Below are 49595 nucleotides of genomic sequence, written 5' to 3'. Positions count from 1 at the left end.
CCGTACCCGCCTGCCGGTCCGGGCGTCATGCCGACGCACCCCGCTGCCGGTCCGGGTGCCGTGCCGTCCCCGCGCCCGGCCGCCGGTGGCGTCTACGGCGCCCGACCCGCCGCCGGTGCGCCCCCGGAGGCGACGCAGCCGATGCCGGGAGCGCCGGAATCGCGACCGCTGCCCGGGGATCCGCCCCCCGACGATGGCGGGCGCACCGTGATCATGCCCCGGCTCCCCGGCTGAGCGGGGCTCGGCCCGGACCCTCCGTTACGCTCAGGCTCGGTGTCTACCTGCGGCCAAGGAGTGGAACACGTGTCTGATCTGTCCCAGATTGTGAAGGCTTATGACGTCCGAGGGACGGTGCCGGACCAGTGGGACGAAAGGGCCGCCGAGGCGCTGGGAGCCGCGTTCACCCAGCTGCTCAACTCCACGGAGGAGCCGGGCGACGCGGTGGTCGTCGGGTACGACATGCGCGCCACCTCGCCCGGTCTGGCCGCCGCGTTCGCCGCCGGCGTACGGGCCGAGGGCCGCTCCGTTATCGAGATCGGGCTCGCCTCCACCGATCTGCTCTACTTCGCGTCCGGCTCGCTCGATCTGCCCGGGGCGATGTTCACCGCCAGTCACAACCCTGCCCAGTACAACGGCATCAAGATGTGCCGCTCCGGCGCTCGCCCGATCGGCCAGGAGAGCGGTCTGGCGGAGATCCGGGAGCAGGCCCAGGCGCTGCTGGACTCGGGCGAAGCCCGCCCGGCCGGTGCGCCGACCCGGCCGGCGGAGCGGCGTGACCTGCTCCCCGACTATGCCGGCTACCTGCGCAAGCTTGTCGACCTCTCGGGCATCCGGCCGTTGAAGGTCGTCGTCGACGCCGGCAACGGGATGGGTGGCTTCACCGTCCCCACCGTGCTGGGCGACACCGCCCTGTCGCCGCTGCCGTTGGAGATCGTGCCGCTCTACTTCGAGCTGGACGGCACCTTCCCCAATCACGAGGCCAACCCACTGGATCCGGCGAACCTGGTCGACCTCCAGCGCGCGGTGGTGGAGCACGGGGCGGACATCGGGCTGGCCTTCGACGGCGACGCCGACAGGTGCTTCGTGGTGGACGAGCGTGGCGAGCCGGTCTCACCGTCGGCGATCACCGCCCTCGTGGCCGCGCGCGAGTTGGCCAAGCACCCCGGTTCCACGGTGATCCACGGCCTGATCACCTCCAGCGCGGTCGCGGAGATCATTCGCGAGCACGGTGGGAAGCCTGTGGTCGCCCGGGTCGGGCACTCCTTCATCAAGGCGGAGATGGCCCGGACCAATGCCGTCTTCGGCGGCGAGCACTCCGCGCACTACTACTTCCGGGACTTCTGGTTCGCCGACACCGGGATGCTCGCGGCGATGCACACCCTGGCCGCGCTGGGCGAGCAGTCGCTGCCGCTGTCCGTGCTGGCCGGGGAGTACGAGCGGTACATCGCCTCCGGCGAGATCAACTCGACGGTGGCCGACCAGGCGGCGGCGGTGGCCGAGGTGCGGGCCGCGTACCCCGACGCGGTGGCCGACGAGATGGACGGGCTCACCCTGCGCTTCCCCGACGGCGCGTGGTTCAACCTGCGCGCCTCCAACACCGAGCCGCTGCTGCGGCTCAACGTCGAGGCGCCCACCCGCGAGCGGATGGTCTCGCTCCGGGACGACGTGCTCGACCGCGTTCGCCGATAAGATCGCCTGCGCCGGTCGGCACCGCCGCCGGTAAGCCGCACACGTGGAAGGAGCCGTGCCATGGCCCTGGATCCGCAGTTGCTCGAGATTCTCGCCTGTCCGGACACGCACCACGCCCCGCTCACCTACGACGCCGAAGCGCAGACGCTCACCTGCACGGAGTGTGGCCGGATCTTCGAGGTCCGCGACGACGTGCCGGTGCTGCTGCTCGACGAGGCGCGCGGCGGCCCTGGGCAGTCCTCATGATCGACGGTACGGCCGGGGTCAGCGGTCGTCGCGATGCCGACGAGGCCCTGCTCGACAACCCGGAGGCGCTGGCCGAGCACGACCCGGGCGGCATGCTCCGGCACACGGCGTCGGCCGGTGCGCAGGTGCGCGAGAGCGCCGCACTGGCGGCCGAGGCGAACCTGGCGGTCCTCGCCGACGACGGGCGCCCCCGTGCCGTCGTGATCGCCGGCATCGGCACCGCGGGGCGTACCGGGGATGTGTTGGCCACGGTCGCCGGCCCGCGTTGCCCGGTCCCGATCATCGGGCACCGCAGCGCGGGCGTACCCGGCTGGGTGGGCGCGGCGGACGTGGTGATCGCGGTGAGCGCCTCCGGTCGTAGCCCGGAGGCACTCGGTGCCGCCGAGGCGGCGCACCGGCGGGGTGCCCGGCTGGTCGCCGTGGGCGCCCCCGACTCGCAGTTGCAGTCGATCGCCGAGCAGGCCCGGGCGCCGTTCATTCCGGTGCCCCGGCGTGCCCCGGCCCGAGCCAGCCTCTGGGCGCTCACCGTGCCGGTCCTGCTCGCGGCCCGTTCGCTCGGGCTCGTGAAGGTCAACGAGGCGGATCTGGCGGAGACCGCAGCCCGGCTCGACGCGGACGCCGACCGCTGCCGCTCCGCCGCGGAGTCCTTCGTCAACCCGGCGAAGTCACTGGCGCTGGGCCTGGCCGGCTCGATCCCGATCGTCTGGGGTTCGTCCCCGCTGGCCACCGTGGCCGCCCGCCGGTTCGGCGACACCCTGTCGGCAAACGCCCGCTACCCGGTGGTCACCGGGGCGCTCGGCGAGGCCGGGCGAGGTCGCGTCGGGCTGCTCGACGGCGTCTTCGGCGGCCTGGCCGAGGGCGAGCGGGACATCTTCGCCGACCCGGCCGACGACGACGACGGCGAGGGCACCCGGTTGCGGCTGGTGCTGCTGCGCGACGGCGGGCTCAACGCCGAGGACGACACCGACGAGCCGCTGGCCGTAGAGGAGCGCCGTGCGGACGCGGTGCAGACCCTCGCCGAGCGCCGTGGCGTGCGGTGCGACGTGGTGACCGCCGAGGGCGGCTCCGCCCTGGAGCGGCTGGCCTCGCTCATCGCGGTCCCGGATTTCGCCTCGATCTACCTTGCCCTGGCCCACGGGCTGGACCCGATGGCCGTTCCGGCCATCACCGAGATGAAGGAGCTGTCGAACCAGTGAACGACCGTAGGGGGCGGCGCGGCATGCGCGGACCGGTTGGCTTCGTGCGGCGAAGCGGAGCGGTGGCGTGAGCGAGCGCAGCGAGCGAACCAGGTGGCTCAGCAGCGGGGCGTCTCGGGTCGCCACGACGCGAAGCGGAGCGGTGGCATGAGCGCCAACGGTGGGACGAAGGCGATTGTCGCCGCCCTGCTGGCCAACATCGGCATCGCCGTCACCAAGTTCGCAGCGTTCCTGCTGACCGGCTCGTCGTCGATGCTGGCTGAGTCGGTCCACTCGGTCGCCGACTCCGGCAACCAGGGCCTGCTGCTGCTCGGCGGCAAGCGGGCCAAGCGGGCGGCCACCCCGGAACACCCGTTCGGGTACGGCCGGGAGCGCTACATCTACGCGTTCATCGTGTCCATCGTGCTGTTCAGCATCGGTGGCCTGTTCGCGCTCTACGAGGCGTACCACAAGTGGGCGGACCCGCACGGCATCACCAAGTGGCACGCGGTGCCGGTGATCGTGCTGGTGGCGGCGATCATCATGGAGTCGTTCTCCTTCCGGACCGCCATCAAGGAGTCCAACCACGTCCGGGGCAACCAGTCCTGGGTGCGTTTCATCCGCCGCGCCAAGGCGCCGGAGCTGCCGGTCGTGCTCCTGGAGGACTTCGGGGCGCTCGTCGGTCTGGTGTTCGCCCTGTTCGGTGTCGGGATGACGTTGATCACCGGGAACGGTCGGTGGGACGCCGCGGGCACCGCGATGATCGGCATCCTGCTTGTCGTCATCGCCGTCGTGCTGGCCATCGAGACGAAGAGCCTGCTGCTCGGTGAGGGCGCCGAGGCGTCCGAACTGGCCACCATCGAGCGGGCCGTCACCGACGGCCCCGAGGTGGAGCGGATCATCCACATGAAGACGCTCTACCTGGGCCCGGAAGAGCTGATGGTGGCCGCCAAGATCGCCGTTCCGGAGTGGGAGAGCGCCCACGACCTGGCCCGTGGCATCAACGCCGTCGAGGCGCGGATCCGCGCCGCGGTGCCGATCGCCCGGGTGATCTACCTGGAGCCGGACGTCTACAGCGCCGCCGCCGCCGAGGCTGGCACCGGCGCGGCCGCCGGCACCGCCGTGCCGCAGGACGCGTCGGGCGAGGCGGCCGAGGCGACCGGGCGGCCCGGGGGCTGACCTGTGGAGCCACTCTACGGACCGATCCGCGACTACGCCTGGGGCTCCCGCTCGGCCATCGCCCTCCTGCAGGGTCGGGTGGTGCCCAGCGCGGGGCCCGAGGCCGAGCTGTGGTTGGGCGCCCACCCGGGCGCTCCGGCCAACGTGGACCGTGCCGGCCAGCGGGTGAGCCTCTGCGACCTGGTGCGGGACGAGCCGGGGCAGTGGCTCGGTCAGCGGGTGTCCGAGCGGTTCGGCAGTCGACTGCCGTTCCTGCTCAAGGTGCTGGCGGCCGACGCTCCGCTGAGCCTGCAGGCCCACCCGGACGCCGAACAGGCGCGGGCGGGCTACGCGGCGGAGGCCGGGCTTCCCGAGGGGCAGCGCACCTATTCCGACCCGCACCACAAGCCGGAGCTGCTGGTCGCGCTCACTCCGTTCGAGGCACTGTGCGGTTTTCGGGATCCGGCGGAGTCGGCCGAGGCGCTCGCCGCGTTCGGCGTACCGGAGTTGGCGCCTGTGGTCGCCGCGTTGCGGGCCGGGCCGGCGGGGCTGCGCACGGCGGTGCGGACGCTGCTCGGCTGGCCGGTCGCCGAGCGCGACGGGTTGCTGGGTGGCGTTCTGGCGGCCTCTGTCGACAACCCGGACGCGGAGTTGGCCCACCGGCTGGCCAAGGCGTACCCGGCGGATCCGGGCGTGCTTGTGGCGTTGCTGCTGCACCACGTCCGGCTGGTGCCGGGGGAGGCGATCTGGATGCCCGCCGGCAACCTGCACGCCTACCTGAGCGGCTGTGGTGTGGAGATCATGGCGGCCAGCGACAACGTGCTGCGGGGTGGGTTGACCCCGAAGCGGGTGGACGTCGACGAGTTGCTGCGGGTGCTGCGCTTCGAGGTGCTCGACGCGCCGGTGCGAGCCGCGCTGCCGGTGGGCCCGGGTGTGGACTGGTGGCCCGTGCCGGTCGACGATTTCGCGCTGCACCGGGTGCGGGTGGGCGCGACGGTGCCCTCGGTCACGCTGCCGTTGCCCGGCCCTCGGGTGGTGCTCTGCGCCGGTGGCGCGGTCACCGTGGACGACGGCGCCGGTGCGGTGACGCTGGCGTCCGGCGAGGCGGCGATCGGCACCGCGGCCGGTGAGCCGCTGCGGATCTGTGGCGACGGCGAGGCGTACGTGGCGACCTCAGGATTGCGGTGACAGGCGCCCGCCACCGACGACACAAGTCCGACTTTTCCGGAATAGCTTGACGAAGAGTTGCCCGAGTGTGACTCTATGAGTACGCAGCGTTATCGCGACGACGGTCCGAGAACGTGCGGGGAACCAAACCGGGGGGATGCGCGGGGCGGGCGGGACGTGGGCGGGAAAGTCCGTTCACCACCGACCGCCCCGTGCGCTGTCTGCCGACCGTGCCGGACACATGTCCGAGGCGCGCGTAAGGTGGAGGGTCGGCGCAGACATCGTTCGACAGGAGCTTTCATGACCAGCACCCTCCCGGCGTCCCCCAGCGGTACGCCGTCCGAGGCCCGGCCGAGCACCCTCGCCGAAGGCGACTTCAAGGTGGCGGATCTGTCGCTCGCCGAGTTCGGGCGCAAGGAGATCCAGCTCGCCGAGCACGAGATGCCCGGCCTGATGGCGATTCGCCGGGAGTTCGCCGAGGCGCAGCCGCTCGCCGGCGCGCGGGTGACCGGCTCGCTGCACATGACCATCCAGACCGCCGTGCTGATCGAGACGCTCGTCGCCCTCGGCGCGCAGGTGCGCTGGGCGTCCTGCAACATCTTCTCCACCCAGGACCACGCCGCCGCGGCGATCGTCGTCGGCCCGAACGGCACCGCCGACGCCCCCGCCGGCGTCCCGGTCTACGCGTGGAAGGGCGAGACCCTCCCGGAATACTGGTGGTGCACCGAGCAGGTGCTCGCCTGGCCGGACGGGCAGGGCCCCAACATGATCCTCGACGACGGCGGCGACGCCACCCTGCTCGTGCACAGGGGCGCCGAGTTCGAGAAGGCCGGGGCGGTCCCGCCGGTCGAGTCCGCCGACTCCGAGGAGTACGCGGTCATCCTGGAGGTGCTGCACCGCTCGCTCGCCGAGGACGGCCAGCGCTGGACCCGGATCGCCGCCGGCATCAAGGGCGTGACCGAGGAGACCACCACCGGCGTGCACCGGCTCTACGAGATGCACCGCGCGGGCACCCTGCTCTTCCCGGCCATCAACGTCAACGACTCGGTGACCAAGAGCAAGTTCGACAACAAGTACGGCTGCCGGCACTCGCTCATCGACGGCATCAACCGGGCCACCGACGTGCTGATCGGCGGCAAGATGGCAGTGGTGATGGGCTACGGCGACGTGGGCAAGGGGTGCGCCGAGTCGCTGCGCGGCCAGGGCGCCCGGGTCGTGGTGACCGAGGTGGACCCGATCTGCGCGCTGCAGGCCGCGATGGACGGCTACCAGGTCGCCACCCTGGACGACGTTGTCGATCAGGCGGACATCTTCATCACCGCCACCGGTTGCTTCGACGTCATCACCAACGAGCACATGGCCCGGATGAAGCACCAGGCCATCGTCGGCAACATCGGCCACTTCGACAACGAGATCGACATGGCCGGTCTGGCCAAGCGTTCCGACGTCGAGCGGGTCAACATCAAGCCGCAGGTCGACCTGTGGCGCTTCGCCGACGGGCACGCCATCATCGTGCTCTCCGAGGGCCGCCTGCTCAACCTGGGCAACGCGACCGGGCACCCGAGCTTCGTGATGTCGAACTCGTTCGCCAACCAGACGATCGCCCAGATCGAGCTGTTCACCAAGACCGAGGAGTACCCGATCGGCGTCTACGTGCTGCCCAAGCACCTGGACGAGAAGGTGGCCCGGCTGCACCTGGGCGCGCTCGGCGCCAAGCTGAGCACGCTGACCAAGGAGCAGGCCGCGTACCTGGGTGTTTCGACCGAGGGTCCGTTCAAGCCGGATCACTACCGCTACTGATCGACGCTCCGCAACGACCGGGTCGGCTGTTCGCAGCCGGCCCGGTTCGTCGTCTTCCGGCAGGCGTCGGCGGGGTCAGCCCGAGCGGGAGTCGCGGCGGGTGGGGCGGAACCACGTCCAGACGCACCACGCCAGCCACGCAAGTGACACGACAGTGGCAAGCGCCCGCAGTCGCAACGCGCTGAGCAGCAGCACCACAGCCAGCACGGCCAGCCACGGCAGGAATCCCTTCACGGCGGGCATCCTTCCACAGCCGAACGGTGGCATCCCGACGCCGGTCGGACGAGCCGCGAGCGCGGGGCCGAGTGAGCTTGTCGGGAACGACTTGACGAGGCTCCTGGGCAGGGAGCAAGGTATGCCTGCCCTAAGTCAGTTGAGGCGTACCTAACGAACTCGGAGCCCGGATGTTCGCCACCTACCTGATCGGCCTGCGGGAGGGTCTGGAAGCCACCCTGGTGGTCAGCATCCTGGTCGCCTTCCTGGTGAAGTCGCAGCGCCGGGACCGGTTGCCGCAGGTCTGGGCGGGCGTCGGCCTGGCCGTGGCGCTGTCGGTGCTCTTCGGCTGGCTGATCGAGTACACGTCGACCTCGTTGTTCTCCCGCTACGAGGACAGGGAGTTGTTCGAGGCGATCACCTCCGTCGCCGCCGTGGTCTTCGTCACCTGGATGATCTTCTGGATGCGCCGGGCGGCCCGGACCATCGCTGGCGAACTGCGGGGGAAGCTGACCGAGGCGCTCGCCGTCGGCTCGTTCGCGGTCGCCGGCATGGCCTTCCTCGCGGTGATCCGGGAGGGCCTGGAAACCACGCTGATCTTCTACTCGGCCGCCCAGGGTGCGGCCGGTGACAGCGGGCCGCTGCTCGCCTTGATCGGCGGCATCGGCACCGCCGTGGTGCTCGGCGCGCTGCTCTCCGCCAGCGCCCTGCGGATCAACCTCGGCACGTTCTTCACCTGGACCGGCGCGCTGCTGATCCTGGTGGCCGCCGGCATCCTCAAGTACGGCGTACACGACTTCCAGGAGGCCGGTGTCCTGCCCGGCCTGAACGACCTGGCCTTCGACATCACCGGCACGCTCGACCCGACCACCTGGTACGCGGCCCTGCTCGCCGGCATGTTCAACGTGACGCCCGCGCCCACCGTGCTGGAGACGATCGCCTGGATCGGGTACGCCGTGCCGGTCCTTCTGCTCTTCCTGCGGCCGGCCCGCCGCACGCCGGCGCCCGCCCCGAAAACCACAGTCACCGAGCGCGGAGCCGACACCGGCGCCGAGGCCGAGGCCGAGGCGGCAACCACGCCGCAGCGTGCCTGACCCCACGAGGAGAGACAGCTCAGATGCGTACCACCCGATTTTTCGCGCTGGCTGCCGTCGGCGTGCTGGCGACGGCCGGTGTGACCGCCTGCTCCGGCGCCGACAAGGACGCTCCGGCCGCGGCCGGCGGTCCGATCGCGGTCAAGGCGACGGACACCGCCTGTGAGGTCGGCACCACGGACGTGGCTGCCGGCACCGCCACCTTCAAGATCACCAACTCCGGCGCCAAGGTGACCGAGTTCTACGTGTACGCCGACGGTGACCGCGTCATGGGCGAGGTGGAGAACATCGCCCCGGGACTGAGCCGTGAGCTGCACGTGGAGTTGCCGGCCGGCACCTACCAGACGGCCTGCAAGCCCGGGATGAGCGGCAAGGGCATCCGGGGTGCGCTCAAGGTCAACGGGTCGGCGCAGCCGCTCACCGCCGACGCCGCCCTGGCCGGCGCGGCCGAGAACTACAAGCGCTACGTCAAGAGCCAGACCGACGCGCTGCTGGACAAGACCGAGGAGTTCGTCACCGCGGTCAAGGCCGGCGACGTGGCGAAGTCCAAGGCCCTCTACCCGGTCGCCCGCACCTACTGGGAGCGGATCGAGCCGGTGGCCGAGATCTTCGGCGACCTCGACCCCAAGATCGATGGCCGCGAGGAGGTCATCGAGGAGGGGATGGAGTTCACCGGCTTCCACCGGATCGAGAAGGACCTCTGGCAGTCGGGCGACATCAGCAAGGACGGCCCGATCGCCGACCGCCTGTTGGTGGACGTCAAGGAGATCGTGACCAGGGCCAACGCCGAGACGCTCTCCCCGCTCCAGCTCGCCAACGGTGCCAAGGAACTGCTCGACGAGGTGGCCAGCGGCAAGATCACCGGCGAGGAGGACCGCTACTCGCACACCGACCTGTGGGACTTCGCCGCCAACCTCGAGGGTTCCAAGGCCGCCGTGTCCGCCCTCCGCCCGGCCCTGCAGCAGCGCTCGCCGGAGTTGGTCACCCAGTTGGACACCGAGTTCGCGAACGTCGAGGCGCTGCTCGGCAAGCACCGCGACGGCGACGGGTGGAAGCTGCACACCGCACTGAGCAAGGCCGAGCTCAAGGATCTCTCCGACGGGATCAACGCGCTCGCTGAGCCGATCAGCAAGGTCGCCGCAGCCGTCGCCAAGTAACCGGGACGCAGGGGGAGTCGATGAGTGGGAACAGGTTGACCCGGCGGCGAGCGATCACGCTCGCCGGTGCCGGGGTGGCCGGAGTCGCCGGAGTGGCGGCCGGCGCCGGCGCGCTTGTCAACGGCACCCGCGGCCCGGCGGCGGCCAGCGACCACCCGGCCGGGGCGGTGCCGTTCCACGGCGAACACCAGGCCGGCATCGTCACCCCGGCCCAGGACCGGCTGCACTTCGTCGCCTTCGACGTGATCACGAAGGACCGGGCCCGGCTGGTCGAGCTGCTCGAGGAGTGGTCGGCCGCCGCCGCCCGGATGACGGCCGGGCGCGACGCCGGCGTACTCGGGGCGGTCGGCGGGATGCCGGAGGCTCCGCCGGACGACACCGGCGAGGCGCTCGGTCTGCCCCCGTCGCAGCTCACCCTGACGATCGGCTTCGGGCCGACGCTGTTTCGCGACGCCGACGGCCGGGACCGCTTCGGGATCGCCGACAAGCGGCCCGCCGCCCTTGCCGAGCTGCCGAAGTTCCCCGGCGACGCCCTGCAACCGCAGCTCTCCGGCGGTGACCTCTGCGTGCAGGCGTGCGCCAACGATCCGCAGGTCGCGGTGCACGCGATCCGCAACCTGGCCCGCCTCGGCATGGGCGTGGTGAGCGTCCGCTGGTCGCAGCTCGGCTTCGGGCGTACGTCGTCGACCTCCCGTGACCAGGCCACCGCGCGCAACCTGTTCGGGTTCAAGGACGGCACGGCCAACCTCAAGGCCGAGGACACCGAGCTGCTGCGCGACCAGTTGTGGGTGCAGCCGGGTGACGGGCCGGACTGGATGACGGGCGGCTCGTACCTGGTCACCCGCAAGATCCGGATGCTGGTGGAGACCTGGGACCGGACCTCCCTGGCCGAGCAGGAGGAGATCGTCGGCCGGAGCAAGGGCAGCGGCGCACCCCTCGGGCGGACCGGCGAGTTCGACGAGCCGGACTTCGCCGCGCGCGGCGCGGACGGCAAGCCGGTGATCGCCGAGCACGCGCACGTGACGCTGGCCCACCCGAGCCGGAACGACGGCGCCCAACTGCTGCGCCGGGGCTACAACTTCGTCGACGGCTCGGACGGCCTCGGCCGGCTCGACGCGGGCCTCTTCTTCATCGCCTACCAGCGCGATCCGCGCCGCCAGTTCGTGCCGATCCAGACCCAGTTGGCGCGGCACGACGTGCTGAACGAATACCTGCGGCACGTCTCCAGCGGTGTGTTCGCCTGCCCTCCCGGGGTACGCGACGGCGGGGACCACTGGGGGCGCGCCCTCTTCGGCTGACCGGGGTCAGGTTGGCGACAGCGGGACCCGTCCCGGGCCGCGGTGGCGCCGGGCGGCGTCGAAGGGGGATCATGGTGACAGCCTGGGGCGGAGGGCTCATCCCCCCGCCCGGCACCGCAGCACGTGGCGCCGCCGCCGCGGGGTGCGAGGAGCGATTCTTCGGCGGCACACTGCGTTACCGGCGGACGCCGGTCCCACCGAACTGAATGAGGATGCAATATTAATCCCATGAGAGCCCGCGTACTGGTGGTCGACGACGACCCCGCGCTCGCCGAGATGCTCGGCATCGTGTTGCGCAGCGAGGGCTTCCAGCCCTCGTTCGTGGCGGACGGCGAGCGGGCGTTGGCCGCCTTTCGTGACAGCCGTCCCGATATCGTGCTGCTCGACCTGATGCTGCCCGGTATGAGCGGTATCGACGTCGCGCGGTCGATCCGGGCGGAGTCCGGCGTGCCGATCGTCATGCTGACCGCCAAGAGCGACACCGTGGACGTCGTGCTCGGCCTGGAGTCCGGCGCCGACGACTACGTGGTCAAGCCGTTCAAGCCCAAGGAGCTGGTCGCCCGGATGCGGGCCCGCCTGCGCCGGGGCGAGGACGTGGCCCCCGAGATGTTGACCATCGGGCCACCCGACAACCAGATCACCATCGACGTGCCGGCGCACACCGTCAGTCGCAACGACGAGGAGGTGAAGCTGACTCCGCTGGAGTTCGACCTGCTTGTCGCACTCGCCCGCAAGCCGCGTCAGGTCTTCACCCGTGAGGTGCTGCTGGAGCAGGTCTGGGGCTACCGGCACGCGGCCGACACCCGCCTGGTCAACGTGCACGTCCAACGGTTGCGCGCCAAGATCGAACCGGACCCGGAGCGACCGGAAATCATCCTCACCGTGCGGGGCGTGGGATACAAGGCGGGGACCGGATAGCCTGGTCGCACTGTGTCGACCTCGCCGCCCCCGCACTCCCCGAGCACGGCTGCCCGCCGGCCCAGCGCCGGTGGGGAGATCTGGCGCGCGGTGAGCGGCCGGGTCGCCCGGGTGGTGGCCCGCGTGCACCAGACCTGGCGGCGCTCGCTGCAGGTCCGGGTCGTGACCATCACGCTGGTCGCGTCCAGCCTGCTGGTCGGCGGGTTCGCGTTCCTGATCGCCGACAAGATCACCACGATCCTGCTCGACAACGCCCGCAGCGACGTCCGACTGCGGGTGATCAGCGGTGCCAGCTACGCGGCCAAGCAGGTCTCCCTCTACGGTCAGCCGCAGGAGGCGCAGCTCCAGGAGACCATCGACGGCACCGTCAACTACCTGGCCGGCGGCGACCCCCAGCAGACCAGCGGGGTGGTGGTGGCGATCACGGCCGACGGCTACCACAACGACATCCAGACCCGCACCGCGCCGTCGGCCAACGTCCAGGCGCTGATCAGCCCGGAGCTGCGGGCCACGATCGCCGACGGCAAGGTGGCCAGCCAGATCCGCACCGGGCGGCTCACCGGCGAGCCCACCAAATACCTGGTCTACGGCTCGCCGGTGCCCACCCGCTTCGGCCAGATCGAGCTCTACTACCTGGTGCCGTTGACCCGCCAGGACGAAACCGCCGCCGACGCCCGAGCCACGGTCGTGGCCACCGGGGTCGCCCTGGTGATCCTGCTCGGGCTGCTCGCGGCGCTTGTCACCCGGCTGGTCGTCAACCCGGTCCGGGTCGCCGCCCGGACCGCCCAGCGACTCTCCGCCGGCCTGCTCGACCAGCGGATGGTGGTCAACGGCGAGGACGACCTCGCGCTGCTCGCCGCCTCCTTCAACCAGATGGCCACAAACCTGCAACGGCAGATCCTGCGCCTGGAGGAGATGTCCCGACTGCAGCGCCGGTTCACCTCCGACGTCTCGCACGAGCTGCGTACCCCGCTGACCACGGTACGGATGGCCGCTGACCTGATCTTCGCCGAGCGCGACGAGTTCGACCCCGCGGTGGCCCGCAGCGCCGAGCTGCTCCAAGCCGAGTTGGACCGCTTCGAGGAGTTGCTCACCGACCTGTTGGAGATCAGCCGCTTCGACGCGGGCTTCGCCATGCTGGACTCCGAGCCGACCGACCTGGTGCCGGTGGTGCACCGGGTGGTGGACCGGCTGGCTGGCCTGGCCGAGCGGGTGGGCGTACCCATCGAACTCGACCTGCCGGGCACGCCGGTGATCGCCGAGGTCGACCCGCGCCGGGTCGAGCGGGTGTTGCGTAACCTGGTCGGCAACGCCGTCGAGCACGGCGAGGCCCGACCGGTGCTGATCACCCTCGGCGTGGACGAGACCGCGGTGGCGATCACCGTCCGCGACCGTGGCGTGGGGCTCAAGGCGGGCGAGGAGAAGTTGGTGTTCAACAGGTTCTGGCGAGCCGACCCGTCGCGGGCGCGGCAGACCGGGGGCACCGGCCTGGGCCTGTCGATCAGCCTGGAGGACGCCCGGCTGCACGGCGGCTGGCTGGAGGCGTGGGGTGCTCCGGGGCAGGGCGCGCAGTTCCGGCTCACGCTGCCGGCCCGTGCGGGCGACCGGCTGACCACCTCGCCGCTGCGACTGGTGCCGGCCGACGCCGCGCTGCCGTTCGGTGGCCCCCGCGACGGTGGTCCGCTGGCCATCGGGCCCGGCACCGGCGGGGCACTGGCGATCGACCCGGCGCCGACCGGGGACGGACAGCGGGCGGAGGTGCGTTCATGAGACGGTCGACTCGGGTCGCGGCGCTCGGTGTGGTGGTGCTGCTGGGCGGTGGCTGCGGCATCCCGGCGGCGTCCGACGTGCGGGTGGACGGCAAGGGCGGGGCCGCGACGGAGGCCGGTGTGGTCAACGGTCCCGGCAGTGACCCGCCGACGCGAACGGCCAGTGGCAGCGTCAACGAGGCGTTCGTCCGCAACTTCCTGTCCGCCGCCGCCGGGGAGCCGGACCGGGCGTACGAGCGGGTCAAGGCGTTCATCGCCCCGGAGAACAAGTCCCGCCTGCAGGAGAAGAAGGGCAGCGAGGTCGCGCTCAACGTGGTCCGGCTGGGGGACGCGGTCTACACCCTCAACAGCGACTCGACCACCACAGTGAAGATCAGCGTGCAGCAGATCGGCGTGCTGCGGGCCAACGGCACCCTGGCACCGCCGGTGGCGACCGAGACGGAGTACGAGTTCGGGATCCGCAGCGCGGCGTTCAACGGCGGCGTCAACGACGAGCGTGCCGGGTTGTACATCTTCGACCCGCCGAACGTGCTGCTGCTCAGCGACGCCGCCCTTCGTCGCTACTACCAGGACGAGTCGATCTACTTCTGGAGTTCGGACCGCACCCGCCTCGTGCCCGACCAGCGCTACCGGCCGCTCGCGGTGCCGGATGAGCGCCGGGTCAACGAGGTGGTGAAGTGGCTTGTCGGTGGCCCCTCCGACTGGTTGCGCCCGGGTGTCGTCGGGCTGCCCGACCGCACCGAGCTGATCAACAACGCCACCGGCGGCAACGGCCGGTGGGAGGTCAACCTGGACATGTCCGGCGACGACCAGAACGGGATCGACCAGTTGATCACGCAGATCGCCTGGTCGTTGGGCGACCTGCCGGGTGCGCTGGAGCTGAAGATCCGCAACAACTCGCTGCCCGTGCAGGACCTGAGCGAGCGACGCAACTCCGACCAGCTCTACCTCAACGCCGAGAGCCCGCAGCGGTTCGGCGTGTACGAGGGCGCCATCCATCCGCTCGACTTCGGCAGCGAACTCAGCGGCGCCGTGCCGCTGGCGCCCGAGGCCAACCGCAACATCGTCTCCGCCGACCTGGCGGTGGCCAAGGGGCAGCGCATCCTCGCCGCGATGGTGGTCACCGGCAGCAGTGACGGCCGACGCCGCCTCGCGGTGGGCGCGGGTGCCGCGCCGATCTCCGGCCTCAACCGCAGCACGTCCGAATACTCCCTGATGAGCCGTCCGGTCTGGTTGCGTACCGTCGACGGACGGCCCGGCCGTGGCCTGGTCGTCGCCGACGGGCAGCTCTACCGCTTCGACGAGGCCGCGCGGATGTATCAGGTGCCCCTCAACCTGCCCGCCGACGTCACCGCGGTGGCTGCCGCGTTGGACGGCCAGCGGGTCGCGCTGATCGCCGGTGGCCGGCTCTACGTCGCCGCGGTGAACCCGGACGGCGGCGGCGTCTCCATCGGCCCGCCCCGGCAGGTGGCCACCTCGCTGACCGCCCTCACCGCTGTCGACTGGGGCAGCGAGGACCAACTGGTGGTGGCGGGGTCCGTCCGTCAGCCGGCGATCTACGAGATCAGCGTCGACGGCGCGCTGGAGACGCCGCTGCGGACCGACCTCGGCGCCAAGGTCAACCACCTGACCGCCTATCCCACGAATCGCACCGTACGGGTGCCCAGCGGGGCCTACATGTACGAGGCGAACGGGGTGGCCTACCGCAGCAGCCCCTTCGAACGGATCGAGCCCGGCCGCGTACGCGACATCGCCCCGGTCCCGGCCGGTGTCCGGCCGAGCAACCCGTCGGCGCCGTTCTTCCTCTACTGACCCGGTGACCTGGTGACCGGCCTCTGGGCGGACCTCGCCGACCTGGTGTTGCCCGCGACCTGCGCGGGTTGTCGGGAGCGCCGGCCCGGCCTGCGCCACGGCGTCTGTCCGGCCTGTGTGGCGGCTCTGGGCGCGCTGCGCCCAGGGGTGGTCCGTCCGACGCCCGCGCCGCCGGGCCTGCCGTCCTGCGTCGCCCTTGGTCCCTACGCCGGCCCGCTGCGCGAGGCTCTGCTGGCGTACAAGGAACACGGCCGGCACGGTCTGGCCCGTCCACTCGGCGCGCTGCTCGCCGAGGCTGTCGCGGCGGCGGTCGGCGTGGCTCGTCCCGTGGCGCTGGTCCCGGTCCCGGACACGGCGGCGGCGGCCCGATCCCGGTACGGGGACCACCTGGACCGGTTGGCCCGGCACTGCGCGGCCCGGCTCGACCAGGGCGGCTGGACGGCGCGTGTGCATCGGCCGCTGCGGGCGCTGCCCCGGCCCGACTCGCTCAGCCTGGACAGCGCCGGACGCGCGGCTGCGGCCGAGGCCGCTTTCCGACCGCGCGCCACGGCGAGCCGGGGTCGTGCCGCCGGCGCGGCACCGGTCGTGGTGCTGCTCGACGACATCGTCACCACAGGCGTGACCCTGGCCGCCGCGACCCGGGTGCTGAGCGCCACCGGATGGGTGCCGAGTGTCGCCGTGGTGCTCGCGGCGACCCAAAAGAGACACCACTTGTAACAGAGTGTGTTTCCGTTTCACCCATTGGTGTATGAGCTGCGAAAAATCCTGGGCAGTCTCGGCAACTAGGGGTGACTGCCGGGCGAACAGGAGTTAGCGTTTCGCTGTCGGGGGTAGGAGGTCGTTCCACCACCCTCGGCGGCGAGAGGAGGCGTAGCCGTACCAGCCGGTCGACGCCAGCGGGTCCCCCACGGCGCGCGACCGGGTTGCCGGATCGAAGACCATCCGAACAAGGGAGGTCACGTGGACATCGTGGTCAAGGGCCGAAACGTCGAAGTGCCGGACCATTACCGGGTACACGTAGCCGAGAAACTCGCAAAGATCGAACGCTACGATCACAAACTGATTCGCGTCGATGTCGAGCTGTTCCACGAGCGCAATCCGCGCCAGGCCGAGCACTGCCAGCGGGTGGAGATCACCTGCGTTTCCAGGGGCCCGGTGATGCGGGCCGAGGCCTGCACGAACGACTTCTACAGCGCACTCGACGCGGCCATCGCGAAACTCGACACCCGGCTGCGTCGTGCGGCCGACCGCCGCCGCGTACACCGGGGTCGGCACGCGCCGATCTCCGTCGCCGAGGCCACCGCGGGCCTGCCGGTCGCCGACCTGGGCACCAGCGTGCTGAGCGCGCCGCTCGACGGTGCCCGCGCCGGCACCGCCGTCGCGGAGCGGGTCGAGGAAGAGCACGACGACCAGCCGTGGCACATCGCCCGGGAGAAGGTGCACCCGGCGGAGCCGATGACCATCGACGACGCGCTGTTCGAGATGGAACTGGTCGGCCACGACTTCTACCTGTTCCAGGACAAGGAGTCCGGCCGGCCGAGCGTCGTCTACCGCCGGCACGCGTACGACTACGGCATCATCTCCCTCGACACCTGACCACCAGCCGACCCGCGATCACGGGGTTGTGGTGGGCGTTCCCACCACAACCCCGTGATCCTCGCCTGTTGTCAGCGCCGCCGGTCGGCCGCGAGCAGCGCGAAGGTCAGGTCGTCCAGGCGAGTGCCGGCCAACCCGGGCAGCCGGCCGCGCTGCAGCGCCTCGCGCTGGAACCCGACCCGCTCCAACACGCGGTGCGACGCGGTGTTGTCCGGCACCGTGCCGGCGGTCAGCCGGGCGATCCCCACCGGCCCGAACGCCCAGGCCGCCAGCAGTTGGACCGCCCGGGTCGCGTACCCCCGGCCCCGCCAGTCGGGCAGCAACGCGTAGCCGACCGACGCCTCGCCGGCCGCCACGTCGGTGTACGACAGCCCGCAGCTGCCCACCGGCTCCCCGCTGGCCACGTCCGTGATCAGTAGTCGGGCGATGTCTCCGGTCAGCCACCCGCTCTCCGCGAGACGACACCGTCGCCCGATCGACTCCCGCGTCGGCGGCACGGGCGGCGCCTGGTTCGCCACCACCTCGGGTCGGCTGTGCAGCCGGTACATCAGGTCGGCGTCGTCCGGCGCGAGCCGGCGCAGACTCACCACCTGGTCGCTGAGCACCCCGTCGGGCAGGTCGGGCAGCAGCCGGGCGACCGGTCCGGGTGGGTCGTCGGCGAGGCGTACCCAGGCCAGCAGGTCGTGCCGACTCCCCGCGCGGCCCGACCCGGCCGACCGGCGCGAACCCTCGTGGCGGAAACCGGCGGCCAGCGCGACCCGCTGGCTCGGGCCGTTCTCCGGTTCGGTCAGCAGCTCCAGCCGAGCGGTGCCGGTGGCGAACGCGTGCTCGCTCAGCGCGCGGGTGGCCGCGGCGGCCAGTCCGCGCCCACGCGCCGCCGGCCGCAGCCAGTAGCCGATCTCGGCCTGGCCCCGCGCGGGCACCGGGTTGTTCAGCCCCACCGCGCCGAGCAGCCGGTCGGTGGCCGGGTCCGCGACGGCGTACGCCGCGCCGCCGCCGGTCCAGGCCGCCGGGGCCCCGACGTCGATCCACCACCGGGCGTCGGTCCGGGTGTACGGCGTGGGCAGGTTCGAGACGAACCGTTGGGTAAGCGGGTCCGCGCAGCCGTCGACCACGTCGGCGGCGTCCTCGGCCCGAAAGGGACGCAGCCGTACGCCGTGCGCCTCGACGACCTGCCGCGGTGTCATCAGCCCAGGTCCCTGGCGAGCAGCGCGGCCACCCAGGCGTCGACCCGTTCGCCCCGGTGCTGCACCCCGCCGCGGGCGGTCCCCTCGAACGTGAAGCCCGCCTTCTCGGCGACCCGCCGGGAGGCGGTGTTTCCCACGTTCGCCTTCCACTCGATCCGGGCCAGGCCCAGCGTGGTGCAGCCCCAGGTGCTGACCGCGACGAGCGCGGCCGGTAGGTACCCCCGGCCACGGACCGCCGGGGCGGTCATGAAGCCGACGTCGGCCAGCAGGGCGTCGCTGGGGGAGAGCCGCAGGTCGATCGTGCCCGCGTACCTGTCGTCCGGGTCGGCGACCACGAAGCAGGCGGCCTCGCCCCGAGCCCAGGCGCTCTCGGCGTAGACCCGGAACCCCTGAGCGTCGGCATGTTCGTAGGGGTCCGGCACGGTCGTCCAGCGAACGGTCTCCGGGTCCCGGCAGGTCTGTACGACGGCGTCCAGGTCCTGCTCCTCCATCGGCCGGATCCGCAGCTCAACGGCCCCGGCGGTAGCGAACAGGGTGGGCTGTGGGCGGCCGAAGACCGCGGCACGCCGGGCGGCGAGGGTGCCGGGACCGGCCGGCCCGGTCTCCCCGGGGGCGGGCACCTCGCCGGGCAGCAGCGAGCCGATCCAGCCGTCCGCGTCGGACCGCGTCGCCGGGTTGGCCAGCCGCAGCCGGCCGTCGATCCGGAATCCGGCCCGGAGCGCGACCAACCGGGAGGCGTGGTTGCCCACCTCGGCCTGCCAGATCAGCCGGCGCAGCCCGAGGGTGTCGAAGGACCAGCGGGCAACCGCCCGGATGGCCCGGACCGTCACGCCCCGGCCGCGCGCCCAGGGGGCGGTCCAGTAACCGATCTCGCCGGTGCCGTCCCGTTCGATGGAGACCAGCCCGCACGAGCCGAGCAGCTCACCTGTCGCCGGGTCGCAGACCGCGAACGGCGCTCCGGTGCCCTCCGCCCAGGCCGTCCCGCTCTTCTCGGTGACGAAGCCGAGGGCGTGTTCGGGCCGGTAGGGGCGTGGCACAGTTGTCCAGTACTGAATGTCCGGATCCTGGCACGCCCGGTGTACCGCGTCGGCGTCGGTGCCGCGCCAGGGTCGCAGCAGCACGCCGTCCTCGATGATCTCCACGGGCTTCACCCGAGCATCGTGCCGCACCGTTCGCCGACGGCGTAACCGGATAACGTTCGAGAGGTGCGCAGGACGCGAGTTATGTCGGGTTCGGCGGAGTCGACCACCGCCACCAGTGACCATCGCGCCGATGGAGCGCCTACGATGGTTCGAGACTGTCTAGGGGAGCGTTGATCCGTGTCGATTCTGGAAAAGGTCCTTAACGCGGGCGAGGGCCGCATGGTGCGCCGGCTCAAGGCCATCGCCAATGCCGTCACCTCGATCGAGGACGACTACGTCAACCTCACCGACGAGGAGCTGGCCGGCATGACCGAGCAGTTCCGCGAGCGGCTCGCCGACGGGGAGACCCTCGACGACCTGCTGCCGGAGGCGTTCGCGGTGGCCCGCGAGGCGGCCGCCCGGGTGCTCGGCCAGCGGCCGTACGACGTCCAGGTGATGGGCGGCGCGGCGCTGCACTTCGGCAACATCGCCGAGATGAAGACCGGTGAGGGCAAGACGCTGACCTCGGTCATGGCCGTCTACCTCAACGCGCTGTCCGGCAAGGGCGTGCACGTGATCACGGTCAACGACTACCTCGCCCAGCGTGACGCGGCGTGGATGGGTCGGGTGCACGAGTTCCTCGGGCTGACCGTCGGCGTGGTGCTGCCCAACCGGCCGGCCACCGAGCACAAGGCCGCCTACGAGTGCGACATCACCTACGGCACCAACAACGAGTTCGGCTTCGACTACCTGCGCGACAACATGGCGTGGTCGAAGGATGAGCTGGTGCAGCGCGGCCACAACTTCGCCGTGGTCGACGAGGTCGACTCCATCCTGATCGACGAGGCCCGCACCCCGCTGATCATCTCCGGCCCGGCCGAGCACTCGGCCCGCTGGTACGGCGAGTTCGCCGGAGTGGTGGCCCGGCTCCAGCCCGGCACCGACGGCGAGGGCGACTACGAGGTCGACCACTCCAAGCGCACCATCGCGGTGACCGAGCGGGGTGTCGCCAAGGTCGAGGACCGGCTCGGCATCGACAACCTGTACGAGTCGGTGAACACGCCGCTGGTCGGCTACCTCAACAACGCCATCAAGGCCAAGGAGCTCTACAAGCGCGACAAGGACTACATCGTCAGCGACGGTGAGGTCCTGATCGTCGACGAGTTCACCGGTCGCATCCTGCACGGCCGTCGCTACAACGAGGGCATGCACCAGGCGATCGAGGCCAAGGAGGGGGTGGAGATCAAGCAGGAGAACCAGACTCTTGCCACCATCACCCTGCAGAACTACTTCCGCCTCTACGAGAAGCTGTCCGGGATGACCGGTACGGCGCAGACCGAGGCGAGCGAGTTCAACAAGGTCTACAAGGTCGGCGTCGTGACGATCCCGACCCACCGTCCGATGGTCCGCGAGGACCGGCCGGACGTGATCTACAAGACCGAGAAGGCCAAGTTCAACGCCGTCATCGAGGACATCGCCGAGCGGCACCACCTGGGTCAGCCGGTGCTTGTCGGCACCGTCTCGGTGGAAAACTCCGAGATCCTCTCCCAGTTGCTGCGCCGCCGGGGCATCCCGCACAACGTGCTGAACGCCAAGTTCCACGCGCGGGAGGCCGAGATCGTCGCCCAGGCCGGGCGTAAGGGCGCGGTCACCGTGGCCACGAACATGGCCGGCCGCGGCACCGACATCCTGCTCGGCGGCAACGCCGAGTTCCTCGCCGCGAACGAGCTGCGCCAGCGCGGGCTCGACCCGCTGGAAAACGAGGAGGAGTACGCCAAGGCGATGGAGGAGGTCCTGCCCACGTGGAAGCAGGCCTGCGACGCCGAGGCGGACGAGGTCTCTGCCGCCGGTGGCCTCTACGTGCTGGGCACCGAGCGGCACGAGTCCCGGCGGATCGACAACCAGCTGCGCGGTCGCGCCGGCCGGCAGGGTGACCCGGGCGAGTCCCGTTTCTACCTGTCCCTGCAGGACGAGCTGATGCGGCGGTTCCGGGCCGGGGCGGTCGAGGCGGTGATGGAGCGCTTCAACATCCCGGAGGACGTGCCCATCGAGTCGAAGATGGTCACCCGGCAGATCAAGAGCGCCCAGGCTCAGATCGAGGGCCAGAACGCCGAGATCCGCAAGAACGTGCTGAAGTACGACGAGGTGCTCAACAAGCAGCGCCAGGTCGTCTACGCCGAGCGGCTCCGGGTGCTCAACGGCGAGGACCTCTCCGACCAGGTGCGCAACATGATCGACGACACCGTCGAGGCGTACGTGCGGGGGGCCACCTCCGAGGGCTACGGCGAGGACTGGGATCTCGAGCAGCTCTGGTCCAGCCTGAAGCAGCTCTACCCGGTCGGCATGACGATCGAGGAGCTGGAGGAGGAGGCCGGCGGCTCGCGGGCCGGCATGGACGCCGACTTCCTCGTCGCCCGCCTCAAGGACGACGCCAACGCCGCGTACGACAGGCGCGAGGAAGACCTCGGCACCGAGGGGGTACGTCAGCTCGAGCGGATGGTGCTGCTCCAGGTCATCGACCGCAAGTGGCGCGAGCACCTCTACGAGATGGACTACCTCCAGGAGGGCATCAACCTCCGGGCGTACGCCCAGCGCGACCCGGTGGTGGAATACCAGCGCGAGGGCTTCGACATGTTCGCCACCATGATGGAGGGCATCAAGGAGGAGACTGTCGGCTTCCTCTACAACATCGACGTCCAGGTGACCGAACCGGAGCCGGAGGCGGGGGCCGACGAGGTCGCGCTTCTCGACAAGCCGGTCGAGATCCGGGCCAAGGGCCTCAACCAGGCGCCGCGGCGGCAGGGCCTGCAATACTCCGCGCCCACCATCGACGGTGAGGCGAGCCCGGGCGCTCCCGTCATCGAGCAGGCCGAGCAGCAGGCCCCGGCACTCGGTGTGGGCCGACCGGCCCCGGGCGCTCCGGCGGCACCGGGCCGGACCGCCCCGTCCGCCCCGCAGCGTCCGGCCGCCGGGCTCCGCGGCCCGGCCGTTCCGTCGGCCGCCTCCCGTCGGCCGGCAGCGAACCAGGCGGAGGCGAGCAACGGCCCGTCCCGCAACGCGCCGTGCCCGTGTGGCTCGGGCCGCAAGTACAAGCGCTGCCACGGTGCCCCCAACGGCGGCAACTGACCGCCCGACAGCACCTGACCGACACGGGTCCCGGCCGAACAGGCCGGGACCCGTTCGGCGTCCCCGCCCCTCCTCGATGGGGGCGCGGGATGTGGGGTCTCGCGGCGCTGGGGTCCGCGCGGTCGGGGGGTCGCGTGGCGAGGGGGTCTCGCGGCGCGGGGTCGCGTGGTGTGGAGTTGCGCGGCGTGGGGGTCGCGCGATCGGCTGTGGTCAGAGGATGTGCAGGGCCGTGCAGAGCCAGCGGCCCCGGCGATGCTCCAGCCGGAGTGCCATCGCCCAGCTCCGACCGCCCGCACCGGTGAGGACGGCCGCTGCCTCCACCGCCGCTTCCCGGGGCTCGCAGACACGCAGCCGGAGCAGCCGGGCCAACGGCCGGCCGGCTCGGCGGCGAGGTGACCCGGCCCGCCCGGAGGTGCGGACCGACTCGGTGAGCAAATCACCCGCTCGGGCCAACTCGGTCAGCAGATCATCTGCTCGGACCGGGTCGAGCAGTGCCCGTACCTGCGCCGGCGAACGGTAGCCGTTGATCACTTCGAGGCAACTGCCGACGAACCGATGGGCGGCTCGGGTGGCTTCCGGGGCGGTCGCCGGCGGTGCCGGCGTGACCGGGTGGGTGGTGGACCGGCTGGGCGCGGCGCGGAGGGCGGCCCGGCGTTGTGCTGGCCGGATCGGGTCTGGGCGGGTCGGGTCTGGGCGGGTCGAGGCGAACAGGTCGAGGGCGAGCTGACCGTGGGTCGGCGCCGGCCAGTATGACCCGTCGATCTCGTCGACGTATGGCGGGTCGACGGGCGGGACGGGGCGCAGCCGCACGGCTGGCCGGGAGGGTCCCTGTCGCGCCTGGCTCATCCTGCCCCCTTGATCCTGCGTTTGCCTTCGTTTGCCTCCGACACCGTCGAGTCTGGACGACAGAGCGGCATCGGTCAATGGCTGGCGGAGCAACCCGCCCGTCGCGCAGCCTGATCCACTCGGTTATGCCAATAACGCGGTGTCCAAGCCGCCGCGTCACCCCCAGTTCCGTGATTCGGAGTTGATCACGCGAAGTGGTGGGGTGGATGGCCCGACTATCGCGAGGGCGAGTCGACCTGGCTGGGGCTGGGGCGGCGGGGGTTGTGCTGCGCCGAGGGCGGGTGGTGCCGGGTTGGGGTACCCGCTACTCCGGCTCGCGGTCAACCAGGGGGTTGCTCTGCACCCAGTCGGCGGTTTCCTGATATTTGCGAGTTATGTACTCTTCCAGGCGCTTGCGCTCGACGCGCCACTGACCTCGTCCACCAATCTTGATCGCCGGCAGTTCACCGCTGCGCACCATGTGGTAGACCTGCGAGTCCGACACGTTCAGCTCGGTGGCGACGTCGGAGAGCAGCAGGAACCGTGGCTCCACAGGAACTCCCGGGGTTGAGGTCGTTTGGCTTAGTTTGCCACCGACAGCCCAGACGGCCCAGCAACTGGCCGGTCCGACGGGAGGTCGGACACACCGGGCGGGAGCTTCCGCCGGCCGGAGTCGGGGTGTATGACGGTCACGGCGTGCGGAATGATCTGCGCCCGTGCCGGCGGACGTCGGCGCGGGACGAGGCGGGGGAGACGACCGGTGACCGATGAACGTGTCCGGGTGTACGTGCCGGCGACCGTACCGATGCTGGCCCGACTGCGCGCGGAAGGGCTTGTCGCCGAGCAGGTGCACGCGGTGACCCCGGCGCTGCGCGAGTGGTACGCCGAGGGTGACGAGGAGGAGTTGGAGTACGTCGCGTTCACCCGGGCCGCCCAGGAGTCGCTGCACCTGCTCCGGGCCGACCCGACCGCTCCCCGCCGGCGCGTCGTCGTCTCGGTCGACCTGCCGGCGAGCGCGGTCGGGCGGGGCGACGGTGAGTTGGGTTCCAGCACCGTGACGTTGGCCGAGGCCGTGCCGGTGGGTGCCGTCGCGGCCCTGCACGTGGACGGCGCGGACGCGGTCGAGGAGGTCGCCGCGGCGGCCGAGGTGGTGGCCGAGGCGGCCGCCGGCGATCCCGACGCCCAGTTCACCGTCGACGGCGCGGAGGACCACGAACTGGAGTGGTACGACGTGACGGAGCTGGACCTGCTGCTACACGCGGCCGGCTGAGCCGGCCGCCAGGACGCCTGCCGCCGCGCCGAACGCCGGCTGGCGCGAGCCGGGCGTCATTCGCCGCACGGTGTCAGCGGGCCGGATCCGCCTTGGCCGGGTCGGCGTCGAACGCCTCGGCCGGGTCGAACGCCTCGGCCGGGTCCGGCTCGTCGTCCTCCGGGTCGGCCTGGTTCGTGACGGTGTCCGGGTTGGCGGCTGGTTCGTCGTCGTCGGTCTGGGCCGGGCCGAGCGTGCGGCCGAACGCGACAAGCGCGGTCAGCGCCCCCACGAAGAGCACCCAGATCCCGTTGTCCACCCGCGAGGTGCCCAGCGAGGTCTGCGCCACCGCGTCCGCCTCGCTGAGTGCGCTGGCCAGATCGAGCAGTGACCGGCCGCCGACTCGGATGATCACCTCGGCGAGCAGCAGCAGCAGTCCCGGCCCGGCGCCGGCGAGCAGGTACGCCGGCCAGCGCAGCGCCACAGCGGCAGGATCGCGGCGAACCGCCCGCCGCCGCGCCCAGCTCAGGTAACCGAAGGCGAGCAGCCCGGCGAGCAGCCCTGCGACGAGCGACTCGGTCCGGGACACCCACTTGGCCGCGTCGACCACCGACTGTTGGCTGTCGCCGGCCCCGAAGAGGTCGAACAGCGGGTCCCGGGCCTGGCTGAACGCGACCACGAAGACAAGCGTGCTCAGTGCGGCGGTCACTACCGCACCGACCGCCGGGGCGGTCCGCGCGGCGGCCACCGCGCCACCGATGATCGCGGCGGCCGCGGTGGTGCCGGCGATCACGTTTGTGATCGAGGTGTCGGAGTAGGTGAGGTTGATGGCAATCGCCGCCGCCAGCCCGACGAGCATTCCGCCGCCGATCGCCCCGGCGAAGCGCAGGGTGGCCCAGTCGCCGTACCGGCGGGCCAGCAGGTTGCCGCCGGCCAGCGCGACGGCCGCCCCGCACACGAGCGCGGCCGAGATCACGCCGGGCAGGGCGAACGCGGAGAGACTGATCGCGGTCACCCCGGCCGCCGCCGAGCTGATGGCCTGCCGGGTGGACCAGAGCATGGCGGCCAGCCAGCCGAGGGCCAGCAGCGCGAGCACCGCCGCGCCGGGCGCGGGCAGCGGCCGGCTGCTCGGGCTTGCCGCGGCGGCCGCCGGCTCGTGCGACTCCGCGGCCGGGACGCGGCCGGGCTGCTTGGTCATCGTCTCCCCTTCGAGGCGGCAGGTCACCGACCATTCAGGGTACGCGGCTCCGCTGGGCGTGCCGCCGCCGCGCACGACGGCGACACCGGCGGCCCAACCGGTCCCGCCGAGGCCCAGCCCGGCGCGGAGTGGGGCCCGTGCGAAGCGCGGCACGGCTCTGCGCGCGGCGCGCGGCACGGCTCAGCGCGCGGCGCGCGGCACGGCTCTGCGCGCGGCGCGGTGCCAGAGCACCGCCCGACGCGGGGGTGAGGTGGGGCGCGGGAGGCGTGCGGGTTGCCGGATCGAACCCGGTCGGTAAGGGGAGGAGGGGTGGGCCGGTCCTTGGTGGAAGGTGATGGCGGAGGCAGGGTGCGCAGCCCTTCGTGGGAGAATTACGGGAGGTCCCGCCGCTGCTCGGCCCTCCCGTGCGGCGACAGGTGTCCGGCCGCCCGGTCGGTGCCCGCGGGTCCGGTTTCGCCACTGCTGTCGAGATCGCCAGGAGCCTTGATGGATGCCGTGTTCTCCGTTCCCGAGCCGCGCAACGAGCCGGTTCGCAACTACGAGCCGGGCAGCCCCGACCGGGACCGGCTCCAGCGGCGGCTGACCGAGCTCGCCGCCGAGCGCATCGACCTGCCGATGACCATCGGCGGTGAGCAGCGGATGGCCGGCGGTGATCCGATCGACGTGGTGCAGCCGCACCGGCACGCGCACGTGCTGGGCGTGACCGGGCACGCCACCCACGACGACGCGCGCGCCGCGGTCAAGGCGGCCAAGGATGCCGCTCCGATGTGGCGTGCGTTGCCCTTCGAGGAGCGGGCGGCGATCTTCCTGCGCGCCGCCGAGCTGCTCGCCGGCCCGTGGCGCGACACCCTCAACGCCGCCACCATGCTCGGCCAGTCGAAGACCGCGATCCAGGCGGAGATCGACGCGGCGTGCGAGTTCATCGACTTCCTGCGGTTCAACGTGCACTTCGCGCGTCGCCTGCTGGAGGAGCAGCCGGCGTCCTCGCCCGGCGTCTGGAACCGCTTCGACCACCGCCCGCTGGAGGGCTTCGTCTACGCGGTCACCCCGTTCAACTTCACCGCCATCGCCGGCAACCTGCCGTCGGCGCCGGCCCTGCTGGGCAACACGGTGGTCTGGAAGCCGGGTCCGACCCAGCAGTTCGCCGCGCACTTCACCATGCGGCTGTTCGAGGCCGCCGGCCTCCCGCCCGGCGTGATCAACATGGTCACCGGCCGGGGCGAGGAGGTCTCCGACGTGGTGCTCGCCGACCCGGACCTGGCCGGCATCCACTTCACCGGCTCGACGAAGGTCTTCCAGCAGTTGTGGCGGACCGTTGGCGACAACATCTCCCGTTACCGGGGCTACCCGCGTCTCGTCGGCGAGACCGGCGGCAAGGACTTCGTGGTCGCGCACCCGAGCGCCGACGTGGACGCCCTGCACACCGCGCTGATCCGTGGCGCGTTCGAATACCAGGGCCAGAAGTGCTCGGCGGCCTCGCGGGCGTACGTGCCGCGCTCGATCTGGGAGGGTGGGCTGCGTGACCGGCTCGCCGCCACCGCCGACTCGCTCACCTACGGGGACGTGACCGACTTCGGCAACTTCGGTGGCGCGGTGATCGACGACAGGGCGTTCGCCCGGCACACCGCCGCGCTGGAGCTGATCGGCGGCGACGACTCCTGCCGGGTGCTGGCCGGTGGCACCGCCGACGACTCGGTCGGCTACTTCGTCCGGCCGACGCTCTTCGAGTGCGGCGATGCCGCCCACGAGACCTTCACCACCGAATACTTCGGGCCGATCCTGGGCGTGCACGTGTTCGACGACGCCCGGTTCGACGACGTGGTCGCGCAGGCCGAGTCGATCGCCCCGTACGCGCTGACCGGCTCGGTGTTCGCCACCGATCGCCGGGTGGTCGACGCGGTCGCGGAGCGCATGCGGTACGCGGCGGGCAACTTCTACATCAACGACAAGCCGACCGGCGCGGTGGTGGGGCAGCAGCCGTTCGGCGGCGCCCGGGCCAGCGGCACCAACGACAAGGCGGGCTCCTGGCTCAATCTGGTCCGCTGGGTGTCGCCGCGGACGATCAAGGAGACCTTCGTGCCGCCGACCGACCACACGTACCCCCACATGGGCTGACCTGCGGCGACGACCCGCCGGCGGCGCGCGCCGCCGCCGGTGGGTCGGCCGGGGCCGCGATCCATCGATAGTCCTCAACGGACAGTCTGCCGCCGACAGTGCACTTAGGAAGTCCTGTTGGGTGGCAAACCGGCAAATCCTGGACGCCGGGTGCGCAAAGTGGCAGCGTAGGGGGCATGGCGGATTCCGGAGTCAACCCTACGGCGGCGGCCCTGCTCGGCCTCCTCCACGAGGGCCCGATGACAGGTGGTCAGTTGATGGCCGCTGCTGAGCGCCGTCTGGCGCCGTACTGGTCGATGACGCGCAGTCAGGTCTACCGCGAGTTGCCGGTGCTGGCCGAGCGGGGTTTCGTGCGGCTCGGGAAGCCGGGGCCGCGGATGAGCCAGCCGTACGCGCTCACCGCCAGCGGGAAACGGACATTTTCCCGCTGGTTGGCCGAGAATCCGGGGCGGGACACCATCCGCAACCCGATAGCGCTGCGGATGGCGTTCGGCAACCTGCACTCCGCCAGCCAGCTGAAGGGCCTGTACGCCTCGGCCAACGGATACCACACCGAGGCCCTCGCCCAGGTCCGCGAGCAGGTGAAGAACGCCAAACGGGATGGGGAGACGTACGACGCCAGCGCGCTGGAGTTCGCCGTCGCCTATCACCGGGCTGCCCTGTCCTGGTTGAAGACCGCTCCGGTCGGGTGATCTCCGCCCGCGTCGCCCGGCGGGTCCGTGCTGCTCGGCGCGGGGTGGCGGAGTGTCGCTTTCGCGCCGGACCGCGGGGCTCGCAAGCTCAATCGTCGTTCGCGCAGTACGCTTACCTGTCGTGACCGCTGCCGATTACGCCGAACAGCTCAAGGAACTCGACGCGACCCTGCGAAACATCGAGGCCGTCCTCAACCTCGACCGACTCTACGAGGACAAGGCGCGCCTGGAGCAGGAGGCCTCGGCCCCCGACCTGTGGGACGACCAGGCCAAGGCTCAGCAGGTGACCTCGCAGCTGTCGTACGTCAACGGCGAGATCAGCAAGCTGGGCAGCCTCCGGTCCGGCCTCGACGACGCCCAGGTGCTGTTGGAGCTGGCCGAGGCCGAGGCCGACCCGGGCGTGCTGACCGAGGTCGAGTCGGAGATCACCGGGTTGACGAAGGCCATCCAGGAGATGGAGGTCCGCACCCTGCTCTCCGGCGAGTACGACTCCCGGGAGGCGTTGATCGCCATCCGCGCGGGCGCCGGTGGCGTGGACGCCGCGGACTTCGCCGAGATGCTGCTGCGGATGTACCTGCGCTGGGCGGAGCGGCACGGCTACCCGACCGAGGTCTACGAGACCTCCTACGCCGAGGAGGCGGGTCTGAAGTCGGCCACCTTCGCGGTCAAGGTGCCCTACGCGTACGGCACGCTCAGCGTCGAGTCCGGCACCCACCGGTTGGTCCGGATCAGCCCGTTCGACAACCAGGGCCGCCGGCAGACCAGCTTCGCGGGCGTCGAGGTCCTGCCGGTCACCGAGCAGACCGACCACATCGACATCCCGGAGAACGAGGTACGCGTCGACGTCTACCGTTCCTCCGGTCCCGGTGGGCAGAGCGTCAACACCACCGACTCGGCGGTCCGGTTGACCCACGTCCCGACCGGCATCGTGGTCACCTGTCAGAACGAGAAGTCCCAACTGCAGAACAAGGCCTCCGCGCTGCGGGTGCTCCAGGCCCGGCTGCTGGAGCGCAAGCGCCAGGAGGAGCAGGCCAAGCTCGAGGGGCTCAAGGAGAACGCCGCCGGTTCGTGGGGCGACCAGATGCGCTCCTACGTCCTGCACCCGTATCAGATGGTGAAGGATCTCCGAACCGAGCAGGAGACCGGCAATCCGAGCGCGGTGTTCGACGGCGATCTGGACGGTTTCATCGAGGCCGGCATCCGTTGGCGTAAGCAGCGGCAACTCGCCGGCGACGGAGCGTAACGACACGCGGGCGGAACGCGTCGTCGATCTCCAGGTAGAGGCCTGATTCGACGACTCGTGCCGGATCGGCGGGGCGTGGGGCTTGGCTCAGTTGTTACACCGCGTAGACTCACCACCCGTGATTCAGCTTGAGCAAGTGACGAAGACGTACCCGAAGGCGTCCCGGCCTTCGCTCGACAACGTGTCCGTCTCGATCGAGAAGGGCGAGTTCGTCTTCTTCATCGGTCCATCCGGCTCCGGCAAGTCCACAATCATCAAGATGCTGCTGCACGAGGTCGCCCCCAACAAGGGCCGCGTCGTCGTCAACGGCAAGGACGTCACGTCGATGCGTTCCTGGAAGCGACCCCACTTCCGGCGCTCGATCGGCTGTGTCTTCCAGGACTTCCGGCTGCTGCCGAACCGCACCGCGTACGAGAACGTGGCGTTCGCCCTCGAGGTGATCGGCAAGACCAAGGCGGTTGCCCGCCGGGTCGTGCCGGAGGTGCTGGAGCTGGTCGGGCTCGGTGGCAAGGAGCACCGCTACCCGCACGAGCTCTCCGGTGGTGAGCAGCAGCGGGTCGCCGTCGCTCGGGCGTTCGTGAACCGTCCGCTGATCCTGCTGGCGGACGAGCCCACCGGAAACCTGGACCCGGACACCTCGATCGAGATCATGCGCCTGCTGGACCGGATCAACCGCACCGGCACGACCGTCGTGATGGTCACCCACGACTCCAACATCGTCAACCAGATGCGCCGCCGCGTCGTCGAGATCGAGAGCGGTCGTATCGTGCGTGACCAGGCCCGCGGCGTTTACGGGTGAGCCGGCTCTCCACCCCTGCGCAGCCTGACGACGAACACTTCATGCCGGAGACCCGGAGGAAATCCCGATGCGCGTGAAATACGTCCTGTCCGAGGTACTGGTCGGACTGTGGCGCAACGTGACCATGTCCATCGCGATGATCATCACGATGGCGGTCTCGCTGACCATGCTCGGCGCCAGCGGTCTCATGTACCGCCAGGTCGACGACATGAAGGTCACCTACTACAAGAACATCCAAGTCTCGATCTTCTTGAAGCAGGAAGTGAGCGAGCAGGAGCGCACCGACCTCAACGCCAAGCTCGACAGCGACCCCCTGGTCAAGGATGTCGTCTACGTCAACAAGGACGAGGCGTACAAGAAGTTCAAGGTCATGTACCAGGACGCGCCCGACCTGGTCAACGTGGTCAAGCCCGACCAGCTGCCCGAGTCGTTCCGGCTCACGCTCAACAACCCGGAGCAGTACCGGGACATCTACGAGCAGTACAAGAACAGCGCGGGTGTCGACGAGATCATCGACCAGAGTCGACTGCTCGACAAGATCTTCGACATCCTCACCTCGATCCAGAACATCGCCCTGGCTGCCGCCATCGTGATGGCGATCGCCGCCCTGCTGCTGGTCGCGAACACCATCCAGGTCGCCGCGTACAGCAAGCGGCGTGAGGTGGCGGTCATGAAGCTGGTCGGCGCGTCCAACTGGTTCATCCAGGCGCCGTTCGTGCTGGAGGCCGTGGTCGCCGGTCTGATCGGCTCGCTGCTCGGCCTGGTGGCATTGGTCGCGGCGAAGTATCTGCTCTTCGACCGCTCGTTGAGCGCGCTGCAGGGCCTGCTCTCCCCGATCTCGTGGGGCGACATCCTCGTCATCTTCCCGCTGATGGCCGGCGTCGGTGGCCTGATCAGCGCGGGCACCGCCTGGATCACCCTGCGCTTCTACCTGCGGGTCTAGGGTCGTCCCGTCTCCTCAAGGACCCTCTCGCCGCCGGAAATAAACGGCGCGGGAGGGTCCTTGTGATTCGGGTAGCATGATCGGTTGTCCGGCCGAGGTGAGTTCGGCGCGCGGGCAGCGGAGGAGAGGGGGTGGCACCGATGCCACGGGAAAAGGGGCGCAAGGTGGTCGCCTCCAACAAGAAGGCACGCCACGACTACGCCATCCTCGACACGTACGAGGCCGGCATGGCGTTGACCGGGACCGAGGTCAAGTCGCTGCGGGCGGGGCGGGCGTCGCTTGTCGACGCGTTCGCCCAGGAGCGGGACGGCGAGCTGTTCCTGCACGCCATGCACATCCCGGAGTACACGCAGGGCACCTGGACCAACCATGAGCCCCGGCGTACCCGCAAGCTGTTGCTCAACCGGGTCGAGATCGACAAGCTCGTCGGCAAGACCCGCGAGGGTGGTCTGACGATCGTTCCGTTGCAGGTCTACTTCTCCGACGGCTGGGCCAAGGTCGAGATCGCCCTGGCCAAGGGCAAGAAGTCGTACGACAAGCGCCAGGACCTCGCCAAGCGGGACGCGGACCGGGAGATCGCCCGGGTGTCGGGTCGACGCGGCAAGGGAATGGACGACTAGTTCATCCTTTTCGTCCGGGTCGGCGTGCCGGCCCGGGGCTCGGGATGAAAGCTGTTGCGGGAGGCGTTAGTCTTGTCAGTGCCGCCACATCGGTGGCCTGTCGAGGGGGTGACTGGTTTCGACTTCGTACGCAGCGACAGGGGAAGCGAGCCGAGGAAGCCGACGTCGTCTCGAGAATCGGTCGTCGGAACTTTATAAGCGCCAATAACAATCGCGCTGACTTCGCTCTCGCCGCCTGAGGCGAGTAGCTAAGTCTGTCGGTCTGGGAACGCCTTCGTCCCAGTAGCCGGCATCAGCTAGGAGGCTGGCCAACCGGACCCGGTCGCGGGGTCCGTGCGGCGAGATTAATCAGCGACTGGGCCCGTCACACCAACTTGCTCGCGTGAGCGGTGGGGCCGAGTAGAGGCACAGCGAGCTGCGCTCGGAGAAGCCCTGACAAACCGGCGAAGGACCCGGGTTCGATTCCCGGCACCTCCACCACCTCGAGCGAAGCGCCCCGGCCCACCAGCCGGGGCGCTTCGTCGTGTACGCGGGTTCGCCTACGCTGCCCCCTGTGACGAACCAGGAGCTGCGCCTGTCGGTGGGTGCCTCACCCGCGCAGCGCACGTGGGCGGTGGTGGTGGGCGTCTTCATCACCGCCGTCGCGTCGGCATTCGTGGTGCTGCCGCTGATCGCCGGCGGCGTGCTGGGCCGGCTGTCCGGCCCGGGTGACCCGTTCTCCTCCTATGAGGAGGCCCGCGACCTGCCGCCGGGGATGCTGCCACCCGCGCTGCGGGACGGCGGCGCGGAACAGGCCGGACCGAGCCCGTTCATCGGGCTCTGCGGCCTGCCGTTCGTCCTGCTCGGCATCTACCTCGTGCTGCGGGTGCTCCGCACGGCCGCCTGGCTGGACGGCAGCCACGTCCGGGTCCGGGGCGCGCTTCGGACCCGCCGCGTCGACCTCGCCACCGCCCGGATCGACGCCGCGGCGCTGTCGGATCGGGAGGCAGCGGACGACTTTCCGGCGGATCGGCGACGGGCGCCCGCCATCATCGCGACCGACCACCCGGAAGGACGGCGAGTCACCGTCCCGTTGCAGGGAATGGGGCTGACCAGCCTCCCCCCGTCCGAGTTGCGCGCGCTGGCCGACGCGATCACGACGGGCCGTCCCGTCGACGGTCGGGACGGCGACGCGCACGCCGTCGCCCGCCAACTGCGCCGCCTCGCGGAGCACCCCCAGCTCGGCTGAGCCGCGGTATCCGCTCCCACTGGGACGTGCGGGACTCCTGAGACCGATGGGGCAGATGAGCATCCCCCGGGGCCTTTACAGGCCCGGCCGGGCGGGCTCACCATCGCGGTATGGGGTAGCAGCACAGCGCGGGAGGTGCCATGGTCACCGGTCCGGTCCAGCAGTCGTCACTCGTCGCCCGGCCGTCCGCCGCACCGCACCACCCCATCGGGCTGCCCGGTGAGCCACGCCCGGCCGGGCTGGCCGGAGACGTCCACGCGTTCGGCCGCGCCGTCACCGTGCCCCCCACCGAGCCGCGCTGGCGGGAAGAGATCCTGCACCGGCTGCGTCCGGTGGGGCACGGGTTCGCCGAACACGTCCGCGCCACCGAGGGCCCGGGTGGCCTCTACCGGGAGTTGCTCACCCAGTCGCCACGGCTGCACCACGGGGTGCGGGTGCTGACCCGGGAGCACGCGGGGATCATCGCGGCGATCCTCGCCGTCCAGCGGGTCGCCGAGCGGCCCGAGGTCGATCCCGACGAGCTGCGGCACCGGGCCGGGCACCTGCTGCGGAGGTTGGCGCGGCATCGGCGGCGCGGCGCCGACCTGCTCTGGGAGGCGTACCAGACGGACCTGGGCGGCGAAACCTGAGCAGTCGACCGGGAACCGGGGGGTCGGCGGTGGCGTCGAACCGTACATGCGTCGACCAGCCCTGCTGCTCGTACTCCCGTTGCTGTTCACGGCGGGCTGCGCCGCGCCCGTCGCGGATCCGGCCGGCGGACCCCGCAGCCCGTCGTCCCACGCGCAGGCGTTCGAGAAGCGGGCCGCGGAGGTGGCCGGGGCGTGGCGACCCGGCCCCGACTGGAGCACGGGGTACGTCCCGCTGGAGGGGCCCACCGTGCTCACCGGTGACCCGCGCTTCACCCCCGACACCGAGGCCGCCTACCTGGCCGGGTGGTACCGGGCGTCTGTCGCGATACCGCCAACCCGGGTCGGCGCCGAGATCCGCTTCCCGGACGGACGGCTGACGCTGCCGCTGGTCAGCGCCGCCGAGGCGTACCGGCAACTGGACCAGGGTGATCCGCTGCCCTGCCCGGGGCGACCCAAGCGGACCGGCCGGCCGACCCCCGGCGGCCCCACAGTCGAACCAGGGCCGGACGGATGGGCCACAAGCAGTGCGACGCAGACGGCCTGTCTCTCGCTCACCGTCACCGCTGTCACGTTCGGTGCCGTGCCGGTCCGCACGAGCCGGGGTACGGCGCAGGTCCCGGCCTGGCTGTTCACCATCAAGGAACTGGCCACCCCGGTGGCCCGGCTCGCCGTCGCGCCGACCGCGGTCACGCCCGTTCCCGAACCCTCCGCACCGGCCCGTCCGCTGGCCGACGGTCTGGTGGGCGCCCAGAACATCCAGGCGGTCGACGATGCCCGGATGACCGTGCGGCTCGGCGTCGGCGCCTGCGACACCGGCATCACGCCGCTGGTGTGGGAACGGCCGGACGTCGTGGTGGTCGGCGGCAGCGTCACCCGGGCCACCGGCGAATGCATCGCCGTGCTCAAGCTGGAACCGGTCGCCGTCACCCTGGGCGCGCCGCTGGGCGCCCGGCCGGTCCTGGATGTCGCCACCGGAGCACCCCTGTCGATCGCCCCACGCTGACCGGGCGGCACCGGAGCCGACGGGCCGGTTCAGAGGATGCTGGGCACGTCGGTGCTGATCGGCACCGGCAGCACTGTCGGCCCTTCGGCACCCAGCCCGGTGGCGAGCGCCGCGCCGAGCTCATCGGGCGTCTGAACCACCTCGGTGAAGCAGCCGTAGCCGGCGGCGATCGCGACGATGTCCAACCCCGGCAGGTCCAGGCCGGGCACCCCGGGAGTGTCCTTCAGCTCGGCGAACGCCTTCAGGATCGCGTACTGCTGATTGACCGGGACGACGACCACGAGCGGCAGTGCGAGACGCGCGGCGGTCCACAGCGCCTGCACGGAGTAGTGGAACGAGCCGTCGCCGATGACCGCCACCACCGGACGACCGCGCCCGGTGTCCCGCTCGGCGAGCGCCACCCCGACCGCGGCCGGCAGGCCGTAGCCGAGGCCGCCGCTGGCCATCGTGAAGTACGACGCCGGGCGGCTGATCCGCAACTGCCGGCGCAGTGCGGACAGATTGGACGGTGACTCCTGCACCAGCACGCCGTCCGCCGGCCAGTGCGCGGCCAGCCCGGCGAACAGGGCGTCGGCGCTCAGCGGGGAGGTGATCTCCGGCCGGGTCGGTGCGTCCCGGGGTGCGGGCGGTGGCCGGTCGGCCGGCGGCACCCGGTCCAGCAGCGCGGCGAGGGTCAGCCCCGGGTCGCCGAGCAGGCTGTCCCCGACCGGTGCGCGCGCGGCCTCGTCGGGGTCGTCGGTGACGTGCAGCAGCCGGGCGCCGTCCGGTAGGTGGCCCCCCGGCACGTAGGGGTAGTAGCGGAACACCGGAGCGCCGACGACGAGCACGGTGTCGTGGCCGCGCAGCGCCTCGGCGAGCGGACCGATCGCGTACGGGAGCACCCCGCGAAAGTGCGGGTGGTCCTCCGGGAACACGGCGCGTTCGGGTGCGGGAGCCGACCAGACCGGTGCGGCCAGTCGCTCGGCGAGCGCGACGGCGGTCGGCCAGCTACCGGAGCGGTCCACCCCCGGCCCGTACACCAGCACGGGGTTGTCGCTGCCGGCCAGGACCCGGGCGAACTCGTCGAGCCGTTGCGGGTCCGGCGCGAACCGGGTGGCCACCGTTCGCGGCGCGGGCAGCGGGTCGGCCGGCTGGGCCCAGTCGTCCATCGGCAGGGAGAGGAAGACCGGCCCGGCCGGTGGCTGCACCGCCGTCGCGTACGCCCGCAGCACCGCCGCGGGGATGTCCTGCGCCCGGGCCGGCTCGTAGGCCCACTTGACGTACGGCTGTGGCAGCTCGGTGGGCCGGCGGCTGGCCAGTCGGGGTTCGAGCAGCAGCATCTCCCGGGTCTGCTGGCCGGCCGTGACGATCAGCGGCGTCTTGTTGTGCCAGGCGGTGACCAGGTTGCCCATGCCGTTGCCGGTGCCCGGGGCGGTGTGCAGGTTGACGTGGGCGGCTGTCCCGTTGGCCTGGGCGTAGCCGTCGGCCATCGCGACAGCCGTCGCCTCCTGGAGCGCGTGGACGTAGTGGAAGTCGGCGGGGAAGTTCTGCAGGAACGGCTCCTCCGTCGAGCCCGGGTTGCCGAAGACGGTGGTCATGCCGAGGGTGCGGAGCACGTCGTACGTCGCGTCCCGGACCGTTGCCATCGCCACCCGCCTCCGTGTCGCGGGAGGGACGACAGCAGTCGTCCCTCCCGATCAGCCGAATCTATCGGGATGTGACGGACCTTTCGGCTGTTTCCCGCGGGCTCCTCCGGCCAGCCGCGCCCGTGCCTGGTCAGGGCATGGGCGCGAACAGCGAGCTGTCTTAACTGTCAGCTCACCTGCCGGTCAGCCCTTAGCCAGCACCCGGGACGCAGGCTATGGTGCCAGGCATGGCGTTGACAGCACGGCTGATCTCGATGCACCGGGCGGATCCGGCAGATGGCCGATCCGCGGCGCGGGCTCACGGTTGACGGGTGTGTGGGATGCAGGGAGAGGGTCAGGCGATCGGCGGACGAGCGATGGAGTCGATGACCGGGCGGCTACTGGTCGCGACTCCGGCGCTCAAGGACCCGAACTTCGACCGTACGGTGGTGCTGCTTGTCGCCCACGAGCCGGGCGGCGCGCTCGGCGTGGTGCTGAACCGGGCCACCGAGGTGCCGGTCGCCGAGGTGCTCGGTGACTGGAGCGACCTGGCCCGCTACCCGGCGGTGCTCTTCGAGGGCGGTCCGGTGCAGCCCGACTCGGCCATCTGCCTGGCCCGCATGCGGCACCCCATGCGCCGGCTGAAGGGCTTCCACCAGGTCTCCGGCGCGGTCGGCACGATCGACCTCTCGGTCGACCCGGAGCGGTTGCGGGAGAGCATCGGGGGCATCCGGGTCTTCGCCGGCTACTCCGGCTGGGGCAGCGGCCAGTTGGAGCAGGAGATCGCCGACGGCTCCTGGTTCGTGCTGGACGGGCTGCCCGGTGACGCCTTCGTCGACCGGCCCGACGATCTGTGGCCGATGGTGTTGCGCCGCCAGGGCGGGATGATGGCGGCGGTCGCGCACTTCCCGCCGGACGTCGCGCTCAACTGACCCGGCCCGGACGGGGGACCCCCGCGAGATGACCATGCGGGCCCGTCTGTGTATAGTTTCCCAGTGCCCGGGCGACCGGGACAACAGCAAGGGGCCGTGGCGCAGCTGGTAGCGCACCACACTGGCAGTGTGGGGGTCAGGGGTTCGAGTCCCCTCGGCTCCACCCTTGTTTGGCAGGTCAGCGCGAAGGGTCCACCGACAGAAGTCGGTGGGCCCTGTTTTTTGGGGTGCCCTGGTCGGACCGGGCCCGCCCGGCGGCGCGAATACCACCCATTTGGTAAAGATCGTACAATGACGTTCACTGATGCATCAGGAGGTGGACGTTGCTGGCCGGAGCATTCATTTCTGTGGTTTACGCCCTTCTCGGATGGCTCGTCGCCTTCAGCGCCAGGGCTTCCCTGCGGCCGTCGGTGAACATGTACCGCAGCCCCGGGGTACGGACCGCCGCGACCATGAAGTCGACCGAGCACTGGTACGCGGCACACCGTCGGGTCGAACGCCCGCTCTACCGGACCGGGATCCTGTTGGCCGTCCTGTCCCCGCTGCCGGTCCTCCTCGGCGCGGCCTTCGGTGATCCGCCGGTGATCGCGGCGGTTCTGGTGCTCGCCGTGCTGGTCGTGCCCTACCTGCTCTACCTGGGCTACGTCGGCAACCGCGCCGCGCTCGCGGTGGACGATGGGCGTTGAGCGCTCTTGCGACCCGGACAGTGCGCGGGCGCTGAGGCATCCGCGGAGTCAGCCCGCAGCGGCCCGTGGTGGAATCGTCGGTAGGCGGACCGTGAAGGTCGCCCCGGCGCCCGGCCGGCTGTCGGTGGAGATCGTGCCGCCGTGGCTGGTCACCACCTCGCGCAGGAGAGCCAGGCCGAGACCGAAGCGTCGGTCCTTGGCTCCGGCGCCGCGGTGGAAGCGGTCGAAGAGGCGTGCCGCGTCGGCGGGGTCGAAGCCGGCGCCGCTGTCCGTGACCACCAGGTCCGCGCCGCGACGGGAGGTACGCAGGGCGACGTCGATTCGGCCGCCGGTCGGGGTGTGGGTGAGGGCGTTGGCGAGCAACTCGCCGACCATGCGGCGCAGGGCCGAGGCGATGCCGGGGACGAGGACCGGAGTGTCCGGGACGGTCAGGTGTAGCTGGACGCCCTGCTCCGCGGCGCGGTCGGCCTCGCAGTCGACGGCCTGCGCGGCGAGCAGGGCCAGGTTGACGGGCTCGGAGGGCTGCCGGTCGGCCGGTGTGGCGGCGAGGCGGGCGGAGAGCAGGAGCTCGTCGACGATCTCGCCGAGGCGGCGGGTGGTCTCGATCAGGCGGTCGTAGTCGGCGTGGTCGGCGCCGGCGCGGCGGGCCAGGATCTGGGCGCGGGTGTGGACCTGGGCGATGGGGGTGCGCAACTCGTGGCTGGCGTCGGCGACGAACCGGCGTTGCCGGCCGAGGGCCTCGGCGAGCGGCGCCACGGCTCGCCGGCCCACGGTGATGCCCGTGAGCACTGCCGCGGCGAGACCGACGATCGCGGCGAGGAGGAAGGCGGCGAGCAGGTGACGCCGGTCGGAGAGCTGGAAACGGGCGTCGAACACCGCTTGCACGACGCCCGTGCCGCGGGGCTGGGTGCGGACGTAGTAGGTGGTGCCGTTGCGTTCGACCTTGTCGCTGTGGACCTGGTGGTCGACGGCCACCGCGTCGATGGCGGACCGTAGCGGGAAGCCGGGAGGGGGCGGGTTCCGGCCCGAGTCGGTGCGGCTGCCGTCGTACAGGATGATCCAGCTACAGCCCGGCGGCCCGGCGATGGTGCCGTGGACCGCGCCGTAGTTGAGCTCTCGTTCGATCTGCTCGTGTTGGTTGCGCAGCAGCGCGGCGTAGGAGATGGCGGCGCCCAGGGCGAGCAGCGCCGTCATGGCGAGGCCGACCAGCAGACTGACCCGGGCCCTGGCCCGGCGCAGCATGGTGTCCTCGAAGCTCACAGGGTGCCCAGTCGGTAGCCCAGGCCGTGCACGGTCCGGATCATCGAGCGGCCGAGCTTGCGGCGCAGGTAGTAGACGTACGTGTCGACGAGCGACGCCGCGGCCGCCTCGTCGAAGACCCGGCTGCGCAGCTCGGAGCGGGAGTGGACGGTGTGCGGTCGGGCCGCGAGGACCCGCAGCAGCTCGAACTCGCGCGCGGACAGGGCGACTCGGGTGCCGTCGGGGAGGACGGCGTCGCGGACGGAGAGGTCGAGCTGGCCCGACCCGAGCCGCAGCACCTCGGTGGACTCGCTGGTCCGGCGGCAGAGGGCTCGGATGCGGGCGCTCAACTCGTCCAGGTCGAAGGGCTTCGTCAGGTAGTCGTCGGCGCCCGCGTCGAGGCCGGCGATCCGGTCCTCGACGGTGCCGAGCGCGGTCAGCAGCAGCGCCCGGGCGACCACCGCGCGGGAGCGCAGGCGGACGACCAGGTCCAGTCCGTCGAGGGCGGGTAGGAGCCGGTCGATCACCATGACGTCGTACGGCCGGGTGAGCCCGAGGTGCAGGCCGCGCTGGCCGTCGGGGGCCTGGTCGACGACGTATCCCTCGCCGGTGAGCGTCTCGGCCACCATGCCGCGCAGCTCAGAGTCGTCCTCGACGAGCAGGAGTCGGGTCATACGATGATCGTGACATAGATGAGCATCGTTGTCTGTAGAATTTGTCTCCTCAAACAAACATTCTACGGGGTTCCGGCGGGCACGAGTGACGGTGTAGGGGTGGGAACGCGTGCCTCGCGTCGCTCGATCCAGGTGAGCAGGGGCGTCGTCATGAGTGTCGTAACGAGCGCGACCACCACCAGCACGGTGAACAGCGACGGGTTCACGATGCCCGCCTCCAGTCCCACGTTCAGGGCGATCAACTGCATCAGGCCCCGGGCGTTCATGAGGGCGCCGACGCGCAGCGCGACCCTGTTCGGCTCGCCGCGCATCCGGGCCGCGGCCCAGCAGGCGCCGAACTTGCCGACGATCGCCACGGCCACGCACGCGGCGGCGAAGCCGAGGACGGCCAGGTTGCCCAGCAGCGCGAACTCGGTGCGCAGGCCGGAGTAGGTGAAGAACAGCGGCAGGAACACCGTCGCGGCGATCGGCGTCAGCGTGTCGACCACCTTGTCGGTCTGCGCGGAGCGCGGCATCACCACGCCGACCGCGAAGGCGCCGAAGACCGCGTAGAGCCCGATCTCGTCGGTGTACCAGGCGACAAGGAAGAGCAGCGCCACAGTGCCGAGCAGCCGCGCGCGATCCCCCGGGAGCCCCATGACGAAGCCGGTCACCCGCCGCCCACCCAGCCACAGCGCCACCCCGAACAGCAGCGCGCCACCCGCGCAGACCAGGGCCGGGCCGGCGGAGCCCGAGGCGAACGCCAGCACCGCGGCCAGCATGATCCATGCGACCATGTCGTCGATCGCGCCACTGGCCAGGGCGAGCAACCCGTGGCGGGTGCCGGTCTGGCCGCGCTCGGTGATGATCCGGGCGAGCATCGGGAAGGCCGTGATCGCCAGCGCCACGCCGACAAACGCCGCGGACACCCCGAGCGACACGCCGTCCGCGCGGATCGGTACGAAGCCCGCCATGCCCAGGACCAGCAGGATCCCCAGCACCAGCGGCGCGGTGACACCCGCGAGCGACACCGCTCCCGCCGTGCCCGCCAGATCTGTCACCCGGTGCGAGGTGAAGGCGTACCCGGCCTGGAACATGAACAGCACCAGGCCGACCTGGCCCACCACGTACAGGATCGGCAGCAGCGGCGTGGGAAAGAGCGCGGCCTGCGCGCCCGGCCAGAGCAGGCCGAGCAGCGACGGGCCGAGCAGCACCCCGGCGAGCATCTCGCTCACGACGGGAGGCTGGCCCACCTTGCCGAGCAGCCAGGAGACCAGCTTGCAGAAGAGCAGAATGACCGCGACCGCGATGAAGAACCGCGGGGCGAGTTCGCTGGGGGTCACGCGCTGGCCTCCTCGAAGAAAGTGGTGCACAACTTCTGTCGTCGGGCGTCGACGACCATCCAGGTGCCGCAGACCAGTTGCGTGACCGAGCGCCCCACGTCGAAGACCCGGTCGCGCTGCCGCATGAGGGTGAGCCGGTGGCGGCCGGGACCGGGAAGACCCCGGGGCGTCAGGTACGCGGGACCGCGACTCGGCAGCGAGCGGGTGTGCGCCGCCGACGAGCTGACCGCGAAGCGCCGCAGCACCTCCCGGGTCACCGCGCGCAGTTGGACGGGGGCCGAGCCGCGCGCCGGACAGGCCCGGTTGGCGGTGACGCCGTACGGGATGAAGTGGGCGTCCTGCCGGCGCACCGACAGCCAGCGGTCCGGGTTGAACTCGTCGTCGGCGGCGGGACCGGTGCACTGATAGGCCCGGTAGTTGAACAGGAGCACGCTTCCGGTGGGGAGGACGTGATCGCCCACCGTGATGGGTCCGGAGGTGATCCGGTGCGCGATGCCGAAGAGCGGGTAGACCCGGAGCGTCTCGTCGATGATCCGGTCGAGCGACAGCTCCGACGTGTCCGTGACCGACCCGGCGCACAGCAGGATGTGCGCCATGGCCTCCGACATCTGCACCACAGCCGTGTTGAAGAACGCGCCCTGGAGGTACCAGGCGGTCTCCAGGGCGGTGAAGGGCGGCGGCAGCACGACCGGGCACGTCCCCGCCTCGATCCGGTCCAGCAGGTAGCGGGTGAGGCGAAGCCGCCGGGACATGTGCCGCAGACCCATCCCCTTGAGGGCGGTCACCACGTCGTCCGCGTTCGCCACGACGAGATCGCGGACGTCGCGCGGGCAGGGCGCGCCGAACACCAGCTCGTACGAGACCTCGGCCCAGATCGGCATCATCAGGTCGCGGAGCCGCACGTGGCTGATCCGGCCGGCCGGGAGCGCGTCGAGGATCCGCCGGGTCGCGGCCGTCGCCAGCTCGTCGGAGCGGGCGTGCGGGATGGCCAGCACCCGCCGGGTCGTCCGCGCGACGGTCCGGTACCGCTCACCGGGCTCGAGGTGCTCCTGGTGCATCTGCGGACCGGGCGCGAGCCAGTACCAGAAGAGGTCCGACAGGCCGGCCCCGCGGCTGCGCCCGTCGGCGGCCGGATCGCTGTAGACCCGCTCGAAGTCCTCGGGCCCGACCAGCGGGCCGGGGACGGGAATGCCCTCGGTCCCGTTGACCCGCTCGAAGATCCACTCCCGGAGGTCGACAACTGCCTTCACCGGGTCGCCACCTGGTCGGGCGTCAGATCGGCCGGCCGCCGCGCTCCGGCCAGGGCGAGGGCCTGATCCAGCTCGGTGGTCAGTCGTTCGAGAGCCTCCCGTACGCCCACCGCCCCGCCCGCCGCGAGCGCCCGCACCACCGGACGCCCCACCAGCACCGCCCCCGCCCCGAGCGCCAGCGCGATCAGCACGTCGGCGCCGCGGCGCACACCCCCGTCGAGCAGCACCGGGATCTGCCCATCCACTGCCGCCACGACCGCGGGCAGCGCGTCGAGCGTGGGAATCGTCCCGTCGAGCTGTCGTCCACCGTGGTTGGACACGACCACACCGGCGGCACCGTGCTCGACGGCGAGGCGGGCATCCGCGGGATGCAGGACGCCCTTGAGCAGGATCGGCAGTCCCGTGACGCCGCGCAGCCACGCGATCCGGTCCCAGCCCGCCGTCGCGTCCATCGCGATCGGGCGCACCCGGCCCGTCGCGTCGCGCATGTTCTCGCAGGCGTAGCCGGCCGGCAGGTCCGTGAAGCCGTTGCGCAGGTCACGCTCGCGCCTCCCGAACACCGGGGAGTCCACTGTCACCACGAGCGCGCGGCAGCCCGCCGACTCGGCGCGCTTGACCACGTACTCGGTGAAGTCGAGGTCGGGTTGCGGATACAGCTGGAACCACAGCGTCCCACCCGCCGCCGCGATCTCCTCGACCGGTTGGGTGGCGGCCATGCTGACCACCATCGCCGTGCCGGCCGCCGCGGCCCCCCGCGCGGTAGCCGCCTCGCCGTGGGGGTGCGCGAGCCGGTGAAAGGCCGTCGGAGCGACCAGGACCGGCGCGGCGAGCGACGTGCCGGCCACGGTGGCCCGCAGGTCCCGCTCGCCCGTCGCCCGCAGCACCCGGGGCACGATCCACCGTCGCTCGAAGGCCCGCTCGTTGGCGGCCAGGGTGCGCTCCCGCCCGGCCCCACCCTCGAAGAAGTCCTGGTGAACCGGGTCCATGTCAGCCCTCGACGCCGGAGAGGCAGCGACTGAGAAACTCCCGCAGCGGTCGCACGTGGACCTCCGGCCGGTCCCACTGGTTCTCCAGGTTCTCGGCGAGGTGGTGCGTGCGGACCAGTTGGCCCTCCCGGTGGTAACGGACGACCGGGTGCAGGTACGCCGCGTCGTGCGCCTGCCCCACGACGTCCTGGGCCACCCGCGTCACGGTGATGTCGAACGGGTCGACCTGGTCGTGGTCGGGCCCGTACTCAAGGGTGATCACGAACGCCTGGTCGTAGTGGTGCTCGGCGGTGCGCAGGCCGGTCGACACGAAGTAGTCCACCGGCACCTCCTCGTGGTAGCGGGCCTCGGATCCGGCGACGGTGAGCACGTCGGCGAGGAACCCGAACTGCTGCCACAGGGCCGAGGTGCGGTTGACCCGCGCGATGATGGCCGCGGTCAGGGCCGCCGGCTCGACGGCGAGCGGGTCGGACGGCCATTCCGTGGCGTCGTAGCGGCGGGAGAGGATCCGGTGCAGCGCGCGTACGGCGTAGCGGAAACCGTGCACGAAACCGCTCGTGGACTTCTTGAAGTCGCGTTCCTGCGAGATGGTCCCGGCGAAGAACAGCCCCGGGACGTTCACCGACTCCCACGCTTCGGTCTGGGCCGGAAACCGGTCTCTGATCGCGAGCCGCGGCCGGGCCGAAGGGTCGAAGATCGAGTCGTCGAAACGGAATCCCGTGCACGCCAGCACCCGGTCGTAGTGCAGTTCCTTCACGACCTCGTTCGCCCGCGAGAAGCTGAACCGGACCTTGTAGCCCGTGCCGTCGCGCTCGATGCTCTTGATGCTGCCGTCGAGGATCGCGTTCGCCGACTTGAGCTGATAGGTGTCGAGGAAGTTGTTGTTCACCGCGCGCAGGTGCCCGACGTAATGGGTGCGCCACGCCATCCGGACCGAGCTGGGCCCCGCGAGGTGGATCAGCGTGGTGGTCTCCATGAGGTTCTCGGCGGTCTCGAAGGCGGAGTTGCCCTTGCCGATGATCAGCACCTTCTGGTCGAGATAGTCACGTGGCTCGACGCTCATCACGTCGTACCCCTCGGCCAGGTCGAATCCTGGAATGTCCGGCTGGTACGTCTTCGAGACGCCGGTGGCGACGATCACCGCGCGGGCCTCCCAGCGCCGGTCGCCGGCCTCGACTGTGAACACGTCGTCGTGCTTGGCGACGCGTGTCACCCGGGTGCCGTACCTGACCTTGACGCCGGTCTTCGCGGCGAAATCCGCGAGGTATCGCACCATCACGTCGGCGTCCGGGAAGTACCGGTCGGTGTACTGCGTGAACAGCAGTGCCGGGTCGTCGGTGAGCAACGAATTCCAGTCGAGCCGCAGATTCAGCTCGGGGTCGTCGGTGCCCGTGCGCGGTTTGTTGATCGAGATGAGTTGGCGGTGCCGCGGATAGGTGGCGAAGAACGCCCCCGGCCCGTCGGCGCCCTCCAACACCAGATAGTCACGCTTGCCCTCGGCCTCGAGCAGGGCGGCGAGTTGAAGACCGGCCGGACCGGCCCCGATGATCAGGTAATCAAGCGTCACGGCGCTCACCGTACGAGGTGGAAATCAGAGAGATTTCAAGCTCTTCCAGAATTGCGGCTGCCCTTCGTACGTCGGAGTCGAGCGGCCGGTCCGGATCGATCGGGGTGATCTCCTCCAGGGCCCGGAGGGTGCGGTCACAGCCCGCCGCCGTGGGTCGGCGCGCCCCCACGTGCACCGCCTGGCGCAGCCCGAGCCCGAGCGAGCCGGTGATCAGGCGCAGCAGCTCCGCCTGGTCCAGTGCGCGGAGAGCGGCTTGTGTGCCGAGCGGGATGACGTCCTGGTTGTGCAGGTTCGTGGGGAGGCTCTGCAGGCTCGCGGGCACGCAGTCGCGCCTGATCTCGGCGATGAGCGCGGTCGACGCGAGCTGGACGCCCTGCAGCCCGTGCTGCTGGCCCGGCCCCGCCGCGAGCATCGGCGGCAGTCCGCCGTTGCGCCCGGGGTCCACGAGCAGGTCGAGTTGGCGCTCGGCGAGGTTGCCGACCTGGGCGATCACCATGGTCAGGACGTCGGCGGCGAACGCGGCGGGTTGGCCGAAGAAGTTGCCGCCGTGCACGACCTTGTCGTCGGCCGGGAAGAACAACGGGTTGTCGCTGACCCCGCCGAGGTCCGCCGCCACGACACCGTCGACGTAGCGCAGGGCGTCCTCGGCCGCTCCGAGCAACTGGGGCGCGCAGCGGATGCTGTACGGCTCCTGCAACGGTCTCGTACCGGACCCGCGCAGGCCGGCGGAGGTCGCCCGCATCGAGGCGCCGACCTCGATGGCGCCTGGGTGCGCGTAGGCGGCGAGGAGGGCGGGATCGAGGAACTGCGGATCGCAGCCGAGCAGGTCGGCGAGCAGGCAGGTCAGCGTCTGCGCCACGCGGTGCGAGGTACGGACCCGGCCCAGGGCGAGGGCCAGCGCCGCGGTGGTGAGCGACGTGCCGTTGACAAGCGCGAGGGCGTCCCGGCCGTCGAGCGGCAGCGGCTCCAGGCCGGCCTTCGCCAGGGCATCCCCGGCCGGCATCCGGACGCCGTCCAGGTAGGCGTGCCCGCGACCGCGCAGCGCCTGGGCGGCGGCACCGAGCGGGATCAGGTCACCGCTGGCTCCCACCGAGCCGAGCCGGGGCATCGCCGGCGTGAACGTGGTGCCGAGCATGGCCGCGAGCGCGTCGATCACGTGCGGCGAGACCCCCGACGCGCCCTGGGCCAGGGACCAGGCGCGGACCAGTAGCGTCGCGCGTACGACATCCGGGGCCAGGTCGGGGCCCTGGCCCGCCCCGAGGTGGGCGAGTGTGTTGTCGGCCTGGTCGCGTTGGTCGGCCCGGCCCGCGTAGCCGACCAGCGCCCCGAAGCCGGTGGTGGCGCCGTAGATCGCCCGGTCGTCGCCGAGCGCCTTGCCGAGGAACGTGCGGCCGGTCGCCACGCGGTTCCGCACCTCGTCGCCGATCACGACAGTGACCGGGCCTGCCGCGACGCGCAGGTCGGCAAGGCGCAGGGGCGCTGCCAAATCCACCTCAATCGTCATGGAAGCGGATGCTAGAGGCCCTTTCTCAGAGCGTTCTGAAATCGCCTCAGTAAATTGCGGCGCATGACGCACGATTGCCTGATCATTGGAGCCGGGCCGGCCGGCCTGCAGCTCGCGGCCCTGCTCGAACGCGACGGTCACGACTACGTGGTGCTGGAGGACGGCCCCCGGGCGGGCACATTCTTCGAGACCTATCCCCGGCACCGTCAGCTAATCTCGATCAACAAGGTGTGGACCGGGTCGACGGACCCGGAGTTCAATCTGCGGTCGGACTGGAACTCGCTGCTGACCGACGATCCGGGGCTGCTCTTCAAGTACTACAGCACGCGCTACTTTCCCGCCGCCGACGATCTCGTGCGTTATCTCGCCGACGTCGCGCGGGGTCTGCGAATCGTCTACGACACCCGGGTGACCTCGGTGTCGAAGACCGGCGACGTGTTCACCGTGCAGGCCGGCGACAACAGGTGGGCGGCCCGCAGAGTCGTCGTCGCCACCGGCGTCCCCGCGCTCTACGTGCCGCCGATCGAGGGCGCGGACCTGGCCGAGCGCTACGACACCGTAAGCGTCGAACCCGCCGACTTCGTCAATCAGCGCGTGTTGATCATCGGTAAGGGCAATTCGGCCTTCGAGACCGCGGACGCGCTCGTCGAGACCGCCGCCACGATTCACGTCGCCGGGCCGCACTCCATCAAACTGGCCTGGCAGTCCCATTACGTCGGGCATCTGCGGGCGGTGAACAACAACTTCCTGGACACCTACCAGTTGAAGTCGCAGAACGCCGTCCTGGACGGCACCGTGGAACAGATCAGCAAGCGGGAGGGCGGCGGGTTCCGGGTGCTGTTCCGGTACGCCCGGACGGTCGAGAATCTGCGCGAACTCGAGTACGACCGGGTCATTTTCTGCACCGGATTCCGCTTCGACGCGTCCATCTTCGCCGAGTCCGCCCGGCCGGAGCTGGTCATCAACGATCGGTTCCCGGCGCAGACGCCGGCCTTCGAGTCGGTGAACGTCCCCGGCCTCTACTTCGCCGGCACCCTCAGCCAGCAGCGTGACTTCAAGAAGTCCACGAACGGCTTCATCCACGGCTTTCGCTATGCCACCCGCGCACTGCACCACATCCTCCGCGAGCGGCACCACGGGCAGCCCTGGCCGTCCCGGCGGATCGCCCCGACGCCGGAGGCGATCGCCGATTCGATAATCGCCCGGATCAACGTGACCTCGGCGCTGTGGCAGCAGTTCGCGGTGCTCGGCGACGTCATCACGGTCGAGGGCGAGACCGCCCGCTACCGCGAGGAGGTGCCGGTCGCCTACCTGCGCGACACGGAGCCGGACGTGTTCGCGTTCCTGGTCACCCTGGAGTACGGCCTCGACCACGACCAGATCGACCCGTTCGACATCACCGTGCCGCGTCCGGCCGAGAACGACGCGAACGCCGCGCACGACGCCAGCTACCTCCACCCCGTCGTACGGGTGCTGCGCGACGGGCAGACAGTCGCCGAGCACCACCTCGCGGAGAACCTGGAGAACAACTGGGACCTGCCCACCGTGCACCGGCAGCCCCTCGAGGTCTTCGTCAAGGGCGTCCTCGCCGATGCCCGCTGACGTCTGGCCGCAGCCCGTCCTCGACCTCCTGGAGGCCGGCGGCGACCGGCCGGTCTTCGAGGACGCCTCGACAGTCACGACCGCCTCGGCGATGGCGGGTCTGATCCGACGCGTCGCGGCCGGGCTGCGCTCTGACGGCGCGGGGCCCGGAGTGGGCGTCACTCTCGACCTGCCGGTCACCGCCGCCGCCTTCGCCGCCACGATGGCCGCCTTCGCCGTGGGGGCGCGGGTGTCCGGGTGGCGTGCCGACCTGAGCCCGGCACAGCTGTCCGGCTCCCTCGTGATCGACTCGGCCGCGCTGGCCGCGCTCGCCGAGCATCCCGACGACGGGCTGCCACTCGTCGCGGCGGGACGGGCCGCGGATCCCGCGCGGATCATCTGGACAAGTGGGAGCACGGGGACACCGAAGGGCGTGGTGCAGACCTACGCGGCGATGTCGGCGGCCTGGGTCGCGTACCCGGACCGCTGGCCCCCGGCCATCGCCGACCTGGCCACCCGGTTGCGGCGTTACCTGGTCTTCGGCTCGCTGGCCAGTCAGGTGATGCTGGAGTACGGCGTCCTCGCCCTCGTCGCGGGCGGCACCCTCGTCGTGGCACCCCGGCCGGTCTTCCCGGCTGCCCTTGTCGCGCACCGGGCCACGGCGAGCGTGATCACCGTCGGCAAGCTGCACCAGCTGGTTCGGGACCAGCGCGCCAACCCGGTGGACCTGCGTCACCTGCGGGCGCTGATGGTCTCCGGGTCGCCACTCGCGCCGGGCCGGCTGGCGGAGGCGCTCGACGTGCTGGGTCCGGTGCTCTTCCACGGGTACGGGCAGACCGAGACGTCGATGATCGCGATGGTGACCCCCGCCGAGATGCTTGCCGACGCGGCCACGCTCGCCACCGTCGGTCGTCCGGCCGTGGACGTCTCCGTTCGCGACGGGGAGATCTTCGTCCGCACTCCGGCGCAGGCCTCCTCGTACTGGCAGGACCCGGACGAGTCGGCCGAGGTGTTCGTGGACGGCTGGGTGCGTACGCGTGACCTGGGAAAGCTCGACGCCGACGGATACCTGCGGCTGCTCGGGCGGGCGCGGGACGTGATCATCGTCGACGCGCAGGTGATCCACGCCGGGCCGGTGGAGCGGGCGCTGGCCGCCGACGCGGCGGTCGCCGAGGCGTAC

Annotated in this window: 43 protein-coding genes, 1 tRNA gene, 1 other RNA gene and 1 pseudogene (1 of these 46 running past the window's edge); 32 read left to right on the top strand and 14 right to left on the bottom strand. The window is 71.2% G+C overall.

Annotation, left to right across the window (positions count from 1 at the left end):
- From ACLQ29_RS01265 to ahcY, 7 genes and pseudogenes are all read left to right on the top strand, one after another.
- Window positions 1-234: pseudogene (locus ACLQ29_RS01265) on the top strand (hypothetical protein); the annotation flags it as partial.
- Window positions 235-303: 69 nt separating this feature from the next.
- Window positions 304-1689 (top strand): phosphomannomutase/phosphoglucomutase, encoded by a 1386-nt coding sequence (locus ACLQ29_RS01260; protein WP_425769823.1) that lies wholly within the window; start codon window positions 304-306, stop codon window positions 1687-1689.
- A gap of 60 nt (window positions 1690-1749) precedes the next feature.
- Complete coding sequence (locus tag ACLQ29_RS01255; RefSeq protein WP_091394023.1) at window positions 1750-1935, top strand: Trm112 family protein; 186 nt, start codon at window positions 1750-1752, stop codon at window positions 1933-1935.
- Entirely contained in the window at window positions 1932-3131 is a 1200-nt protein-coding gene (locus ACLQ29_RS01250) for an SIS domain-containing protein (RefSeq protein WP_357557692.1), read from the top strand. The genes ACLQ29_RS01255 and ACLQ29_RS01250 overlap by 4 nt, the downstream gene beginning before the upstream one ends.
- A gap of 147 nt (window positions 3132-3278) precedes the next feature.
- Window positions 3279-4289 (top strand): cation diffusion facilitator family transporter, encoded by a 1011-nt coding sequence (locus ACLQ29_RS01245; RefSeq protein WP_425769822.1) that lies wholly within the window; start codon window positions 3279-3281, stop codon window positions 4287-4289.
- A gap of 3 nt (window positions 4290-4292) precedes the next feature.
- A complete protein-coding gene (gene manA / locus ACLQ29_RS01240; RefSeq protein ID WP_425769821.1) occupies window positions 4293-5456 on the top strand; it encodes a mannose-6-phosphate isomerase, class I in 1164 nt (387 codons plus the stop codon).
- A gap of 279 nt (window positions 5457-5735) precedes the next feature.
- Window positions 5736-7235, top strand: a complete 1500-nt coding sequence (gene ahcY / locus ACLQ29_RS01235; RefSeq protein ID WP_425769820.1) for an adenosylhomocysteinase — start codon at window positions 5736-5738, stop codon at window positions 7233-7235.
- 75 nt (window positions 7236-7310) lie between these two features.
- On the opposite strand, the gene ACLQ29_RS01230 is transcribed toward ahcY, so the two are convergent.
- Window positions 7311-7469 (bottom strand): hypothetical protein, encoded by a 159-nt coding sequence (locus ACLQ29_RS01230; RefSeq protein ID WP_357376384.1) that lies wholly within the window; start codon window positions 7467-7469, stop codon window positions 7311-7313.
- Between the two features lie 170 nt (window positions 7470-7639).
- On the opposite strand from ACLQ29_RS01230, the gene efeU reads away from it, so the two are divergent.
- The 8 genes from efeU (at window position 7640) to hpf (ending at window position 17092) form a co-directional block, all read left to right on the top strand.
- A complete protein-coding gene (gene efeU / locus ACLQ29_RS01225; RefSeq protein WP_425769819.1) occupies window positions 7640-8542 on the top strand; it encodes an iron uptake transporter permease EfeU in 903 nt (300 codons plus the stop codon).
- A gap of 23 nt (window positions 8543-8565) precedes the next feature.
- Window positions 8566-9699: an iron uptake system protein EfeO gene (gene efeO, locus ACLQ29_RS01220; RefSeq protein ID WP_425769818.1), complete on the top strand. Its 1134-nt coding sequence runs from the start codon at window positions 8566-8568 to the stop codon at window positions 9697-9699.
- 20 nt (window positions 9700-9719) lie between these two features.
- Window positions 9720-10997: an iron uptake transporter deferrochelatase/peroxidase subunit gene (gene efeB, locus ACLQ29_RS01215; RefSeq protein ID WP_425769817.1), complete on the top strand. Its 1278-nt coding sequence runs from the start codon at window positions 9720-9722 to the stop codon at window positions 10995-10997.
- A 228-nt stretch (window positions 10998-11225) separates the two neighbouring features.
- The gene (mtrA, locus tag ACLQ29_RS01210) at window positions 11226-11915 is read left to right on the top strand and encodes an MtrAB system response regulator MtrA (protein ID WP_110564421.1); all 690 of its coding nucleotides are present in this window, start codon (window positions 11226-11228) and stop codon (window positions 11913-11915) included.
- A gap of 12 nt (window positions 11916-11927) precedes the next feature.
- Window positions 11928-13685 (top strand): MtrAB system histidine kinase MtrB, encoded by a 1758-nt coding sequence (mtrB, locus tag ACLQ29_RS01205; RefSeq protein ID WP_425769816.1) that lies wholly within the window; start codon window positions 11928-11930, stop codon window positions 13683-13685.
- Complete coding sequence (locus ACLQ29_RS01200) at window positions 13682-15496, top strand: LpqB family beta-propeller domain-containing protein (protein ID WP_425769815.1); 1815 nt, start codon at window positions 13682-13684, stop codon at window positions 15494-15496. Before mtrB ends, ACLQ29_RS01200 begins: the two co-directional genes overlap by 4 nt.
- Before the next feature lie 12 nt (window positions 15497-15508).
- Window positions 15509-16213, top strand: coding sequence for a ComF family protein (locus ACLQ29_RS01195; protein ID WP_393366691.1), 705 nt, complete (start codon window positions 15509-15511; stop codon window positions 16211-16213).
- Window positions 16214-16456: 243 nt separating this feature from the next.
- Complete coding sequence (hpf, locus tag ACLQ29_RS01190; protein WP_393366693.1) at window positions 16457-17092, top strand: ribosome hibernation-promoting factor, HPF/YfiA family; 636 nt, start codon at window positions 16457-16459, stop codon at window positions 17090-17092.
- Between the two features lie 71 nt (window positions 17093-17163).
- Here the strand turns inward: hpf and ACLQ29_RS01185 are convergent, their stop codons facing one another.
- Both ACLQ29_RS01185 and ACLQ29_RS01180 read right to left on the bottom strand, forming a co-directional pair.
- Complete coding sequence (locus ACLQ29_RS01185; protein WP_425769814.1) at window positions 17164-18279, bottom strand: GNAT family N-acetyltransferase; 1116 nt, start codon at window positions 18277-18279, stop codon at window positions 17164-17166.
- Window positions 18279-19430, bottom strand: coding sequence for a GNAT family N-acetyltransferase (locus ACLQ29_RS01180; protein WP_425769813.1), 1152 nt, complete (start codon window positions 19428-19430; stop codon window positions 18279-18281). The genes ACLQ29_RS01185 and ACLQ29_RS01180 overlap by 1 nt, the downstream gene beginning before the upstream one ends.
- A gap of 168 nt (window positions 19431-19598) precedes the next feature.
- On the opposite strand from ACLQ29_RS01180, the gene secA reads away from it, so the two are divergent.
- On the top strand, window positions 19599-22526 hold the full coding sequence (gene secA / locus ACLQ29_RS01175; protein WP_425769812.1) for a preprotein translocase subunit SecA: 2928 nt from the start codon (window positions 19599-19601) through the stop codon (window positions 22524-22526).
- 210 nt (window positions 22527-22736) lie between these two features.
- Here secA and ACLQ29_RS01170 read toward each other — a convergent pair whose 3' ends face one another.
- Together ACLQ29_RS01170 and ACLQ29_RS01165 are read right to left on the bottom strand one after the other, a co-directional pair.
- Window positions 22737-23372 (bottom strand): Rv3235 family protein, encoded by a 636-nt coding sequence (locus ACLQ29_RS01170; RefSeq protein ID WP_425769811.1) that lies wholly within the window; start codon window positions 23370-23372, stop codon window positions 22737-22739.
- Window positions 23373-23676: 304 nt separating this feature from the next.
- Entirely contained in the window at window positions 23677-23904 is a 228-nt protein-coding gene (locus tag ACLQ29_RS01165) for a helix-turn-helix domain-containing protein (protein ID WP_425769810.1), read from the bottom strand.
- Between the two features lie 207 nt (window positions 23905-24111).
- Here ACLQ29_RS01165 and ACLQ29_RS01160 point away from each other — a divergent pair, with 207 nt between their 5' ends.
- The gene (locus tag ACLQ29_RS01160) at window positions 24112-24621 is read left to right on the top strand and encodes a DUF6912 family protein (protein ID WP_425769809.1); all 510 of its coding nucleotides are present in this window, start codon (window positions 24112-24114) and stop codon (window positions 24619-24621) included.
- 73 nt (window positions 24622-24694) lie between these two features.
- Here the strand turns inward: ACLQ29_RS01160 and ACLQ29_RS01155 are convergent, their stop codons facing one another.
- Complete coding sequence (locus ACLQ29_RS01155) at window positions 24695-25798, bottom strand: hypothetical protein (RefSeq protein WP_425769808.1); 1104 nt, start codon at window positions 25796-25798, stop codon at window positions 24695-24697.
- A gap of 486 nt (window positions 25799-26284) precedes the next feature.
- Between ACLQ29_RS01155 and pruA the strand changes: the two genes are divergently transcribed.
- The 10 genes from pruA (at window position 26285) to ACLQ29_RS01105 (ending at window position 35070) form a co-directional block, all read left to right on the top strand.
- Entirely contained in the window at window positions 26285-27913 is a 1629-nt protein-coding gene (gene pruA / locus ACLQ29_RS01150; RefSeq protein WP_425769807.1) for an L-glutamate gamma-semialdehyde dehydrogenase, read from the top strand.
- Window positions 27914-28089: 176 nt separating this feature from the next.
- Entirely contained in the window at window positions 28090-28605 is a 516-nt protein-coding gene (locus tag ACLQ29_RS01145) for a PadR family transcriptional regulator (protein ID WP_425769806.1), read from the top strand.
- Between the two features lie 121 nt (window positions 28606-28726).
- Entirely contained in the window at window positions 28727-29848 is a 1122-nt protein-coding gene (gene prfB / locus ACLQ29_RS01140) for a peptide chain release factor 2 (protein ID WP_425769805.1), read from the top strand.
- A gap of 118 nt (window positions 29849-29966) precedes the next feature.
- Window positions 29967-30647 (top strand): cell division ATP-binding protein FtsE, encoded by a 681-nt coding sequence (gene ftsE / locus ACLQ29_RS01135; protein WP_030331491.1) that lies wholly within the window; start codon window positions 29967-29969, stop codon window positions 30645-30647.
- Between the two features lie 67 nt (window positions 30648-30714).
- Complete coding sequence (gene ftsX / locus ACLQ29_RS01130; RefSeq protein WP_425769804.1) at window positions 30715-31590, top strand: permease-like cell division protein FtsX; 876 nt, start codon at window positions 30715-30717, stop codon at window positions 31588-31590.
- Window positions 31591-31730: 140 nt separating this feature from the next.
- Window positions 31731-32210, top strand: coding sequence for an SsrA-binding protein SmpB (gene smpB, locus ACLQ29_RS01125; RefSeq protein WP_393366712.1), 480 nt, complete (start codon window positions 31731-31733; stop codon window positions 32208-32210).
- Window positions 32211-32314: 104 nt separating this feature from the next.
- Window positions 32315-32690: a transfer-messenger RNA gene (ssrA, locus tag ACLQ29_RS01120) on the top strand.
- Between the two features lie 73 nt (window positions 32691-32763).
- Window positions 32764-33438, top strand: a complete 675-nt coding sequence (locus ACLQ29_RS01115; protein WP_425769803.1) for a hypothetical protein — start codon at window positions 32764-32766, stop codon at window positions 33436-33438.
- Between the two features lie 140 nt (window positions 33439-33578).
- Complete coding sequence (locus ACLQ29_RS01110) at window positions 33579-34067, top strand: hypothetical protein (RefSeq protein WP_393366716.1); 489 nt, start codon at window positions 33579-33581, stop codon at window positions 34065-34067.
- A gap of 46 nt (window positions 34068-34113) precedes the next feature.
- The gene (locus ACLQ29_RS01105; protein WP_425769802.1) at window positions 34114-35070 is read left to right on the top strand and encodes a hypothetical protein; all 957 of its coding nucleotides are present in this window, start codon (window positions 34114-34116) and stop codon (window positions 35068-35070) included.
- Window positions 35071-35099: 29 nt separating this feature from the next.
- Here ACLQ29_RS01105 and mdlC read toward each other — a convergent pair whose 3' ends face one another.
- Window positions 35100-36695 carry a benzoylformate decarboxylase gene (gene mdlC / locus ACLQ29_RS01100; protein WP_425769801.1) on the bottom strand — a complete coding sequence of 532 codons (1596 nt, stop codon included), beginning with the start codon at window positions 36693-36695 and terminating at the stop codon, window positions 35100-35102.
- A 320-nt stretch (window positions 36696-37015) separates the two neighbouring features.
- Between mdlC and ACLQ29_RS01095 the strand changes: the two genes are divergently transcribed.
- The 3 genes from ACLQ29_RS01095 to ACLQ29_RS01085 all read left to right on the top strand — a co-directional run bounded on the left by ACLQ29_RS01095 (window position 37016) and on the right by ACLQ29_RS01085 (window position 38292).
- Window positions 37016-37606, top strand: coding sequence for a YqgE/AlgH family protein (locus tag ACLQ29_RS01095; protein ID WP_357098712.1), 591 nt, complete (start codon window positions 37016-37018; stop codon window positions 37604-37606).
- A 90-nt stretch (window positions 37607-37696) separates the two neighbouring features.
- A tRNA-Ala gene (locus tag ACLQ29_RS01090) sits at window positions 37697-37769 on the top strand.
- Window positions 37770-37953: 184 nt separating this feature from the next.
- Window positions 37954-38292 carry an SdpI family protein gene (locus ACLQ29_RS01085; RefSeq protein ID WP_425769800.1) on the top strand — a complete coding sequence of 113 codons (339 nt, stop codon included), beginning with the start codon at window positions 37954-37956 and terminating at the stop codon, window positions 38290-38292.
- Window positions 38293-38340: 48 nt separating this feature from the next.
- On the opposite strand, the gene ACLQ29_RS01080 is transcribed toward ACLQ29_RS01085, so the two are convergent.
- The 7 genes from ACLQ29_RS01080 to ACLQ29_RS01050 form a co-directional block, all read right to left on the bottom strand.
- Complete coding sequence (locus tag ACLQ29_RS01080) at window positions 38341-39552, bottom strand: sensor histidine kinase (RefSeq protein ID WP_425769799.1); 1212 nt, start codon at window positions 39550-39552, stop codon at window positions 38341-38343.
- Entirely contained in the window at window positions 39549-40205 is a 657-nt protein-coding gene (locus tag ACLQ29_RS01075) for a response regulator transcription factor (RefSeq protein ID WP_425769798.1), read from the bottom strand. The genes ACLQ29_RS01080 and ACLQ29_RS01075 overlap by 4 nt, the downstream gene beginning before the upstream one ends.
- A 62-nt stretch (window positions 40206-40267) precedes the next feature.
- Window positions 40268-41527: a cation:proton antiporter gene (locus ACLQ29_RS01070; protein WP_425769796.1), complete on the bottom strand. Its 1260-nt coding sequence runs from the start codon at window positions 41525-41527 to the stop codon at window positions 40268-40270.
- Window positions 41524-42777, bottom strand: a complete 1254-nt coding sequence (locus ACLQ29_RS01065; RefSeq protein ID WP_425769795.1) for a cytochrome P450 — start codon at window positions 42775-42777, stop codon at window positions 41524-41526. The genes ACLQ29_RS01070 and ACLQ29_RS01065 overlap by 4 nt, the downstream gene beginning before the upstream one ends.
- Window positions 42774-43763, bottom strand: a complete 990-nt coding sequence (locus tag ACLQ29_RS01060; protein ID WP_425769794.1) for an alpha-hydroxy acid oxidase — start codon at window positions 43761-43763, stop codon at window positions 42774-42776. The genes ACLQ29_RS01065 and ACLQ29_RS01060 overlap by 4 nt, the downstream gene beginning before the upstream one ends.
- Before the next feature lies 1 nt (window position 43764).
- Window positions 43765-45330: an FAD-dependent oxidoreductase gene (locus tag ACLQ29_RS01055; RefSeq protein WP_425769793.1), complete on the bottom strand. Its 1566-nt coding sequence runs from the start codon at window positions 45328-45330 to the stop codon at window positions 43765-43767.
- Entirely contained in the window at window positions 45320-46834 is a 1515-nt protein-coding gene (locus ACLQ29_RS01050; RefSeq protein ID WP_425769792.1) for an aromatic amino acid ammonia-lyase, read from the bottom strand. The genes ACLQ29_RS01055 and ACLQ29_RS01050 overlap by 11 nt, the downstream gene beginning before the upstream one ends.
- A 63-nt stretch (window positions 46835-46897) precedes the next feature.
- On the opposite strand from ACLQ29_RS01050, the gene ACLQ29_RS01045 reads away from it, so the two are divergent.
- Complete coding sequence (locus tag ACLQ29_RS01045) at window positions 46898-48436, top strand: NAD(P)-binding domain-containing protein (protein WP_425769791.1); 1539 nt, start codon at window positions 46898-46900, stop codon at window positions 48434-48436.
- Window positions 48426-49595: the 5' portion of a class I adenylate-forming enzyme family protein gene (locus ACLQ29_RS01040; RefSeq protein WP_425769790.1), read on the top strand. Its footprint extends 228 nt past the window's final position; the window shows 1170 of its 1398 coding nt (coding positions 1-1170); the start codon lies at window positions 48426-48428; its stop codon lies beyond the right edge, outside the window. Before ACLQ29_RS01045 ends, ACLQ29_RS01040 begins: the two co-directional genes overlap by 11 nt.

Origin of the sequence: Micromonospora sp. DT228, assembly GCF_049841595.1 — a bacterium.
Classification (GTDB): Bacteria; Actinomycetota; Actinomycetes; order Mycobacteriales; family Micromonosporaceae; genus Micromonospora.
The sequence above is the reverse complement of the archived record's forward strand: the minus strand, read 5'-3'. Positions and strand labels throughout refer to the sequence as shown.

Bases quoted from the DNA above. Each gene is read 5' to 3' on its own strand.
- ACLQ29_RS01255 (WP_091394023.1), top strand. From the start codon at position 1,750: ATGGCCCTGGATCCGCAGTTGCTCGAGATTCTCGCCTGTCCGGACACG.
- ACLQ29_RS01250 (WP_357557692.1), top strand. From the start codon at position 1,932: ATGATCGACGGTACGGCCGGGGTCAGCGGTCGTCGCGATGCCGACGAG.
- ACLQ29_RS01245 (WP_425769822.1), top strand. From the start codon at position 3,279: ATGAGCGCCAACGGTGGGACGAAGGCGATTGTCGCCGCCCTGCTGGCC.
- ahcY (WP_425769820.1), top strand. From the start codon at position 5,736: ATGACCAGCACCCTCCCGGCGTCCCCCAGCGGTACGCCGTCCGAGGCC.
- efeU (WP_425769819.1), top strand. From the start codon at position 7,640: ATGTTCGCCACCTACCTGATCGGCCTGCGGGAGGGTCTGGAAGCCACC.
- efeO (WP_425769818.1), top strand. From the start codon at position 8,566: ATGCGTACCACCCGATTTTTCGCGCTGGCTGCCGTCGGCGTGCTGGCG.
- efeB (WP_425769817.1), top strand. From the start codon at position 9,720: ATGAGTGGGAACAGGTTGACCCGGCGGCGAGCGATCACGCTCGCCGGT.
- mtrA (WP_110564421.1), top strand. From the start codon at position 11,226: ATGAGAGCCCGCGTACTGGTGGTCGACGACGACCCCGCGCTCGCCGAG.
- ACLQ29_RS01200 (WP_425769815.1), top strand. From the start codon at position 13,682: ATGAGACGGTCGACTCGGGTCGCGGCGCTCGGTGTGGTGGTGCTGCTG.
- ACLQ29_RS01185 (WP_425769814.1), bottom strand. From the start codon at position 18,279: ATGACACCGCGGCAGGTCGTCGAGGCGCACGGCGTACGGCTGCGTCCC.
- ACLQ29_RS01170 (WP_425769811.1), bottom strand. From the start codon at position 23,372: ATGAGCCAGGCGCGACAGGGACCCTCCCGGCCAGCCGTGCGGCTGCGC.
- ACLQ29_RS01155 (WP_425769808.1), bottom strand. From the start codon at position 25,798: ATGACCAAGCAGCCCGGCCGCGTCCCGGCCGCGGAGTCGCACGAGCCG.
- pruA (WP_425769807.1), top strand. From the start codon at position 26,285: ATGGATGCCGTGTTCTCCGTTCCCGAGCCGCGCAACGAGCCGGTTCGC.
- ACLQ29_RS01145 (WP_425769806.1), top strand. From the start codon at position 28,090: ATGGCGGATTCCGGAGTCAACCCTACGGCGGCGGCCCTGCTCGGCCTC.
- ftsX (WP_425769804.1), top strand. From the start codon at position 30,715: ATGCGCGTGAAATACGTCCTGTCCGAGGTACTGGTCGGACTGTGGCGC.
- smpB (WP_393366712.1), top strand. From the start codon at position 31,731: ATGCCACGGGAAAAGGGGCGCAAGGTGGTCGCCTCCAACAAGAAGGCA.
- ACLQ29_RS01110 (WP_393366716.1), top strand. From the start codon at position 33,579: ATGGTCACCGGTCCGGTCCAGCAGTCGTCACTCGTCGCCCGGCCGTCC.
- ACLQ29_RS01105 (WP_425769802.1), top strand. From the start codon at position 34,114: ATGCGTCGACCAGCCCTGCTGCTCGTACTCCCGTTGCTGTTCACGGCG.
- mdlC (WP_425769801.1), bottom strand. From the start codon at position 36,695: ATGGCAACGGTCCGGGACGCGACGTACGACGTGCTCCGCACCCTCGGC.
- ACLQ29_RS01095 (WP_357098712.1), top strand. From the start codon at position 37,016: ATGCAGGGAGAGGGTCAGGCGATCGGCGGACGAGCGATGGAGTCGATG.
- ACLQ29_RS01075 (WP_425769798.1), bottom strand. From the start codon at position 40,205: ATGACCCGACTCCTGCTCGTCGAGGACGACTCTGAGCTGCGCGGCATG.
- ACLQ29_RS01060 (WP_425769794.1), bottom strand. From the start codon at position 43,763: ATGGACCCGGTTCACCAGGACTTCTTCGAGGGTGGGGCCGGGCGGGAG.
- ACLQ29_RS01050 (WP_425769792.1), bottom strand. From the start codon at position 46,834: ATGACGATTGAGGTGGATTTGGCAGCGCCCCTGCGCCTTGCCGACCTG.
- ACLQ29_RS01045 (WP_425769791.1), top strand. From the start codon at position 46,898: ATGACGCACGATTGCCTGATCATTGGAGCCGGGCCGGCCGGCCTGCAG.